This is a genomic window from Caballeronia sp. GAWG1-1 (genome assembly GCF_023631465.1).
Taxonomy (GTDB): Bacteria; Pseudomonadota; Gammaproteobacteria; order Burkholderiales; family Burkholderiaceae; genus Caballeronia.
This window is the reverse complement of sequence record NZ_JALQDB010000029.1, coordinates 57672-115342: the sequence shown is the minus strand read 5'-3', so window position 1 is coordinate 115342 and position 57671 is coordinate 57672. Positions and strand designations below refer to the sequence as shown.

The 57671-nt window shown below is 60.3% G+C and carries 53 protein-coding genes (2 of these 53 cut by a window edge); 35 read left to right on the top strand and 18 right to left on the bottom strand.

All coding sequences use genetic code 11. The annotated features are described in order from the left end of the window. The 8 genes from NCT03_RS18540 to NCT03_RS18505 all read left to right on the top strand — a co-directional run. Positions 1-271, top strand: partial view of an anti-sigma factor family protein gene (locus NCT03_RS18540; protein ID WP_250493424.1) — the 3' portion only. The gene continues 485 nt to the left of window position 1, outside the view; 271 of the gene's 756 nt are visible here — the last part of the coding sequence; its start codon lies off the left edge, out of view; it ends in the stop codon at positions 269-271. Between the two features lie 345 nt (positions 272-616). Next, entirely contained in the window at positions 617-1837 is a 1221-nt protein-coding gene (locus tag NCT03_RS18535; RefSeq protein WP_370652209.1) for an ABC transporter substrate-binding protein, read from the top strand. A 90-nt stretch (positions 1838-1927) separates the two neighbouring features. Then, positions 1928-2800, top strand: coding sequence for a branched-chain amino acid ABC transporter permease (locus tag NCT03_RS18530; RefSeq protein WP_250493423.1), 873 nt, complete (start codon positions 1928-1930; stop codon positions 2798-2800). A 10-nt stretch (positions 2801-2810) separates the two neighbouring features. Further along, positions 2811-4754, top strand: a complete 1944-nt coding sequence (locus tag NCT03_RS18525) for a branched-chain amino acid ABC transporter ATP-binding protein/permease (RefSeq protein ID WP_244829641.1) — start codon at positions 2811-2813, stop codon at positions 4752-4754. A gap of 50 nt (positions 4755-4804) precedes the next feature. Continuing rightward, positions 4805-5539, top strand: a complete 735-nt coding sequence (locus NCT03_RS18520; protein ID WP_250467084.1) for an ABC transporter ATP-binding protein — start codon at positions 4805-4807, stop codon at positions 5537-5539. An 80-nt stretch (positions 5540-5619) separates the two neighbouring features. Beyond that, positions 5620-6456 (top strand): shikimate dehydrogenase family protein, encoded by an 837-nt coding sequence (locus NCT03_RS18515; RefSeq protein ID WP_244829643.1) that lies wholly within the window; start codon positions 5620-5622, stop codon positions 6454-6456. A gap of 68 nt (positions 6457-6524) precedes the next feature. Continuing rightward, positions 6525-8531 carry an acyl CoA:acetate/3-ketoacid CoA transferase gene (locus tag NCT03_RS18510; protein WP_250493422.1) on the top strand — a complete coding sequence of 669 codons (2007 nt, stop codon included), beginning with the start codon at positions 6525-6527 and terminating at the stop codon, positions 8529-8531. Positions 8532-8788: 257 nt separating this feature from the next. Then, the gene (locus NCT03_RS18505; protein ID WP_244829646.1) at positions 8789-9445 is read left to right on the top strand and encodes a peroxiredoxin; all 657 of its coding nucleotides are present in this window, start codon (positions 8789-8791) and stop codon (positions 9443-9445) included. 59 nt (positions 9446-9504) lie between these two features. Here NCT03_RS18505 and NCT03_RS18500 read toward each other — a convergent pair whose 3' ends face one another. Further along, positions 9505-9978 carry a ferritin-like domain-containing protein gene (locus tag NCT03_RS18500; protein WP_250493421.1) on the bottom strand — a complete coding sequence of 158 codons (474 nt, stop codon included), beginning with the start codon at positions 9976-9978 and terminating at the stop codon, positions 9505-9507. A 149-nt stretch (positions 9979-10127) separates the two neighbouring features. Continuing rightward, positions 10128-10826 carry a FadR/GntR family transcriptional regulator gene (locus NCT03_RS18495; RefSeq protein WP_250493420.1) on the bottom strand — a complete coding sequence of 233 codons (699 nt, stop codon included), beginning with the start codon at positions 10824-10826 and terminating at the stop codon, positions 10128-10130. 474 nt (positions 10827-11300) lie between these two features. Here NCT03_RS18495 and NCT03_RS18490 point away from each other — a divergent pair, with 474 nt between their 5' ends. The 3 genes from NCT03_RS18490 (at position 11301) to NCT03_RS18480 (ending at position 13099) form a co-directional block, all read left to right on the top strand. Continuing rightward, the gene (locus NCT03_RS18490; RefSeq protein WP_250493419.1) at positions 11301-12194 is read left to right on the top strand and encodes a ketopantoate reductase family protein; all 894 of its coding nucleotides are present in this window, start codon (positions 11301-11303) and stop codon (positions 12192-12194) included. 82 nt (positions 12195-12276) lie between these two features. Next, complete coding sequence (locus tag NCT03_RS18485; protein ID WP_244829652.1) at positions 12277-12615, top strand: DUF4148 domain-containing protein; 339 nt, start codon at positions 12277-12279, stop codon at positions 12613-12615. 106 nt (positions 12616-12721) lie between these two features. Then, the gene (locus tag NCT03_RS18480) at positions 12722-13099 is read left to right on the top strand and encodes a DUF427 domain-containing protein (RefSeq protein WP_250467075.1); all 378 of its coding nucleotides are present in this window, start codon (positions 12722-12724) and stop codon (positions 13097-13099) included. 3 nt (positions 13100-13102) lie between these two features. Here the strand turns inward: NCT03_RS18480 and NCT03_RS18475 are convergent, their stop codons facing one another. Next, entirely contained in the window at positions 13103-13996 is an 894-nt protein-coding gene (locus tag NCT03_RS18475; RefSeq protein WP_250493418.1) for a LysR family transcriptional regulator ArgP, read from the bottom strand. 96 nt (positions 13997-14092) lie between these two features. On the opposite strand from NCT03_RS18475, the gene NCT03_RS18470 reads away from it, so the two are divergent. Continuing rightward, on the top strand, positions 14093-15211 hold the full coding sequence (locus NCT03_RS18470; protein ID WP_250493417.1) for an aminotransferase class I/II-fold pyridoxal phosphate-dependent enzyme: 1119 nt from the start codon (positions 14093-14095) through the stop codon (positions 15209-15211). Positions 15212-15216: 5 nt separating this feature from the next. Here the strand turns inward: NCT03_RS18470 and msrA are convergent, their stop codons facing one another. The 3 genes from msrA to msrB are packed head-to-tail and all read right to left on the bottom strand — an operon-like array spanning position 15217 to position 18294. Beyond that, positions 15217-15930, bottom strand: a complete 714-nt coding sequence (gene msrA / locus NCT03_RS18465) for a peptide-methionine (S)-S-oxide reductase MsrA (RefSeq protein WP_250467070.1) — start codon at positions 15928-15930, stop codon at positions 15217-15219. A 17-nt stretch (positions 15931-15947) separates the two neighbouring features. After that, positions 15948-17753: a cytochrome c biogenesis protein DipZ gene (locus NCT03_RS18460; protein ID WP_250493416.1), complete on the bottom strand. Its 1806-nt coding sequence runs from the start codon at positions 17751-17753 to the stop codon at positions 15948-15950. Between the two features lie 43 nt (positions 17754-17796). Continuing rightward, on the bottom strand, positions 17797-18294 hold the full coding sequence (msrB, locus tag NCT03_RS18455) for a peptide-methionine (R)-S-oxide reductase MsrB (protein WP_250493415.1): 498 nt from the start codon (positions 18292-18294) through the stop codon (positions 17797-17799). 153 nt (positions 18295-18447) lie between these two features. Between msrB and NCT03_RS18450 the strand changes: the two genes are divergently transcribed. The 3 genes from NCT03_RS18450 to NCT03_RS18440 all read left to right on the top strand — a co-directional run bounded on the left by NCT03_RS18450 (position 18448) and on the right by NCT03_RS18440 (position 21853). Continuing rightward, positions 18448-19161, top strand: coding sequence for a response regulator transcription factor (locus NCT03_RS18450; RefSeq protein ID WP_250493414.1), 714 nt, complete (start codon positions 18448-18450; stop codon positions 19159-19161). A gap of 5 nt (positions 19162-19166) precedes the next feature. Beyond that, positions 19167-20690, top strand: coding sequence for a sensor histidine kinase (locus NCT03_RS18445; RefSeq protein ID WP_250493413.1), 1524 nt, complete (start codon positions 19167-19169; stop codon positions 20688-20690). Positions 20691-21451: 761 nt separating this feature from the next. Then, entirely contained in the window at positions 21452-21853 is a 402-nt protein-coding gene (locus tag NCT03_RS18440; protein WP_250467060.1) for a hypothetical protein, read from the top strand. Positions 21854-21872: 19 nt separating this feature from the next. Here the strand turns inward: NCT03_RS18440 and NCT03_RS18435 are convergent, their stop codons facing one another. After that, the gene (locus NCT03_RS18435; protein WP_250467058.1) at positions 21873-22778 is read right to left on the bottom strand and encodes a LysR substrate-binding domain-containing protein; all 906 of its coding nucleotides are present in this window, start codon (positions 22776-22778) and stop codon (positions 21873-21875) included. 185 nt (positions 22779-22963) lie between these two features. Here NCT03_RS18435 and NCT03_RS18430 point away from each other — a divergent pair, with 185 nt between their 5' ends. After that, positions 22964-24280, top strand: a complete 1317-nt coding sequence (locus tag NCT03_RS18430; protein ID WP_250467056.1) for an MFS transporter — start codon at positions 22964-22966, stop codon at positions 24278-24280. Between the two features lie 62 nt (positions 24281-24342). On the opposite strand, the gene NCT03_RS18425 is transcribed toward NCT03_RS18430, so the two are convergent. Continuing rightward, a complete protein-coding gene (locus tag NCT03_RS18425) occupies positions 24343-25029 on the bottom strand; it encodes a GntR family transcriptional regulator (RefSeq protein WP_250493412.1) in 687 nt (228 codons plus the stop codon). A 234-nt stretch (positions 25030-25263) separates the two neighbouring features. Here NCT03_RS18425 and NCT03_RS18420 point away from each other — a divergent pair, with 234 nt between their 5' ends. From NCT03_RS18420 to NCT03_RS18385, 8 genes are all read left to right on the top strand, one after another. Further along, positions 25264-26808 (top strand): Rieske 2Fe-2S domain-containing protein, encoded by a 1545-nt coding sequence (locus NCT03_RS18420; RefSeq protein WP_250493411.1) that lies wholly within the window; start codon positions 25264-25266, stop codon positions 26806-26808. Positions 26809-26886: 78 nt separating this feature from the next. Next, positions 26887-27885, top strand: coding sequence for a PDR/VanB family oxidoreductase (locus tag NCT03_RS18415; RefSeq protein WP_250467053.1), 999 nt, complete (start codon positions 26887-26889; stop codon positions 27883-27885). Positions 27886-28085: 200 nt separating this feature from the next. Beyond that, positions 28086-28919: an ABC transporter substrate-binding protein gene (locus NCT03_RS18410; protein WP_244829668.1), complete on the top strand. Its 834-nt coding sequence runs from the start codon at positions 28086-28088 to the stop codon at positions 28917-28919. Between the two features lie 46 nt (positions 28920-28965). Beyond that, positions 28966-29682 (top strand): amino acid ABC transporter permease, encoded by a 717-nt coding sequence (locus NCT03_RS18405; RefSeq protein WP_250493410.1) that lies wholly within the window; start codon positions 28966-28968, stop codon positions 29680-29682. A 14-nt stretch (positions 29683-29696) separates the two neighbouring features. Beyond that, positions 29697-30347, top strand: coding sequence for an amino acid ABC transporter permease (locus NCT03_RS18400; RefSeq protein ID WP_250493409.1), 651 nt, complete (start codon positions 29697-29699; stop codon positions 30345-30347). Then, positions 30344-31084 carry an amino acid ABC transporter ATP-binding protein gene (locus NCT03_RS18395; RefSeq protein ID WP_244829671.1) on the top strand — a complete coding sequence of 247 codons (741 nt, stop codon included), beginning with the start codon at positions 30344-30346 and terminating at the stop codon, positions 31082-31084. The genes NCT03_RS18400 and NCT03_RS18395 overlap by 4 nt, the downstream gene beginning before the upstream one ends. A gap of 14 nt (positions 31085-31098) precedes the next feature. Continuing rightward, a complete protein-coding gene (locus tag NCT03_RS18390) occupies positions 31099-31860 on the top strand; it encodes an IclR family transcriptional regulator (protein ID WP_250493408.1) in 762 nt (253 codons plus the stop codon). A gap of 436 nt (positions 31861-32296) precedes the next feature. Next, positions 32297-34126, top strand: coding sequence for a serine aminopeptidase domain-containing protein (locus NCT03_RS18385; protein WP_250493407.1), 1830 nt, complete (start codon positions 32297-32299; stop codon positions 34124-34126). On the opposite strand, the gene NCT03_RS18380 is transcribed toward NCT03_RS18385, so the two are convergent. After that, positions 34114-34602, bottom strand: coding sequence for a nucleoside deaminase (locus NCT03_RS18380; RefSeq protein ID WP_250493406.1), 489 nt, complete (start codon positions 34600-34602; stop codon positions 34114-34116). The genes NCT03_RS18385 and NCT03_RS18380 overlap by 13 nt on opposite strands. A 166-nt stretch (positions 34603-34768) precedes the next feature. On the opposite strand from NCT03_RS18380, the gene NCT03_RS18375 reads away from it, so the two are divergent. The 10 genes from NCT03_RS18375 (at position 34769) to NCT03_RS18330 (ending at position 46414) form a co-directional block, all read left to right on the top strand. Then, complete coding sequence (locus NCT03_RS18375; RefSeq protein ID WP_502800387.1) at positions 34769-36937, top strand: NHL repeat-containing protein; 2169 nt, start codon at positions 34769-34771, stop codon at positions 36935-36937. Between the two features lie 212 nt (positions 36938-37149). After that, positions 37150-37845: a GntR family transcriptional regulator gene (locus tag NCT03_RS18370; protein ID WP_250467041.1), complete on the top strand. Its 696-nt coding sequence runs from the start codon at positions 37150-37152 to the stop codon at positions 37843-37845. 51 nt (positions 37846-37896) lie between these two features. Next, positions 37897-39165 carry an S-methyl-5-thioribose kinase gene (mtnK, locus tag NCT03_RS18365; RefSeq protein WP_250467039.1) on the top strand — a complete coding sequence of 423 codons (1269 nt, stop codon included), beginning with the start codon at positions 37897-37899 and terminating at the stop codon, positions 39163-39165. A 16-nt stretch (positions 39166-39181) separates the two neighbouring features. Further along, a complete protein-coding gene (gene mtnA / locus NCT03_RS18360) occupies positions 39182-40261 on the top strand; it encodes an S-methyl-5-thioribose-1-phosphate isomerase (RefSeq protein WP_244829676.1) in 1080 nt (359 codons plus the stop codon). Next, the gene (locus NCT03_RS18355) at positions 40258-40929 is read left to right on the top strand and encodes a class II aldolase/adducin family protein (RefSeq protein WP_250493405.1); all 672 of its coding nucleotides are present in this window, start codon (positions 40258-40260) and stop codon (positions 40927-40929) included. Before mtnA ends, NCT03_RS18355 begins: the two co-directional genes overlap by 4 nt. 64 nt (positions 40930-40993) lie before the next feature. Then, positions 40994-42106, top strand: coding sequence for a sugar ABC transporter substrate-binding protein (locus tag NCT03_RS18350; protein ID WP_250467035.1), 1113 nt, complete (start codon positions 40994-40996; stop codon positions 42104-42106). A gap of 74 nt (positions 42107-42180) precedes the next feature. After that, positions 42181-43725 (top strand): sugar ABC transporter ATP-binding protein, encoded by a 1545-nt coding sequence (locus NCT03_RS18345; RefSeq protein ID WP_404989422.1) that lies wholly within the window; start codon positions 42181-42183, stop codon positions 43723-43725. Beyond that, complete coding sequence (locus NCT03_RS18340) at positions 43722-44723, top strand: ABC transporter permease (RefSeq protein WP_250467031.1); 1002 nt, start codon at positions 43722-43724, stop codon at positions 44721-44723. Before NCT03_RS18345 ends, NCT03_RS18340 begins: the two co-directional genes overlap by 4 nt. Positions 44724-44764: 41 nt before the next feature. Next, positions 44765-45775, top strand: coding sequence for a dihydroxyacetone kinase subunit DhaK (locus NCT03_RS18335; RefSeq protein ID WP_250467029.1), 1011 nt, complete (start codon positions 44765-44767; stop codon positions 45773-45775). Positions 45776-45787: 12 nt separating this feature from the next. Then, positions 45788-46414 (top strand): DAK2 domain-containing protein, encoded by a 627-nt coding sequence (locus NCT03_RS18330; RefSeq protein WP_250493403.1) that lies wholly within the window; start codon positions 45788-45790, stop codon positions 46412-46414. 1 nt (position 46415) lies between these two features. On the opposite strand, the gene NCT03_RS18325 is transcribed toward NCT03_RS18330, so the two are convergent. After that, the gene (locus tag NCT03_RS18325) at positions 46416-48047 is read right to left on the bottom strand and encodes an ABC transporter substrate-binding protein (RefSeq protein WP_250493402.1); all 1632 of its coding nucleotides are present in this window, start codon (positions 48045-48047) and stop codon (positions 46416-46418) included. A gap of 400 nt (positions 48048-48447) precedes the next feature. On the opposite strand from NCT03_RS18325, the gene NCT03_RS18320 reads away from it, so the two are divergent. After that, positions 48448-48681: a hypothetical protein gene (locus tag NCT03_RS18320; RefSeq protein WP_250467024.1), complete on the top strand. Its 234-nt coding sequence runs from the start codon at positions 48448-48450 to the stop codon at positions 48679-48681. 103 nt (positions 48682-48784) lie between these two features. On the opposite strand, the gene NCT03_RS18315 is transcribed toward NCT03_RS18320, so the two are convergent. The 8 genes in view from NCT03_RS18315 to NCT03_RS18280 are tightly spaced (at most 40 nt apart) and all read right to left on the bottom strand, a layout consistent with a single transcriptional unit that may run on beyond the window. Continuing rightward, complete coding sequence (locus tag NCT03_RS18315) at positions 48785-50215, bottom strand: MFS transporter (protein ID WP_404989423.1); 1431 nt, start codon at positions 50213-50215, stop codon at positions 48785-48787. Between the two features lie 40 nt (positions 50216-50255). Continuing rightward, positions 50256-51491 (bottom strand): NAD(P)/FAD-dependent oxidoreductase, encoded by a 1236-nt coding sequence (locus tag NCT03_RS18310; RefSeq protein ID WP_250493401.1) that lies wholly within the window; start codon positions 51489-51491, stop codon positions 50256-50258. Beyond that, positions 51484-52449, bottom strand: a complete 966-nt coding sequence (locus tag NCT03_RS18305) for a VOC family protein (protein ID WP_250467020.1) — start codon at positions 52447-52449, stop codon at positions 51484-51486. Before NCT03_RS18305 ends, NCT03_RS18310 begins: the two co-directional genes overlap by 8 nt. 20 nt (positions 52450-52469) lie before the next feature. Beyond that, positions 52470-53960, bottom strand: coding sequence for an aldehyde dehydrogenase (locus NCT03_RS18300; RefSeq protein WP_250493400.1), 1491 nt, complete (start codon positions 53958-53960; stop codon positions 52470-52472). 15 nt (positions 53961-53975) lie between these two features. Next, positions 53976-54800 (bottom strand): aspartate dehydrogenase, encoded by an 825-nt coding sequence (locus NCT03_RS18295; protein ID WP_250493399.1) that lies wholly within the window; start codon positions 54798-54800, stop codon positions 53976-53978. Then, positions 54793-56460, bottom strand: coding sequence for a thiamine pyrophosphate-binding protein (locus NCT03_RS18290; protein ID WP_250493398.1), 1668 nt, complete (start codon positions 56458-56460; stop codon positions 54793-54795). The genes NCT03_RS18295 and NCT03_RS18290 overlap by 8 nt, the downstream gene beginning before the upstream one ends. Further along, on the bottom strand, positions 56453-57262 hold the full coding sequence (locus NCT03_RS18285; RefSeq protein ID WP_250493397.1) for an SDR family oxidoreductase: 810 nt from the start codon (positions 57260-57262) through the stop codon (positions 56453-56455). Before NCT03_RS18285 ends, NCT03_RS18290 begins: the two co-directional genes overlap by 8 nt. Beyond that, positions 57259-57671, bottom strand: partial view of an IclR family transcriptional regulator gene (locus NCT03_RS18280; protein ID WP_250467011.1) — the 3' end only. 454 nt of this gene lie beyond the right edge of the window; the window shows 413 of its 867 coding nt (coding positions 455-867); its start codon lies off the right edge, out of view; it ends in the stop codon at positions 57259-57261. Before NCT03_RS18280 ends, NCT03_RS18285 begins: the two co-directional genes overlap by 4 nt.

The window sequence follows — 57671 nt, the reverse complement described above, 5'->3', positions numbered from 1 at the left end:
CGGCAGGCTCGATTACGTCAATCATCGGCCGGTGGCGGTGGTGGTGTATCGCTATCTGAAGCATCCGATCGACGTGTACGTGTTTCCCTCGGGCAAGGGCGGCGCATCGCTCGACACGAAGGAAGGGGCGGCCGCCGTCACGCAATCCGACGACGGTTATGCGCTCGCACGCTGGAATCGCGACGGCATGACCTTCTGGGCCGTCACCGATGCCTCCGGCTCGGTCATGCGTCAGTTCGTGCAGGCTATCGAGGCAGGCTCGCCACGTTAAGCCGGGCCGCGATCAAACGAGCAATCGTGCGCAAGTTGCGCGCGGCGTTCCTTAGGGAAGCCGCGCGTTTTTTTTGCGGCACGCGCTGATGCGCTTACGCATCTGCAATCTACCTGACTAAGGGTTTATTCCATCCCGTCGCACATTACGTCGCGTCGGGAGTGCGCTAACGCTCGTGCTGTTCGGGTATGTCCGAATATGGTCTGATCCTTACAATTTTCTAATATCGATCACCGCATTCGTAAATTGCCGTTCGAGCGATGCACCGAAACGAACGAGCGGCGAGGGCATGCGCAAAGCCGACCTCATCACATAACGATTCAAGCGACGGAGACAGATATGGGCATGCACATGAAGCGCATCGCAGGTGCGCTCGCGTTCGGCGTCTTTGCATTGAGCGCGAGCCTCGCGCAGGCCGCGGACCCGATCAAGATCGGCGTGGACGGTCCCTTTACCGGCGGTTCGTCCTCGATGGGCGTCTCCATGCGCGACGGCGTGCGTCTCGCCACCGCCGAGATCAACAAGTCGGGCGGCGTGCTGGGACGGCAGATCGTGCTCGTGGAACGCGACGACGAAGCGAAGAACGAACGCGGCGTGCAGATCGCGCAGGAACTCATCAACAAGGAGAAAGTGGTCGCGGTCGTGGGCTATATCAACACGGGCGTGGCGCTCGCCTCGCAACGCTTCTTCCAGGAAGCGAAGATTCCGGTCTTCAACAACGTGGCGACGGGCACGGTCGTGACGAAGCAATTCGACGATCAGCCCGACAACTACGTATTCCGCAACGCCGCCGCCGACCGCATCCAGGCGCCGATGATCGTCGAGGAAGCCATCACCAAGCGCGGCTTCAAGAAGGTCGCCATTCTCGCGGATTCGACCAACTACGGTCAGCTCGGCCGCGAGGATCTGGAAAAGGCGCTGTCGGCCAAGGGCGTGAAGCCCGTCGCGGTCGAGAAGTTCAACATCAAGGACGTCGATATGACGGCCCAGTTGCTCAAGGCGAAGGAAGCGGGCGCGGAAGCGGTGCTGACTTACGGTATCGGGCCGGAACTCGCGCAGATCGCGAACGGCATGGCCAAGCTCGGCTGGAAGGTGCCGCTCATCGGCAGCTGGACGCTTTCGATGGCCAATTACATCGACAACGCGGGTAACAACGGCGAAGGCGCGCGCATGCCGCAGACCTTCATCCAGGAAGCCAACACGCCCAAGCGCAAAACCTTCATCGACGCTTACGTGAAGGAGTTCAAGCCGAAGAGCGATCGTATCGATTCGCCGGTGTCGGCGGCGCAAGGCTACGACTCGATCTATCTGCTCGCGGCGGCCATCAAGCAAGCCGGCTCGACCGATGGTCCGAAGGTGAAAGAAGCGCTGGAAAACCTCACGACGAAGGTCGAAGGCGTGGTCATGGTCTACGACAAGCCCTTCACCAAGACCGATCACGAAGCGATCAGTTCGAACGTTCCGGTGATCGGCGAAGTGAAGGCCGGCCGCGTGATCTACGCCTACGACGCGGACAAGAAAGGCGGCAGCACGCTTCGCACGAAGCAGACGACGGCGTCGAACTAACGCCGTGCCGCCGCTGTTGTCTCTCCAGGGCCCGGTCGCAGATCGGGCTCTTTTTCAATCGAGCATCCCCCGCCGCCCTGACGCCCGACGATGATCCTTCTCCAGCTCATATATAGCGGCATCGCGCTCGGCATGATCTACGCCGTCATCGCCTTCGGCTATCAACTGACGTTCGCCACTTCCGGCACGCTGAACTTCGGCCAGGGCGATGCTCTCATGCTCGGCGCGCTCGTCGGCCTCACGCTCGTTTCGGCGGGCGTGAACTACTGGCTCATGATCCCGCTCGTGTGTCTTTTCGGGCTCGTGCAGGGCGCGTCCGTGGAGCGCATCGGCGTGCGGCCCGCCATCAAGATCAAGTCGGAGTTCGGCTGGATCATGTCGACCATCGCGCTCGGCATCATCTTCAAGAACGTTGCGGAAAACGTCTGGGGCCGCGACGATCTGCGCTTTCCGTCGCCCTTGCCCGAAGCGCCGCTCAAGGTGTTTGGCGCAAACGTGTTGCCGATGGAACTGCTCGTGGTTGGCGGCGCACTCGTGATGATGCTCGCGGTGGAGTTCTTCAATCGCAAGACGATCTTCGGCAAGGCCGTGGTCGCCACCGCGAACGATCGCGATGCGGCCGCGCTGATGGGCATCAACACGGGGCTCGTCATCACGTTCTCGTATGCGTTGTCGTCGCTGACGGCGGCGTTCGCGGGCGTGCTGATCGCGCCGCTCACACTTACCGGCGCGACCATGGGCGCGGTGCTCGGCCTCAAGGCGTTCGCCGTCGCGATCATCGGCGGCTTGTCGAGCGGCATGGGCATCATCGTCGGCGGAATGATCCTGGGTATAGCGGAGACGACGACGGGCTTCTATATCTCGACCGGCTACAAGGACGTGCCGGGACTCGTGCTGTTGCTGATCGTGCTTGCGGTGAAGCCTGCGGGCCTCTTCGGCAAGACCGCGATCAAGAAAGTCTGAGGCCGCCTACATGAAAGCAAAGAACATAGTCGCGGCGCTCGCAGGACTCGCCGCAGTCGCGATCTTTCCGGTGGTATCGGGCAATCCGTATTACATCCACCTCGTCGAAACCATCATGATCTATGCGATCCTTCTGTTCGGGCTCGATATCGTGGTGGGTTACACGGGGCAAGTGTCGCTTGGCCATGCGGGGCTCTTCGGCGTGGGCGCTTATACGGCAGGCGTGCTTTTCATCAAGCTCGGCTTGCCGTTCTATCTGACCGCGCCGCTTGCCATCGTGGTGACGGCGGCTTTCGGCGCAATATTGGCGTTGCCCGCGTTGCGCGTGTCGGGTCCGTACCTCGCCATGGTGACGCTCGCGTTCGGCACCATCATCCAAATTCTTATCAACGAGATGGACTTCCTCACCAATGGTCCGATGGGTCTCAAGATTCCCAAGCCGACCATTGCCGGTCACAAGCTCGACGAAATCCAGTACTACTGGCTCGTGGCGGCACTGTTGGTGGTGTCGCTGATCGTGGTGCATCGCGTGCTCAAGTCGCATCTCGGGCGCGCCTTCGAAGCCTTGCGCGATAGCCCCATTGCGTCGGATTGCATGGGCGTGTCGGTGTATCGGCACAAGGTCTATGCGTTCGTCATCAGCGCGGGATTCGCGGGGCTCGCGGGCTGTCTCTACTCGTACTCCGAGCAGTACATCTCGCCGAACACGTATAACTTCGAGCTGACCATTCTGTTCCTGCTCGCCATCATCATGGGCGGGCGCAAGACACGCACGGGCGCGATCATCGGTTCGACGGTGATCGTGCTGTTGCCGAAGTTGCTCGACGACATCTCCAACTTCCGCGTCGTGGCAACCGCGCTTGCGGTGCTCGTCGTTGCGGGCGCGGCGCTCGCCCTGGCTCGCAAAACCACGACGCTGCAACGCGTGGCGATTCCCGTCATCGGTACAGCCGGTCTTGCGGCGTTTTCCTTCTGGATAGAAGCGCTCACCGACTGGCGTCTCACCATCTTCGGCCTAATGATTCTGCTCGTCGTGTATTACCTGCAAGATGGCATCGTCGGCTTCGTGCGCAAGACGCTCAATCTTGGCCGCGTGCGCGTGACGAAGGTCGACACGCAGGAACTGGCGATGCAGACCCAGCAGGACGACGCCGTCGCCGCCGTCACGACCGAAGGAGCAAGCACCATTCTCGACGTGCGCGGCGTGCTCATGCAGTTCAGCGGTCTAAAGGCGCTCAACGATGTGAACATGACGGTCAGGCGCGGTACCATCCATGGCCTGATCGGTCCGAACGGTTCGGGCAAGAGCACGATGATGAACGTGCTCACGGGCATCTACGTGCCGACCGCGGGTGCAATCGAGTATCGAGGCGAGTCGCTCGCGGGACGCACGTCGTCGAAGATCGCGCTGTCGGGCATCGCGCGGACCTTTCAGAACGTGCAGCTCTTCGGCGAGATGACGGCGCTGGAGAATGTGCTCGTCGGCCTGCATCACACCTTCCGTTCGAACTTCGCGGATGTGGGTTTGATGAGTGCGCGCTACAAGCGTGAAGAACGCGCGGCGCGCGAACGGGCGTTCAATATGCTGCGCTTCGTCGGACTCGAACATGCAGCGGCCGAGGAAGCGCGCAATCTTCCATACGGCAAGCAGCGTCTGCTTGAAATAGCCCGCGCGCTCGCGCTCGACCCGCAACTGCTGCTGCTCGATGAACCCGCTGCGGGCCTGACCGCGCCGGATATCCGCGAACTGGTCGCGATCATTCGCAAGGTGCGGCATCACGGCATTACCGTGGTGCTCATCGAGCATCATATGGATGTGGTCATGAGTGTTTGCGACACGGTTTCGGTGCTGGATTTCGGGCAGAAGATCGCGGAGGGCAAGCCCGCCGAAATACAGGCCAACGAGAAGGTGATCGAGGCTTACCTCGGCGGACAAGCGGCGGAAGCCGTATGAACGCAACGCGCCAATCACGCCAACCCGATCATCCGACGAAGCGACACGCGATGCTGACAATCAAGAATCTCCACGCAGGCTACGGCAAGGTCAAAGTGCTGCACGGCATCAGCCTGGATGTCCCGAAGGCGAAAGTCGTCACGCTGATAGGCTCGAACGGCGCGGGCAAGACGACGACCATGCGCGCCATCTCCGGCATGATCCGGCCGACGGAAGGCGAGATCACCATGGGCATCGGCAGCGACGCGAAGCGCATCGACGCCATGGATTCGCACAAGATCGCGCGCCTCGGCCTCGCTCATTCGCCGGAGGGAAGACGCGTTTTCGCGACCATGTCGGTCACGGACAATCTGCTGCTCGGCGCGTTTCCGCGCTTGACTTGGGCGCGTCCGAAAGGCGACGTGGCCGCCGATCTCGAACGCGCCATCGAACTGTTTCCGCGCCTGAAGGAGCGCCGCAATCAGCTGGCGGGCACGCTTTCGGGCGGGGAACAGCAAATGCTCGCGATGGCCCGCGCCATCATGCTGAACCCCGACCTCGTGTTGCTCGATGAACCTTCGATGGGCCTTGCGCCCATTCTCGTCGATGAAGTCTTCCGCATCATCGCGCGCCTGAAAGACGAGGGCGTGACCATGCTGCTCGTCGAACAGTTCGCCGCCGCGGCGCTCAACGTGGCGGACTACGGCTACGTGCTCGAGAACGGCCGCGTCGCCACGCACGGCCCCGCCGAGCAATTGAAAAACGATCCTTCGGTCAAGGCGGCCTATCTCGGCGCGAGCCATTAAAGAACCGCGGGCAGGCAAGTCGCACTATCATGGAGGCGTCGCGCGCACCGTTGCGCGCTCATCTTCGAAGGAGCGTCGCCATGATCAGCGGCAAGACCACCGTAATTGCCCATCTCGGCTTTCCGACCGAAGCGTTCAAGGCGCCGATGATCTACAACCCCTGGTTCGACAAACAGGGCATCGATGCCGTGGTCGTCCCCATGGGCGTGAAACCGGAAGATTACGTCGCTTTCGTGCCGCAGTTGTTCAAGCTGACCAACCTGCGCGGCGCGCTCGTCACCATGCCGCACAAGATCACGACCGTCGGCCTGATGGACGAAGTGAGCCCCACCGCGCGCATTGCGGGCGCATGCAACGCCATCCTCAAACGCGAAGACGGCACGCTGCTCGGCGACCAGTTCGATGGCGCCGGCTTCGTGCGCGGCGTCGAACGCAAGGGCCGCGCGTTGAAGGGTGCGCGCGTTCTGGTGCTGGGCAGCGGCGGCGTGGGCTCGCCGATTGCGGCTTCTCTCGCGGCGGCGGGCGTGGCGGAACTCGCCATCTTCGACACCAACACCGCTTCGGTCGAAGGGCTCGCCGGGCGTTTGCGCGATCACTATCCGGAACTCATCGTGCGTACGGACACGAGAGATCCTGCAGGCTTCGATGTCATCGTCAACGCAACGCCGCTCGGCATGAAGGAGAGCGATCCGTTGCCGTTCGATATCGATCGCATCGCGCCCACGACCTTTGTCGGCGAAGTGGTGATGAAGTCGGAGTACACGCCGCTCTTGCGCGCGGCCAAGGACAAGGGCTGCTCGGTGCAGGTCGGCACCGACATGCTGTTCGAGATGATCCCGGCGTACCTGGAATTCTTCGGCTATGGCACGGCGACCGCCGACGAATTGCGTGCCGTCGCCCAGATCAAGTACGCTTAGACGCAGAAGACGAGCGAGCGCGCGCGAACACTGACGCGCGCCGGGAAAGACACAAGCGAGGAGACGCCATGACCGCCAGCAGCGCACCGACACGCCATCCGTTTCCCTCGTCCACGCGGCTCGTCGAGCGCGGCAAGATCGTAACCGCGCGCGAGGCCGTGCGCCTGATTCATGCGGGCGACACCATCGCGACGAGCGGCTTTGTCGGTATCGGCTTCGCGGAGGAAGTGGCGATTGCGCTCGAAGCGCGCTTTCTCGAAGATCACGCCGAGGGCAGCGAACCGGTTGCCGATCTCACGCTCGTGTATGCGGCAGGTCAGGGCGATGGCCGTGGCAAGGGCCTCAATCATCTCGCGCACGAAGGGCTCGTCAAGCGCGTGATCGGCGGTCACTGGGGACTCGTGCCGGGGTTGCAGAAGCTCGCCATCGATAACCGCATCGAAGCTTACAATCTGCCGCAGGGCGTGATTTCACAGCTCTTTCGCGATATTGCCGCGCATCGGCCGGGGCAACTCTCCACGGTCGGCCTCGGCACTTTCGTCGATCCGCGCAATGGCGGCGGCAAGCTCAACGCGCGCACAACGGAAGATATCGTGCGCGTCATGTCGATCGACGGCGCGGAGTATCTGTATTACAAGACCTTCCCGATCGATGTCGCCATCGTGCGCGGCACCACCGCCGATCTCAACGGCAACGTCACGATGGAAAAGGAAGCGCTCACGCTCGAAGCGCTCAGCATTGCGATGGCCGCGCGCAACTCTGGCGGTATCGTGATCGCACAGGTCGAGCGGCTCGCGGAGTCCAATACGCTCAACTCGCGGCAAGTGAAGATTCCCGGCGTCATGGTCGATTGCGTGGTGGTGGCGAGTTCCGACAATCACTGGCAGACCTTCGGCGAGCCTTATAGCGCGGCTTATTCGAGCGAACTGCGGGTTGCGGCAAGTTCGGTTGCACCCATGGCGCTGACCGAGCGCAAGATCATCGCGCGGCGCGCCGCGTTCGAATTGATGGCCAATAGCGTGGTGAATCTCGGCATCGGCATGCCGGAGGGCATTGCAAGCGTGGCGAACGAAGAGCAGGTCATCGACCTCTTCACGATGACGACCGAACCCGGCGTCATCGGCGGCATTCCCGCAGGCGGACTCAATTTCGGCGCGGCGACCAATACGCAGGCAATCATCGATCAGCCGTATCAATTCGACTTCTACGATGGCGGCGGACTCGATATCGCCTTCCTCGGCCTTGCGCAGGCGGACCGCGACGGCAATCTGAACGTGAGCAAGTTCGGGCCGAAACTCGCGGGCGCGGGCGGCTTCATCAACATCAGCCAGGCGGCGAAGAAAGTCGTGTTCGTCGGCACGTTCAACGCAGGCAAGCTCGATGTCGGCTTGGAAGACGGCAAGCTCGTGATTCGCCGCGAAGGCGATTGCCGCAAGTTCGTCGATGCCGTGGAGCATCGCACGTTCAGCGGCCGGTATGCGTTCGAGCGCGGGCAGACGGTGCTGTATATCACCGAGCGCTGCGTGTTCGAATTGACGCAAGACGGGCTCGCGCTGATCGAAGTGGCGCCCGGTGTAGATATCGAGCGGGACATCGTCGCGCAGATGGGTTTTGCGCCGGTGATCGACGCGCCGCCGCGCCTCATGGACGAACGCATTTTTCGCGATACGCCCATGGGATTGCGCGACACGCTGCTCGGTTTGAACCTCGCGGAGCGCTTCAGCTACGACGCGCGCAAGAACCTGTTCTTCATCAATTTCGAAGGGCACGAAGTGAAGAATCTTGGCGATGTCGAAGCTATTCGCCGCGAAGTTGCCAAGCAACTAGCGAACGCAAAGGTGCGCCCACATGCCATTGTCAACTACGACAATTTCTCGATTTGCCCCGATATGCTCGATGCCTATTCGGAGATGGTGACGAAACTCGTGGGCGACCACTACGACGGCGTCACGCGCTATACCACGAGCAGTTTCCTGCGCATGAAACTCGGCGATGCGCTCAAGCGTCGCGGCGTCGCGCCTTATATCTACGAAAGCGCCGAGGAAGCGCGCGATCACGAGAGCCGCCAGGCTTGAAGCGGTTATTAGCTTATATCGTCTCGTGATAAACACTTAAGGAACGCACGTTCGCGGTTCGATTGGGACGCCTTTGCTTGCGCACAGATAACCAAAGCTTGAAAACGTCGATGAGCGACCATCGACCGCCGCGCGAGGAGAATCGCAAGCACACTATAATCATCGAGTGAATTGCGCATTCGTATCGAAAGCCGTTTCGTCACGGTCATCACGACGAGCGAGGCGCGGTTCGAATTACTTCAACACGGAGATCAAACATGTCCATCCGCATTGGCGACGAAGCCCCCGATTTCACCGCGGAAACCACCCAAGGCACGATTCATTTCCATGAATGGATTGGTGACAAGTGGGCCATTCTGTTCTCGCATCCGAAGGACTTCACGCCTGTCTGCACTACCGAGCTCGGCTACATGGCAAAGCTCAAGCCCGAGTTCGACAAGCGCAACACCAAGGTCATCGGCCTTTCCATCGACCCGGTAACGAACCATTCGCAATGGGCGAAGGACATCGAGGAAACGCAGGGCACGGCCGTCAACTATCCGATGATCGGCGACGCGGACCTGAATGTCGCGAAGCTTTACGACATGATTCATCCAAACGCGAGCGGCGGTGGCCCGCGCACCGCGGTCGATAACGCGACCATTCGCGCGGTGTTTCTAATCGGTCCGGACAAGAAGATCAAGGCAACCTTTACGTACCCGATGAGCGCGGGACGCAACTTCGACGAAGTGCTGCGCCTGCTCGACGCACTGCAACTCAACGCCAAGCACACGGTCGCCACGCCGGTGAACTGGAAACCGGGCGAAGACGTGATCATCCCGACTTCCGTGTCGGACGATGACGCCAAGAAAAAGTATCCGGAAGGCTTCAAGACGCTCAAGCCGTATCTGCGCACGGTCGCGCAGCCGAAATAAGCACACGAGCCGACACCGCGCTGGCCGCATGCATGTGGATGCGGCCGGCGCGTTTTCTTTTATGCGTGTCCCGTTCGCCGTTCGGGCGCGGTATCCACTTCACCGGGACGGCGCAACATCTTGTCCACTTCCCCGGCATGCAGTTCCTCGGTTTGAATCATCTGTCGCGCATATTCTTCGAGCGCGACCGACTGACCTTCCACGATCTTCAGCAGATCGCGATACAGATCCAACGCGAGTTTTTCCGATTGCAGCGATTCGCGCAAAATGGTCGCGATATCGAACGTATGGTTGTCGAGCAACGGACCGATTTCAAGCGACGGATAGGCCCCGAGCGTGGTGATCCATTCGCCCGCTTGATGCGCATGCAGTAACGATTCGTCCGCCTGTTCGCGCAGCCACGAAACGATCGGTATCCGGCCGAAGCCGAAGACCAGGAAGGAGTAGTGGGTGTATCGCACGACGCCCGCCAGTTCGGATTCGAGAATCCGGTTGAGCACGCCGACGACTGCTTCCTTATCGAGTTCCGCCATGTTTGCCTCCGTGTTTCCAGTATGGAACGCTCAGCGTGAAAAGGGCATTCACCCATTGTAGTCACGCCGACGCCGTATGTAAGCCGCACGAATCGCGCGCAAGATACGGTCCACGGGAAGGCAACGGCTTTCGAACTTCCTGCAGTGCCTCAGACGGTCTCTTCCAGCCAGACCGACGCCGCACGCGAAAGCACCTGCGACATGGCGGAGCGCGCGCCTTCGCTATCGACGGTCTCGATGGCACGCACGACCTTGCCATAATCGCCGAGTTGCGCATCGGTGGAGACAGTCTGCGTGCGAACGGTTGCCTTCATCGCACGGATGCCGACGCGCACCACGCAACCCATTTGCTGCAGCAATTCGTCGCCGCTCGCTTCGATGATGGCGGCTTGCAACGCTTCTTCAGCGGAAGATTGCAGGCTTTCCGAAGGGCCTGCATGGACGAGCCGCTGAAAGGCCGCGTTGATGCCAATACGCTGATGCCGGTTCGCGCGTATGGCGGCGAGCGCGGCAGCGGGCGGATCGACGAGTGCGCGAAACTCGATCAGACGGCGCATGCATTCCTGATCGGGCATGGCGCGCAAACGCCAGTCGGCGACTTCTTCATCGAATACGAGCCATTCTTTCGCGGGCTTGATACGCGTGCCGGTCTTAGGCCGCACATCGAGCATGCGTCGCGAGATCAGAATGCTGAGCGCCTCGCGCATGATGGTCCGGCTTACCCCGTGCTTCTTCGAAAGAATCACTTGCGGAGGCAATACGTTGTCCTTGTATTCCCCGCTGACGATGCTCGCGACAAGCTGATTCACCACGCGCTTGACGAGCGATGTTTCATATCCATGATTCATGTTTTTGTTCTCGTGAAAACGCCCAAGCCTCTGCCGCGCCTCGCCCGTCGCCGAGCGGCTTGCCGCTTTGCTTTTTGTTTCTGCTCTCGGTACCACTCTTCGTTGGGTGATCACGGCTTCTTCGCCGCAACCTGGTCTCCCCGTTATCAGCCATCCCGTAGCGGTCGTCCTTTTATGAACAGCATCGTCGATCCGCTTGACGGAGCGTATCTCCCGCACGTACGTTTTAACAATATGGTTCATCACGAAAACGACTGACTATAGTGCGTCCGCACACAGTGTTTTTCGCGCAAGCGTTTGCGAGGAACAGCGTGTCGGCAAGCTCGATGCGGTCTGCGAAGCATTCGAGTAGCTTGCCGCCATGTATCGACCTGGAACGCCAACGCTTGCCGATGTGTTATTTTCCGAACCGATAGACGCTGCATTTGCTCGGCGTCACCGGTCAACGACAACGCAACAGAGCGAGGAAGGGACATGAAAGTAGCCGTCATGGGCGCAGGCGCAGTGGGCTGCTATTACGGCGGCATGCTCGCGCGCGCGGGTCATGAGGTCGTGCTGATCGCGCGGCCGCAGCACGTCGAGGCCATAACGCGCGATGGTCTTCGTCTCGAAACACAAACCTTCGATGAACATGTGCAGCTTGCGGCAAGCACCGAAGCGAGCGCAGTGCAAGGAGCGAAGCTCGTGCTGTTCTGCGTGAAGTCCACCGATACCGAAAGCGCCGCCGCGTTACTCAAACCGCATCTCGAACGCGATGCGCTGGTTTTGTCGCTGCAAAACGGCGTCGAGAACGCCGAGCGCTTGCGTGAGTATGTGCCGCAAGAAGTGGCGGCGGCCGTGGTCTATGTCGCGTCCGAAATGGCAGGGCCGGGACATATGAAGCACCACGGGCGTGGTGAACTGGTGATCGAGCCATCGAGTACGAGCGAAGAAGTCGCGCACGCCTTCGTGGCCGCTGGCGTGCCCACCGACATCTCCGACAACGTGCGCGGCGCGCTGTGGGTCAAACTCGTCTTGAACTGCACCTACAATGCGCTTTCAGCGCTTTCGCAATTGCCTTATGGACGCATCGTGAAGGGCGAGGGCGTGACGCGCGTCATGCGCGATATCGTCGATGAATGCACGGCCGTCGCTCGTGCCGAAGGCGTGACCTTACCTGGCGATGTGGATGCGGCCGTGCGCCGTATCGCGGAGACCATGCCGAACCAGTTTTCGTCGACGGCTCAGGACGTGATGCGTGGCAAGCGCAGCGAGATCGACCATCTGAACGGGTTGATCGTGCGACGTGGCGATGCGCTCGGTGTGGCGACGCCGGCTAATCGCATGCTGCATGTTTTGGTGAAGCTCGTGGAGAGCAAGGCAGATTGAATGCCGAAGGGAGCCAGGCACGCCTGATGCTCAAATGTAGCAGGCGCAGAACTGTCAGCGCTACAACTCCCGGAGGTTCACCATGAAGTCGATCATCAAAGTCGTGGCCGTTGCTGCCGTTGTGGTGGCGCCGGTTCTTTCTTTCGCTCAGTCGGACACCAATTCGGCCGTGACGCGCTCGCAAGTCAAGCAAGACCTGCAACAGGTCGAAGCGGCGGGCTATAACCCCGCGGCAGGCGACCGCACGACGTATCCGGCGGATGTACAGGCCGCCGAAGGCCGCGCCGCGCGCCAGAATGGTGCAGCGTCGGCCAACGATAGCGCTTATGGCGGCTCGGATTACTACCGCGCATCCACCGGCTCGCGCGCCATGCCGCCCGTAAATAACGACGGCTCGAAGCCGACCTATTTCGGCCACTAAGCGACGCTCGCGGTAGCGCTCTAACGGCGCTACCGCCGTCCGTTTCTGCGCGGTTCATACAACCGCGCTACCATGGCTTTCCCCTCGAAAACGGCAGGAAGAAGCCATGGAACGCACCGTTAAGATTCCCGGTCCCGATCATCCGATTACTGTCCAGCCCAGTCCTGCGCATGTCGTTGTGAAGGCGGGCGGCCGCGTAATCGCCGACACAAGCAAAGCGCTATCCTTGCGCGAAGCCTCATATGGCGAGGTGCTTTATCTGCCACGCGACGACGCCGACATGTCGCAACTCACGCGCACTTCACACGAGACGTACTGTCCTTACAAAGGCGTTTGCAGCTACTACAGCATCACGAGCCTGGGCGAAAAAGGCGTCAACGCCGTTTGGACCTACGAGCAACCCTACGATGCCGTCGCCGGTATCAAGGACCATCTCGCGTTCTATCCCGACCGTGTCGATTCCATCGAAAAGCAGGGCGCTTAAGACTCAACTCAGCGACGACTTCGCCCGGGCGCGTAGCTCGGCGGTGAAGTCGTCGAGCCAGCCTAAGGCCAAGCGCCAGCTTTGCCAGTAAAGATCGATATCGAGTCGCGTCCCCGGCAGTAGCTCGACCAGTTCGCCACTTTCGAGCCGCGACTCGACCAGCCGCTGCGGACACATGCCCCATGCAAGTCCGGACGTGCACGCGCGCAGGAAACCTTCGCCGTGCGGAACGAAATGCGCGGGCGGTGCAATATCAGCACGAGCAACGCGGCGAACAAAGCGCTTTTGCAATTCGTCCTTCTCGTTGAAATTCACACACGGCGCGCGACGCAATGCCTCGCGTGTCAGTCCTTCCGCGAAATAGCGCTCGAAATAACAGGGCGAACACACAGCCCGATAACGCATGCGACCAAGCTTGACCGACCGCCAGCCCGGTGCGGCATCGGCTTGCGTGGTGACGGCGCCTTGTACATCGCCCGCACGGATACGCTCTGCGGTGTGATCCTGATCGTCCACGACCACATCGAGCAACAGCGCACGTTCGATGCAGAAGTCAGCGGTGGCGTCGATGAACCATGTGCTCATGCTGTCGTCGTTCACCGCGATGCGCAGCCTGGTGCGGCTCCCGCTCGTCGTGCCGGGTAGTGTGGGCATGCGACCGCCCAGTTCGGCTTCGAGCAATTGCACGCGTTCGGTATGGCGGCACAATAGCGCGCCTGAGGAGGTTGCCTCGCACGGCTGTCCGCGTCGCACGAGCAGGCTGCCCACGCGTTCTTCCAGCAACTTCACGCGCTGCGAGACAGCCGAAGGCGTGACGCTCAATAACGCTGCCGCGCGCTCGAACGAACCGGTGCGAACGACCGCGAGCAAGGCATCGAGCGAGGCGTAGTCGAGCATTAGCGTTCCTTAATCTAACTTAGAAAGATTAGCTGGCTTCATGGGCCTTTACTGCGAGAGACTACGGCTTTCGTCGACCATGATCAAGCCCACGCCATGAATCTCACACCTTTCAAGCTGGAACGTTACTTCGCACAGCACGAATTCACCGCACGGCATTTGCTGTGCAGTTCCGATCCCGAATCGATGTCGGTGCGTGACCTGCTCGCGCTCGAACCGCAAGCAAGCGACGGCTTGTTCGATACCTGGCTCGGCTACACGGAATATCCGGGCGCACCGGACTTGCGAACCGAGCTGGCGGCCATGTATGAGTGCATCGATGCAAGCGGGATCATCGTGCATACGGGCGCTCAGGAAGCGATCTTTTCGTTCATGAACACGATGCTTGAGGCGGGCGATCATGTCATCGTGCACATGCCCGGCTATCAATCGCATTACTCGGTGGCTGAAGCGCTGGGCGTAAGGGTATCGCCGTGGCGAGCAAACGAAGCGGGCGGCTGGGCGCTCGATCCGGCCGATCTCGAAGCGCTGCTGAAGCCGCAAACGCGCGCCATCGTCCTTTGCTCGCCGCACAATCCGACCGGGTATCTGCCATCGCGCGAGGTGTTCGACGCTACCGTTTCGTTTGCGCGCAAGCACGGACTGTGGCTCTTCAGCGATGAGGTCTATCGCGGCCTCGAACACGACTGTGCCGACCGCCTTCCCGCCGCATGCGATGTCTACGGGCGTGCAATCACGCTCGGTGCGTTATCGAAAACGCATGGACTGGCGGGCTTGCGCATCGGCTGGATTGCAACGCAGAGCGCCGAAGTGCTGCAACGCATGAGCGCCTTCAAGGACTATCTGACGATCAGTAACAGCGCGCCGAGCGAGTGTCTTGCAACCATCGCCGCGCGTCATTCGGGCACGCTCATCGAGCGTAATGTTTCTATCGTCCGTGAAAATCTACGGGTGCTTGATAAATTCATGGCGCGCCACGCCATGAATTTCGAATGGCATCGGCCGCGTGCGGGCACGATCGGCTTCGTGCGGCTCAGGCAGGAGCGCGCCAGCAGCTTTTGCGCCGAGTTGCTGCAGGACACGGGCGTGCTGGTGCTTCCTTCCACCTTGCTCGATTACGGCGACGCACATTTTCGCATTGGCTTCGGCAGGCGGAATATGCCTGCCGTTCTCGATTACGTCGACGCCTGGCTCGAAACGCGCGCACCGCGCTAAGACGTTTATTTCGACGCGACCGCTACGAGCACCGCGTCGTTTCTATAAGCCTGCGGGAATAATTGCTTGAGATTTCCCACCTTAGGCAGATCGTTAATCGCTATATACGTGCTTTCCGGATGTTCGGTCAAGTAATTCTGGTGGTAAGCCTCGGCCGGATAAAAGCCTTTGTAATTCTCGACATGAGTCACGATCTTGCCGGAATAAACATGCGCCGCATCGAGTTGCGCGATATATGCGGTAGCGACATCGCGCTGAGTCGTATTTTGCGGAAAGACTGCCGAGCGATATTGCGTGCCGTGATCCGGTCCCTGGTAATTCAACTCGGTGGGGTTATGCGCGACCGAAAAGAAAATCTGCAAGAGCCGGCCATAAGTCACTTCGGCAGGATCGTAGGTTATGCGCACCGACTCCGCATGGCCCGTATCGCCTTCGCTTACGCGCTCGTATTGAGCGGTGTCGGCATTGCCGCCCGTATAGCCCGAGACCACTTCCTTAACGCCACGCACGTGCTGAAACACGCCTTGCACGCCCCAGAAGCAACCGCCGGCAAATACCGCCGTCTCCGTGTGGGTGGCGCCTACGCTCTCGTCATGCGCGGGTGCAGGAATGACCTTGGCGTCTTCACTCGAATGCGCGGTTTGCTGCAACGCGAAAGCACCTGCAGCCAGCGCAGCCACGCTAAGGGCCTTGCCTGTCTTGCTGAATTTATTCGCCATGATGGCTCCTCGATGAATCAACCGAAGGTGAAGGCATAAGCCTCGACACCCGAATCCAGAAATTCGATGCTAAAGGTGCGGTCCTTGACAGGGCCCGCTTGCCGCACGAGTTGATAAAGGCGCTCTTGCGTCACGGTACCACTTCCATCGGCTGCGACATCGCTACCATGCGAAGCACCGGGTGGCGCGCCGTCGATACTGACGCGAAAGCGTACGGGCTTGCCATCCGGCGAAGGCCCGAGCACGAGATGCAGATCGCGCGCATGGAAGCGATAAACGATTCGTCCCGACTTGCCCGCGAGCGTCGCGTGCTCGGAGCCGATCTTCCACGGGCCGGCAACACCCCAGTCGTTCACATCGAGCGCCTTGGGCGGGGCATAGTCATGCACACGATCCTGCGTCTGGCCGCCAGGCGACATGAACTGCTCGGCGCGCGCATAGCCAACATAGGTTTCGGGTGAGCGCACGTCCGCGTTATCGGCTTGCATCATCGCGCCTTGTACCGCGATATCTTCGTTGGTGTCGGGCTGCTTCGTCACGGGTGCATTACCGTGACCCGCTTCCGCCAGCAACTGGCGGATCACCTCTTCCGAATGCGCATAGTCGCCCTCGCCGAAATGGTGATAGCGGATCTTGCCCTCGGTATCCACGAAATAATGCGCCGGCCAATATTCGTTGTTGAGCGCGCGCCAGATCGCAAAGTTATTGTCAATGGCTACCGGATAGTCCACACCCAGGTCATGCACGGCTTTCTTCACGTTGTCGACGTTTCGTTCGAACGCGAACTCAGGCGCATGCACACCGATCACCACGAGCCCTTGGTCACGATACCTTTTTGCCCACTCCTTCACATAAGGCAAGGTACGCAGGCAATTGATGCATGAATACGTCCACACGTCGACGAGCACGACCTTGCCGCGCAGCGCGTCCTTCGTGAGCGGCGGCGTGTTGAGCCATTGCACCGCGCCATCGAGCGAGGGCAGCGTGCCTTCCACGGGCAACGAAGCCGTCGGCGCAGTCGAAGGCGCCGCGCTCGCGCGCATCATGCGCGGTGCATCGGCGTCGGCATTGGTATTAGCGGCTTTCATGGCGTTATTGCGAGGCGAAAACCGGTCGACGAGCTTTTGTTCGATGCCCGCCGTCGCTACTGTCGATACCCTTGCAAGCACGCCCGTATCGAGGCCCAATGCGATAGCGGCGACGCCTGCAAGCATCGCGACGCCGATGCCGCGCCGTATCCATTCGCCCGCGCCGAGCGAGCGCTTCATCGCGGCGAATACGCGGCCACCGATGAGCAGCGCCACGGCAAGCGAAGTCGCGGCGCCCGCGGCATAAGCGAGCAGGAGCAGCGTGGTGCCTACGCTTGCGCCGTTCAATGCGGCACCCGTCAACACGAGTCCGAGAATCGGACCTGCGCACGGTGCCCACAGAAGACCCGTTGCGATGCCGAGCAGGAACGAGCCGCCGAAGCTCGCCTTGCCATCGCCGCGCTGGGCGAAAGCCGTCAGTCGGTTACCGGCCCTGACGAGCGGATGCATGATGCGATCGGCCAGGCGCGGCAACAGTAAAGCAAGTCCGAACACGGCGAGAAGTGCGATGGCGGCCCAGCGTCCATATTGATTTGCTTGCGTGGCCCAGCCGCCGCCAAGCGCGGCGAGCGTCGCGACCAACGCGAACGTGATGCCCATGCCGAGCAGCAACGGCAAGCCGCTTTTAACAAACGGCTGATCCGCGCGAGAAAACACGAAGGGAAGGACAGGCAGGATGCACGGACTGAGTATCGTCAGCGCGCCGCCGAGATAGGCAAGAACGATGAGCAGCATGGTCGTGTCTTTTTAGAAAGTTAATAAGCGTTGAGGTGGCCAATCAAGCAGTGCCAGCGGTGAACTTCATCGCGACGCCGTTCATGCAATAGCGCACACCGGTCGGCTTAGGTCCATCGTCGAACACGTGGCCCAGATGTCCACCGCAGCGGCGGCAATGCACTTCGGTGCGCAAGACGCCGAACGAGCCGTCCTGGCGCGTGGCAATAGCGTGATCGAGCGGCGCCCAGAAGCTCGGCCATCCGGTGTGACTTTCGAATTTGGTGCTTGAAGAGAACACCGCAAGCGCACAACCCGCGCACGAGAAAGTGCCGGCCCGATGTTCGCCATTCAACGGACTCGTGTAGGGCCGCTCGGTGCCTTCGCGACGCAGGACGTCGTATTGCATGGAATCGAGCATGCGACGCCATTCGTCGTCGCTATGCGTGATTTCGAACTTCTCTTGCGGCGAGGGCGCGGCCAGCGCACGCAGACGGCCCGTCAAGGCAAACGCGGCTGCGGCAGCGGTGCCCGTCAGCAGAAAGCGGCGGCGGTCTAGCATGATGTCTTTTCCTTCGCTCGATCAGATGAGCCCCATCTTAGGCGTGCGCGGCTTACCGAGTCCTCACCGAAAGTTAAATTAAATGTGATACTTGGCCGCGCCGCTTTTCTGCACAATATCCGGGCTAGCGCTTTAATTCTTTTGAATTTCCTCATGGACCAGCCTAAACGCATTTTGATTGTGGAAGACGACATGCATATCGCCGATGTGCTGAGCCTGCATCTGCGCGACGAGCGCTATGAGGTCGTGCATTCCGCGGATGGCGTCGAGGGCTTGCGCTTGCTCGAACAAGGCGGGTGGGATGCGTTGATTCTCGATCTGATGCTGCCCGGCGTGGATGGCCTCGAAATCTGCCGGCGTGCGCGCGCCATGACGCGCTATACCCCGATCATCATTACTAGCGCGCGTTCCAGCGAGGTGCATCGCATTCTCGGTCTCGAACTCGGTGCGGACGATTATCTTGCCAAGCCTTTTTCGGTGCTTGAACTGGTGGCGCGAGTGAAGGCGCTTTTGCGTCGCGTCGATGCAGTCGCCAAGAATTCGCGCCTCGATACAGGCCGTCTCGAAGTCGCGGGTATCGCTATCGATCCGCTTGCGCGCGAAGCGTGGGTAGATGAGCTGCGCATAGAACTGACACCACGCGAATTCGATTTGCTTTATTACTTCGCCCAGCATCCCGGTAAAGTATTTTCACGCATGGATCTGCTCAATGCGGTTTGGGGTTATGCGCATGAAGGCTATGAGCACACGGTCAATACGCATATCAACCGCTTGCGCGCCAAGGTCGAAAAAGATGCCACCGAGCCTGCCCGGATCGTGACCGTCTGGGGACGCGGATACAAACTCGCGACGGACAGCGCATCGTGAAGTTCATGAAGCTCACCCTGTCGCAACGGCTTTTCGCTGTGTTTTGCGTGCTGCTGCTTGCATGCTGCGGCGCATCGGCATGGTTGCAGATTCGCGCTAGCGATTTGCGCGAGAAGGAAGTCATTCAGAGCCTGTCGCACGGGCTCGCAGCGCATATCGCCCACGATGGCGCGCTGATGGACGCGGGCGATATCGACGCGCCCGCCGTGCGCCGTCTCTTCAGCCAGTTGATGGTGGTGAACCCGAGCGTCGAAGTCTACCTGCTCGACAATGAAGGCCGCGTTCGTGCCGACGATGCGCCTCCCGGTCATCTGAAGCGCGATCGTGTCGATCTTGCGCCCGTGCATCGTCTGATCAATGGCGCGCCGCTCCCCATTTTGGGCGACGATCCACGCAGCATCGACAAGCGCAAAGTCTTTAGCGCCGCGCCGCTTGCCACGCCCGGCAAGCCGTCTTTCGGTTATGTCTATGTGGTTTTGCTTGGCGAAGAGCACGACGAGCTTGCGGCGAAAGCCTCGGCGAGCGCGGTCTTGCGCACCACGCTTCTGTCCATGGGACTCGTGACCTTGCTCGGACTCGTTGCGGGCGTGATCGCTTTCGGGCTCATTACGCGTCCGTTGCGCCGCTTGACCGATGCCATGCGCAGGTTCGATGCAAGCGGGGCATCGGCCGAGCCATCGCCTGTACCGTTGCACGTGGCGGCACGCGAGAACGAGCGGGACGAAATCGTGGTGCTCGAAAGCGCCTTTGCCCAAATGGCCGCGCGCATTGGCGAACAATGGCGCGAATTGCAGCGGCAGGATCGTGAAAGACGCGAACTCGTCGTCAATATTTCACATGACTTGCGCACGCCGCTTTCTTCCTTGCATGGCTACTTGGAAACGCTTTCGCTCAAGGCCGATGTTCTTGCCGACACAGACCGTCGCCGTTATCTGTCGATCGCACTTGCGCAGAGCGCGAAGGTCGGGCATCTCGCGCAATCGCTTTTTGAACTAGCGCGGCTTGAACACGGCATGGTGCATCCCGAAGCGGAGTCGTTCTCGCTCGCCGATCTGCTGCAAGATGTGTTCGAGAAATTCGAACTGCCCGCCGATGCGCGCAAAGTGCGACTCGATGCGCATATCGAGCCGCGCCTGCCAAATGTATCGGCTGATCTTGGCATGATCGAGCGAATCCTCACGAATTTGCTCGACAACGCGATTCATCACACGCCGGAAGGCGGTACGGTCACGGTTAGGCTTGCACATTCAAACGGCCACGTGGAAGTCACGGTAAGCGATACAGGTCCCGGCATTCCAGCCGACGTGCGCGGCGTGCTCTTTCAGCGCGCTTTCGCTTCGGGAGGCAGGCATCGCGGCGGATTTGGCTTGCTGATCGTGCAGCGCATGCTTCAGTTGCATGGCAGCCAGATTCGACTCATCGATTTGGATCAAGCGGGCGCGGCGTTTAGCTTCGAGCTTCCCGCAAGCAGTGCCAGGAGCGGCGAGCATGCTCCGCAGTTGCCCGACCCATCGAATAAAAACGCTTAAAAAAGAGCCCGGCATCGCTGCCGGGCCAAATGGGACGGTCATCACCTACGCTCTTAAGCCTGAAGCAAAGCGCTTTGAGCGTTGCCCGGTTTGACCATCCGCGTGGACGTTGCTTGACTGAACGTGTTTCGTGATGTTTTAGCCCTGAACGCTTAAACCATCCTTAAGATCGCCTGCGGCGCAGTCGACATTGGTGACGTTTTTAGTCAGGTCATTTTCTAAAGCAGACCTCCGGCCTTCGTCTTATTCCCCGCATAATCATGAACCTTGGTGCACGCGTCTAAGATGCAGCAAGCAAAACATTCCGGATGACATTTTCGTGTAAGCCATTGGTACTTTCCTCGGCAAAAGTTTTCTTGGTATTCGACAATATGTTTGCTAGCATGTACTGCATCTGCATGTTTAAACTAGCGCTCCGAGTCTCAAAGCGGTCACCCGTTACCTTATTAAGTCTTTTTTGCGCCTGGTTTTCTTTAGGCGCATTGGCAATCGACAACGTTGTGCTTTCCATCTCGATCTTTGGCAACGGGCACGCACACTATGGGATATTGCGTGTCAAGCTTATTTCCGTAAGCCAGTGCAAATGCCTGCATGGTATTTTTTCGCCGTTCTAATCGCGAAAAAATGCGGCCCGAAGTGAATGCCGCGCGTTTTCTTGGCTTAAAGAATGATTTTCAGGCAAAGGTTCGCCATTCTCGATAGCTCGAATAATGGCGGCGAAATCTTGCGCTTGCGATCTGCGCAACAGACAGGGAGGGCATGTGGAAACCGAACTGAGTCTACGGCTTGCGAGAGCTTTGCGGCGCTGCGCGTCGCATGGCTGTGTATTTCCCTATCAACGCTTTCACGCGTTATGCGGTAAAGGCTTACCGCTCGCAGAACGCTACGCCGCGCTTGAAACGGCCATAAGCGCCCTGGCCGATCTAAGGGATATGGACTACGGCGTGCTCATGGCGCTTGATTGCGGCCTGCCCGGCGCTGAGTTTTTCCAGCGTTATCTCAGGCATCGATACAACGAGTACGTCACCTTGATGGGCGACCCGAAGTATCAGCGACAAACTCTCGCGCGCAAACGGGCGCTGGTTGCGCGTGAGCGCGAGCGCGTTTTCGAACATGCGCGAGCAATCGAGGAAAAAGGCGAGAAGCAGGCTATCGCAGCCTGAAACAAGCGGCTCGATTTACTCAGGCTTCGACAGTTTCGTCGAGGCCTGCTTTCATCAGCACCCAGTCGCGAAAGCATTTCACCTTTTCGACATTGCGCTCGGTTACGCGATAGGAAAGGAAGTGCGTTTCTCTCGCAAGCGGCGCGAAGATGCCTGCCCCGAGTTCAATCAAATCGCCACGCGCAAGCTCGCGTTCGGCGAGCCGTGTCGTTTCCAGCGCGACACCCATGCCATCCGCCGCCGCCGATATCGCGAGTGCGGCACGGTCGAACGATGGTCTCGGCCCGCGCGGCATTTCCAGTTCGTTCAATGCAAACCATCCCGGCCAGGTCACGCGGCTGAGTTGCGAGTCGATGAGCGTCAGCTTGCGGATCTGCTCGGCAACGGGCACGTCGTCGCGCACGAGCGCAGGCGAACAAAGCGGCACGATGCGCTCCGCTCCGAGCGCGCGCGTGATCACACCGGGACGCTCATGCGCGAAGCCATAGGAGATCGCGACATCGACTTCACGCACGCGCGCGAGATCGGCCGGCTCCGCATCCGATGACAGGCGAATGGTCACCATCGGATGCTCGCTCATGAACTCGGGCAGACGGGGCGCGAGCCACTTCGCCGCAAAGCTCGGCGCGCAGTGCACGGCTAGCACTTGCGCCTGGGGTTCGAGCGCAACCTCACCACACGCGGCTTCGATCACATCGAACACGCGTCCAAGGCTCTCATGAAGCCGGCGTCCTTCGGAGGTCGTCTCTACCCGCCGGTTGCGTCGATGAAAAAGCGGCCTGCCGAAGTACTGCTCCAGCTCCTTCACCTGATGGCTGATGGCCGATTGCGTGAGGTGCAGTTCGCTTGCGGCAAGCGTGAAGCTCTCCAGCCGCGCGGCCGCCTCGAATGCGCGCAAGAGAACGAAGTTGGGGATGCGCCTCATGGCAATTCCTTATGCATGAATGCGTGTCATGGTTCTATGAACAGGCATCGTTTGTCTTTCGTTGTGCGCGCCACGAACATGGAAGCCGTCGAGACATATCCATAACGGTCGTTCAAGGCCACGACACCGGCAAGAGGCACGCGATGCATGCGACGCCGCACCTGCCCCACAACGGAGACACAACAATGAGTTCCCATAGTCCGGTTGCGTACCTGGCGGGCGACGAGTCGTCCACCTATGCAAAGGTGACATGGCGCCTGCTGCCATTTCTTTTCGTGTGTTATCTCTGCGCTTATCTCGATCGCATCAACGTGAGCTTTGCCAAGCTGCAGATGCTCAATGATCTGCATTTCAGCGAAGCGGTCTATGGAGCCGGGGCGGGCGTATTCTTTATCGGCTATCTTCTGTTCGAAGTACCAAGTAATCTGATCCTCTTGCGCGTAGGCGCTAGACGCTGGATTGCGCGGATCATGGTGACGTGGGGTGTCATATCCGCCGGCATGATGTTCGTGACCAGCCCGACGAGCTTCTACATCATGCGCTTTTTGCTCGGTGTGGCCGAAGCTGGCTTCATTCCAGCCATCCTGCTCTACCTCACGTACTGGTTTCCGGCCTCGCGGCGCAGCAAGGTGACCGCGCTCTTCATGACTGGCATTCCGATGTCGGGCGTCGTTGGCGGACCGCTGTCGGGCTGGATCATGAGTCATATGGGCGGCATGCACGGTATCGCGGGATGGCAATGGCTCTTTCTGCTCGAAGGCATTCCGACTGCGCTCTTCGGCATTGTCGCGTTCTTTTATCTCGATGATAAAGTCGCCGATGCAAAGTGGCTCAGTGACTCGCAAAAGGCCATGCTCGAAGCGAATCTTCGCGATGAGAAGCCCGCACATGCACTGCATTCCGTGAAGGATGGCCTCTTGCATCCCAAGGTGCTGCTGCTGAGCGTGACTTACTTTTTCTTCACGATGGGCCTCTACGGCGTGAGCTTCTGGCTGCCGACGCTCGTCAAGGCAAGCGGCGTTTCCGATCCGCTCAACATCGGTCTTCTGACGGCAATTCCATATGCGGCCGGCGCCATCGCCATGCTGGCAGTCGGTCATAGCTCGGACAAGCTCGGCGAGCGTCGCTGGCATCTGGCGGGCGCGGGCATCGTCGGCGCAATCGGTCTGTATTTCAGCGTGGTGTATGCGCACTCGACCTTCTTCGGCATGATCGCGCTCACGATTGCGACCATGGGCGTGGTCACGACCATCTCGCAGTTCTGGGTCTTGCCGCCCGCGATTCTCAGCGGCGGTGCGGCAGCCGCAGGGCTCGCGCTTGCCAATTCGGTGGGCAGCATCTCGGGTGTCGTGAGCCCGTGGCTGATTGGCATCATCCAAACGCATTCGGGTTCGACCGGCAATGGTGTGCTTGGTCTTGCGGTAAGTTGCGTGATAGGCGCCCTCATGGTCTTTACGATACCGGCTGCGTTGGTGAATAGCCGCCGTCGCACGGACCGATGAAAGCAGTTCAACACGAAAAGCCCTGCAAATGCAGGGCTTTCTCGCGCGATGCCGATTCATGTTCACGTTGCTTCCGCCTGCCTCTGTTCATTCAATACAAGACCCAGACGCTCGACCAGATTCTTGCGCGCGTTCGCGGTATGGAGATCCGTGAGTTCGGATGCGCGTTGCGCGTCGCCTTCCGCGATTGCCGCCGCAATGGCTGCGTGCTCATCCCAAATCGACTTGCGCTGTCCCGATGCCTGCAAGACCGCGCCCATCACGCGACGCAGATGTACCCAATGCATCTGCGCGGTATCGGCGATCAGCGGATTGCCCGAGGCTTCGTAGATGGCGCCATGAAACGCCATGTCCGCATCGATCATCGCCTTGACATCGTCGCTTTTCGACGCGCGCCGGCCGTTCGCGATCAGCGACTTGTCGAGCTTCGCTCCACGTTCCGCCGCGAGGCGTGCGGCAAGCGAATCCAGTGCACCGCGAATCTCGTAGAGATGGCTGATCCACGCGGGATCGAGCGGGGTGACGAGCAAACCGCGACCGGGCGCTTCCTGCACGAGCCCATCTTTTTTTAAGAGCCGCAGCGCCTGCAGCACGGGTGAACGCGATACGGCGAGTTGCTCGGCGATCTCTTCCTGCGTGATGCGCGTACCAGGCGCGAGCGAGCCGGAACTGATGGCATCGAGCAAGACCTTGTAAACCTCGTCCACGTAGTCCGTGCGGGCCTGAAGCTTGAGAAGTTTGGCGGGCATGATGTCGAGCTCAATCTCTGGATACGGAATACGACAAGGTTACAGCCCGCCAGTGCGGCGGTCAACGAACGAAGCCACGCATGCTAGTCCACATTCGCGTTTACCCATAGAGACAACGCAGCAGTCCGTCGTTAATCTTTGTATACAGAGTACGGAGTTCGGTAACCGAAGTTCGGACTTCAACCATCAAAAGCAGCGGACCATATCCATCCCCACATCAGGACGAGACTCTCCATGACGATCAAATCAGACAAGCTGGAAGGGCAGAAGAGCAGTGGCGGCGCCACGCCCGCCGTCAAGAAGCTGATTCCCTTCGGCGGGTACTACACGAGCAAGGTGCCGGGCCACGATCCGGAGTTGACCGAGACCGGTCCCGGCACGCCGATGGGCGAGTACATGCGCGCGTTTTGGCATCCCATCTGCATGTCGATCGAGCTGACCGATACTCCGCGTTACCTGAAAATACTCAACGAAGAGCTCGTGGCGTTCCGTGACGGCAGCGGAAGGATTGGTGTGCTGCACGCGCATTGCGTGCATCGCGGCGCATCGCTCGAGTACGGTGCCATTCAAGAACACGGCATCATGTGCTGCTATCACGGCATGGTGTTCGATGTGGATGGCGCGTGTCTTCACGTACCGTTCCCTAAGGGCGAGGAAAAAGAGGCCGAGAAGTATGCCTGTTCGATTCGTCAAGGCGCTTATAAAGCCGTCGAACGTAACGGCCTGGTGTTCGCTTATATGGGGCCGCCCGAGAACGAGCCGCCGTTCCCTGAATGGGAAGGCGACTACACGGTGCTGCCCGGCGATGAACTCGTCCCCTACAGCAACTTCCAGCATTGCAACTGGCTGCAAGTGCAGGACAACGCCGCCGACAACTATCACCCGACCGCGCTGCATGCGGCCAAGAACGTCGTCAATGGCAACTTCCAGGGCACGACGTTCGATGAAGTCGGCGCGGCCTCGATGGAAGTCGCTCCCGATATGCATTTTCAACCGGTGCAGCAAGGCCGAAGCCTCGCTTGTGCGGGCGCGCGCCGCGTGAACAAGGATCGTCTCTTCGTGCGTGTGCAGCATCAGGTGCTGCCGAACTTGAGTCTGCATGCTTATACGTCGGAGGACGGTTCGAAGAAGAAGCTCTTTAGCCGCTTTCATATCGTGCGCTGGACCGTGCCTGTCGACGATCAAAACAGCAAGATGATCGGCTGGCGCGTGATGGGTCCGGGCATCGACACACGCGGTGTGGGCAAGAAGGAAATGGTCGGCTACGAGTCGATCGACTTTCTCGAAGGGCAAGTCGCCATGCGTCGTCCGGAACGCTTTGGCAAGTACAAGATCGAAGATATCGTACCGATTCCGCCGAACCATCGCGAGCGCGAGACTTATAAGGAAGCGCAATATGCACCGGGCGATTACGAAGCGATCATTTCGCAGCGGCCCATTGCCGTGCACGCGCTCGAGAATCCGACGAAGTTCGATGCGGGCCTCTTCCTCTTCCGCAAGATGTTGCGCGATGCGGTGCGCGGTTCGAACCCGGCGGCATCTGCGCAGAATTTCGCCGATTGGTTTCGCGAGAACGCCGGCTCGCCCAACAGCTTCTGCTCGGGCAACGTGTTCGAAATTCCCGAGGGCAAGACCGTTGAAGAAGAAGTCACGCGTCGTCGCGCCGTCACCAAGAAGATCGTCGCCATTCTCGCGCAGAGCGAGACGATGAAGGGTGATGAGCGCGCTAACTTCGTGCGGCAAAGCTTCGAGGAACTCGAGCAATCGATGAAGCAATAGCGGCTTATGGCGAAGGCGCTTTGACCAATGCCGAGCGCTTTCGCAAGCCCGCCGCTCATCGATCGAGGAGACGCAACCATGTCGACACAACCCATATCAACCGACCGCCAGGCACAGACGCTGCAATTGATGGTGCGACAAGTCCGCTTCGAAGGACGCGGCATCAACTCCTATGAGTTCGTCGACCCTGAGGGACATGCATTGCCGCCGTTCACGGCTGGCGCGCATCTGGACATCCATCTTGCAGGCGGCGTGATCCGTCAGTATTCCATCTGCAATGCGCCGCGCGAACGGCATCGCTATGTGATTGCCGTTCTGCGCGATGAGCGCGGACGCGGTGGCTCGAAAGCACTGCACGAGCAACTGCGCGTACAGGACATCGTGAAGGTGAGTCTTCCGCGCAATAACTTTAGTCTCGTCGATGGCGCGCGTCGCGTGTTACTGATCGCAGGCGGTATCGGCGTCACGCCGCTCAAGGCGATGGCGCATGAACTGGACGACGCCGGCATCGACTACGAGATGCATTACTGCACCAGGGACGCAAGCTGCGCCGCGTTTGCCGACGAGTTCGAATCGATGCGCGCAAGCGGAAAGCTGCACCTGCATTTCGATGGCGGCGACCCGGCCACGGGCCTCGATCTGCGCCGGTTGCTCGACGCGCCGCGCGAAGGCGAGCATGTGTATTACTGCGGCCCAGGCGGCTTCATGAAGGCATGCGCCGATGCCGCCGGACACTGGCCCACCGGCACGGTGCACTTCGAGCATTTCAAGGCGCCGGAGCGCAATCTCGACGATGAAGCCGCCAACGATGCACTTGACAGTTTCACCGTGCGCATTGCGAGTACGGGACAAGAGATCGAGGTATCTAAGGAAGAAAGCATTGCAGACGCGTTGGCACTGGCAGGCGTACCGATTGAAACCTCTTGTTGCGCAGGTCTATGCGGCACCTGCAAAGTGCGCTATCTCGAAGGCGAAGTCGAACACAACGACTGCATTCTCGGCGACGACGAAAAGACCGAATTTCTCACGGCGTGTGTATCGCGTGCGACGAGCAGGGTGCTGGTGCTGGATCTTTAGCAAGCGCTTGAACCACCACGAAGGGCAGACAAAGAAATTTGTCTGCCCTTTTTCTTTGCGAGCGTCTAATCCATCCACGCGTAAACCCGCTTGCCTCAAGTTTTTTTTAGTGGAAGACTTGCCTCCCATCTGCCGCGTCGGATACGTGTCCGATATATCGGACAAGCCTCAAACGGATTTTCCTCTTGCGAGATGCACACATGAAACTTGTTAGAGAAAGCGCGCGCTTTGCTCGTTGGGTTGCAATTGCCGGCCTTGTCGCGTTGGCGGCCTGTTCGAAAGTCGAAGCACCAGCGCAGGATGGGGCGGCAAGCTCAACGCTTAAGACCGTTTTGCAACGCGGCACCTTGCGCGTAGGCGATTGCTTGAGCTTTGCGCCCTTCGGTTTCTATAACAAGGACGGCCAGCCGGACGGCTACGACGTCGATCTCGCTAAGGAACTCGCTAAACAAATGGGCGTAAAGCTCGAAGTGGTCAACACCACCAGCGCCAACCGCATTCCAAATCTGCAGACGAGTAAGGTGGATGTCGTGTTCTGCAATTTCACTCGCAATCTCGAACGGGCCAAGGAAATTGCCTTCACCAATCCGTACGTGGTGGCGAGTGAAGCGCTGCTGGTCAAGAAATCGAGCGGGATCAAATCCATCAAGGACATGAGCAACCGCACGATTGCCACCGTCAAAGGCTCGACCAACGGCGACGAAGTGCGCTCACTCAACATGCAGGTGAAGATTCAGGAATTCGACAGCTCGCAAGCCGCCATTCTCGCCGTCAAGCAAGGCCAGGCTGACGCGATGATCGAAGACAACAACTTTCTTGCATACCAGGCATCGCTCGATCAGGAACTTACCGTCACTGACGAAGCCCTCGTGCCGCTTGAATACAACGCGTTCGGCGTCAAGGCCGGCGATCAGGTCTGGCTCAACTATCTGAACCTGTTCCTGTTCCAGATCAACGCGTCCAAGCAGAACGCGCAGCTCTATAAAAAATGGTTCGGGCAAGAGCCGCGTTTCCCGCTCAACCCGCAATATTAATTTGACCGTGACGCCGGTTGCGTGACGTCCAACGTGAGGAAAAATTATGGGCTATGAATGGTTGACGCTTGCTGGCTATTTCAGCGACTTCCTGCATGCCGCATGGCTCACGCTGCAAATCACGCTGCTGGCGTTCATTCTGGCAATGGCGCTCAGTCTTTTGACGGCGCTTGCAAGCGGGTCCAAGAGCCGCGTGCTGCGCGGAATCGCAAGCGTTTATATCGAAGTCATCCGCAACACGCCGGTCCTGCTGCAGATATTCATCGTGTTCTTCGGCTTGCCGTCCCTTGGCATTACGCTCGATGCTTATACAGCAGGCGTGATCGCACTAGGGGTGAACGTAGGCGCTTATCTGGCGGAAGTGTTTCGGGCGGGCATCCAGTCGGTGCCCAAGGGTCAGCTCGAAGCGGCATCGATTCTCGGACTAGAGCGCTCGCAGATCTTCACGCAAGTGGTCTTGCCGCAAGCGGCGCGCGCTGTTTATCCGGCTATCGTCAACAACCTGATCCAGCTTTTGCTCGGCACGTCGCTGCTTTCCGCGATTGCACTGCCCGAGTTGAGCGGTACGGCGACCGTCATCAATTCGCGCACGCTGCTTTACGTACAGACTTTCACGGTCACGCTTCTTGCCTATCTCGTGCTCAGCAACCTGCTTTCCTGGGCTGCAGGGCAGATTGGCTTGAGGCTCTTTCATCCGCCGCTCGTCATCAGGAAGCCTTCGCGCCGATCGTTCATGCTGCGCCGTCCTGCCGCGCGCACTTAATCGGAGAGCGAGACATGTCGAGCGATTTATTGACGACGAGCCTGTCGATCCTTTTGCAAGGGCTCTTGATGACGCTGGCCTTGTCGGCCGCGTCGATCGTGGGCGGTACGGTAATCGGTCTTCTGGCCGCCGTGCTTCGTTCTTTCGGGCCTTGGGGCACCGACAAGATTGCAAGGCTCTACACCGAACTCTTCCGCGGCACGCCAGTGCTCATCACACTGATGTTCATCTATTTCGGCGTGTCCTACTTCGGCTATGCCATCGATGTCTTTGCCGCCGGAGTCGTCGGCTTGAGCGTTTATCAAGGCGCGTATATCGCCGAAGTATTTCGCTCAGGCATCGAGGCGGTCCCTAAAGGACAGTGGGAAGTCTCGCAGATTCTCGGTCTATCCAAAACGCAAGCGTTCTTCTCCGTAGTCTTGCCGCAGACCGGCCGGATCGTTTTGCCGCCGCTGGTCGGGCAATATCTCTCGCTTATCAAGGACACGTCGATCGTTAGCATGATCGGCATGTCGGAGTTGATGCACGGCGGCCAGGCGATCGTCGATCGCGTGGGCGAGCCAGTCGAGATTTATGGCCTCGTCGCCGTACTGTATTTCATCGTGTGCTTTCCGCTGTCGCAGTGGGTGCGCCGTCACGACCGTAGAAGGAGCGTGCTGTCATGAGTGAAGCGTCGATCATCAACCTCGCGGGCGTGAGCAAGTCGTTCGGTGCCACGCAAGTGCTGCGGGAGATCAATCTCGATGTGAGGCTTGGCGAAGTGCTTGTCTTGATCGGCGCATCGGGCTCGGGCAAGAGCACCGTGTTGCGTATCATGAGCGGCCTTGAAACCGCGGATGCGGGCGAAGTGTGGGTCAACCAGGTGCCGCTGCACGATGCACGTCGCGCTAAAGAAATTCGTGGACATGTGGGCATGGTGTTTCAGCAGTTCAATCTGTTCCCGCACAAGACCGCGCTCGGCAATGTCACGCTTGCACTCATCAAGGCGCGCAAAATGAGTCCCGCCGATGCCAAGAAGCGCGCCATGGATGCGCTCGACCGTGTCGGCCTCGCCGATCGTGCGACGCATTACCCGAGTCAATTGTCGGGCGGCCAGCAACAACGCGTGGCCATTGCACGCGCACTCGCCGTTGAGCCAGGCATCATGTTCTTCGACGAGGCGACTTCCGCGCTCGATCCGGAACTCGTCGGCGAAGTGACCGAAGTCATGCGCGGACTGGCGCGCGATGGCATGACGATGGTCGTGGTCACGCACGAAATGGGTTTTGCGCGCAAGACGGCGGATCGTGTGGTGTTCATGGACAAGGGCGTGATTGCAGAGCAGGGCGCACCCGAGCAAATCTTCGTGAATCCGCAGAACGAACGCACGCGGCAGTTTCTGCATCGCGTGCTGGATCATTGAGCGGAGCCCGGCCGATGTCGACAGTGGAAACGTCGCGTGCGCGCGGGGTGGATCGGGTCGTGGCGATCATGAAGCAATTGCATCTAGCTCGCAGGCCGCTTGCGATGCGCGAATTGATCGAAGCGACTGGCGCGCCGCGTTCAAGCATCTACGAACTGGTTGCAATTTTAAGCGAGGCGGGTCTACTGGAAGCGGGCCCCGACGGCAGCATCTTCTTTGGCCGCGAGATGCATTACTACGGCTCCGATTACGCGGTGCACAACGATTTGATCAGCCGCGCGCATCAGTCCATTCTCGCGCTCGTGCGCAGCCACGACGAGACCGCGCAACTGTGCATGCTCGAAGGCGACAAATATACGGTCGTGCTTTCAGAAAACAGTTCTCGACCTTTCAATATCAGTTCGGATATTGGCGTCAAGGTCCCCATTCCCTGGACGGCATCAGGCAGATTATTGCTAGGTCATTTGAGCGGCGACGCAATTCGCGCGCTCATTCCTGATGAAGACTTCGTTCTGGACAACGGCAAGCGAGTCGATTTCACAGACTTCCTCGCCGATGTGGAACGCGCAAGGGAGCAGGGCTTCTGCTGCACGACAGGCTTGTCGCATACGTTTCGCTATTGCATGGCCGCGCCCGTTCGCGATCGTTCTGGTTTGGCCGTCGCGGCGCTCTGCTTCATGACGAGTCGCGACACCGATCCAGAGAAACGCGATCTCATGCTTGACGACCTCATTCGCTCGGCACGCGCCTTATCGCAACCTCATAGGCGCGGATGATTCGCCGCTTTGCGAAAAGCCAAAAGCCAAAAGCCAAAAAAATATAAGCAAACCCTAAAAAGCTCTGTGCGATGCCGCGCGGATTGTTTGCAGTTAAGCGCATTTGCCAGACAAGACATTATGCACCCCATGCAATGATCGCCAATAGATAGTCCGTTTGAACAAAATTCGCGTCGGCACATCGCAAGTGCTAAGCGGGCTTAATATAATTGGTGACAAGTAACCCTCGCTGCATGGCGGCGCAAAGCCCGGAGAGAAGCTTTGCGCAACGCCCGACTAGGACTAGCTGGAGTCCCGTGTCGATGGGAATAGCACTTGCTGCCCGTTCCCTTTGTGCCTGCAGTTGTCCAAGCATAATAATGACGCATGCAGGCTGGCGGTTTCGAAGGCACTCCTTGCTTACGTCTGAACACCGCCAAAGACGAGGAAAATACAAATGAGACCGGTGGTTTTCGGCAAAAGATTCGGATGGCTGCACGCAGGCGCCGGCACGCGCGGCGTCGTTCTCTGCAACACCTATGGCCACGAATATGTATGGACTTATAGCGGCCTGCGTCACCTGGCAGACGCTCTTGCGGCCCGCGGCTTGTGGGTCTTGCGCTTCGACTATCTCGGCACGGGGGATTCAGCCGATCTAGAAGCAGGACAAGATCTGTTCGATTCGGCGGTGGATGACATCGGTTCAGCCGTCGATTTCCTCAAGGAACAGACGGGTATCGAGCACGTCACGCTAGCGGGCTTTCGGGTCGGTGCCGCGTTCGCTTTGGCTGCGGCGCTCAAGCGTCCCGTCGACGATCTCGCCTTGCTTGCGCCAGTCGTGAGCGGACGCACTTATATCCGCGAACTCGGCGCGGTGCGCAAGACCTGGCTCGACCAGCTCGCACCGCCCCTTCGCGAAGCGCAACCCAAGACTGGTCCGCTCAACGTGCTGGGTCAGGTTTATGACGATGCCTTTAGAGCCCGACTGGAAAAGATCGATCTCGCGTCGCAAGTGAAAAGTGCGGCTGATGCGCCCGCCAATCGCGTATTGCTGATGCACGCACGAACGAGCTCGAAAGACCCGCTGCTGGATGCGCTCAGTGGGCTTGGCGTCGATACGCAGACACAACCCTTTGAAGATTTGCTCGGCTTCATTCAAGAGTCGGCATTCACGGTATTGCCCAAGGCTGCTTTGGCAACGGCCACTGAGTGGATTGCAAACGGCGCGCTCGAAGCAGGCCCCGTTAATACATCGGCTGCGGCACATGACGTGTGGCCAGATCTCGTCATCGAAACGCCGGAGGCTGTCGAGCGTCCCGTGCGAATGGACGAACACGGACTCGTAGGCGTGCTGTGCGAGCCGCGTCATGGTGCAGCGCGTGGCCCTGTGTTTGTCATGACGAATACGGCGGCGAGTTCACGCGTAGGCGATAGCCGGCTTTCCGTGCGGATTGCACGCGAGCTAGCATCACGTGGTATTGCTTCATTGCGGTTCGATGCACGCGGCCGTGGCGACAGTCCGCTTCCTTCGGGCGATGTGCAGTCAGACACGCCCTTCGGCAGAATCTATAACGTGGTCGCAACTGAAGACACTGGCGTCGCCGCGCGTTGGTTGTCCCGGCAAGGCTACAAGACGATTTATGCGTTCGGCATTTGTTCAGGTGCGTATCACGCTTTGAAGGCAGCGGTCAGCGAGAGCGTTATTACCGGCGTGATTTCGGTGAATATCCCTACGTTCAAGCGTCCCGAGGACAAAACGCCCGAAGCGTTGCGCGAATCCACACGCAACTCCATGGCGGGTTATGCGTTCTCCATGCTCGATCCGCAGAAGTGGAAAGCCATTTTGCGCGGCGATAAGAATCTGCTTCGCGTAATGGGCTTTATCGGCGGCTACATGCTCACGCGTGCGCGTTCACGTGTCGTCGATGTATTGAGGCTCGACAGCCTGAGCAAAACGCCGCCCGAGCAGGCCACTACACCCATGCCGATCATTCGCGCGCTCGACGCTAGAGGCGTGAACACGGTGCTGGTCTACGGCGCCTACGATGCGGGCCTGGACTTGCTCGCCGCGCATTGCGGCAAGCTGGGCGCCCGACTCAAGCGGCTTCGTTCAGTGCGTGTCGCAACTTACGCCGATGTCGATCATTCGTTGTTCAATGCCGCAAGTCTTCCGCAAGTGATCGCGTTGTGCGAGTCGGTCATCACGCAGACGAATGTGCAGACCGAAGTTCCAGGCGTGTCGCAACAGCGAAACCATAGCAGCGCACTGACCGATCAACGCGTTTGATGCTTCTGCATATAAGCGACATGTAGTGCACGCACGCGTTCTGCAAGGTCGTCGACGGGGCCATCCACGATTGCTCCGTCGATCACCTCTTCAATGGGCAGCGCGCGAACAGGGCCGGGCCCAGCACCGAGTTCCTCACGCCAGCGCGTGAACTGCGCGGTCGAACTCGCATAGACGATTCGCCCAAGCCCCACCCACGCATGCGCCGCCGAACACATCGGACAATGCTCGCCCGATGTATAGACCACGGCATTCTTGCGCGCGGGCTCGCTCATATTTTCCGCAGCCCACTTTGCAATAGCGAACTCAGGATGCAAGGTCTTGTCGCCCGTGCTGATGCGGTTACGATCCTCAAAGAGCACGTGACCGTCGCTCGCCACCAGTAGCGAACCAAAGGGTTCATCGCCTTGGTCGAGCGCTTCTTTAGCCAGTTCGATGCATCGTTCGAGATGTTTCCTGTCCACGCCATCTATCATTCGACCTCTCCGTTGTTTGCTCGCCTTCTTGCACATTGAACACGCCTCAATAAACCGGATTCAAGCATTCGTACCGACCGCCGTTAAGAAGAAAACAGGCCTTTTCTTCATATCATTAGGGTCGTAACTCGATTTCGCTTTGCGGCGGTTTGCCGGGGTGCAAGTGATGAACGTTTCATGTTTCCTAGCGGTGTGGCTAATGGTGTTCAGCCTTGCCAGCGGCGCGCGCGCGGCTACGTCGCCGCTCAATTACACCACGTCCTGGATCGGCAACACTTTTGGCTTCGGCGATGGCAAGTGGATGCAGCAGGACATACAAGCCATCCGCGTTGCACCGGAAGGAACCGTCTATACCAATAGTCCGTGGGATGAAAGCGGCGCCGAGATCGTGGCGTATCGCAATGGCGACCGAATCGCGGTGGCGGGCGCGACGCATGGTTGGGGCGCGGCGGGCGGCGACGCCATTGCATCGAACAGCACATACCTCTATGCGGCGATGTCCATCGGCAATCAAGGCGGTGGCCTCGTCGGCGCGGATTATCCGCCCAACGGTTATACGTGGTTCGGCATTACGCGACGCACGATCGCCAACATCGCCAAGGGCGCGTCTTTTACGGGCGGCGCCGGCAACAGCGCGAATGCTACCAAGAACAGTTTCCTGATCGTGGCGACTGTGCCGGCCGGAACGGACGCGGGCATTCGCGGCCTGGCCGCTAACGATAGCGAGCTTTTTGTTTCCGACGCGTCGAGCAATCAGATCGTTGTGTTCGATGCCAACACGATGAGGCGTAATCGCGCGTTCAACGTGACATTACCGGGACGCATGGCACTCGATATAGACGGCACGCTTTGGGTCATTACAGGCACGTTCAACGGACACCCCGCCATTGCACATTATTCGACGACAGGCGCGATACTCGGCGGCGTGCCGATACTCCCCCTAGGAACGATACCCGCGGATATCGCGGTCACTCCATCGGGTGATCTTTATATCGCGGATAACGGCGTGGGCCAGCAGATCTTGCCTTTCCGAAAGAACGCGGCGCTAACTGCGGTCGGCACGCTCAAGGGCGTGAATCATGCGACCGCTGGCACGATCGAAGCAGGGCGCTTCAACTCGGTCACGGGTATCGGTTTCGATCAGGCCGGCAATTTGTACGTTGGACAAAACGGCGAAGGCCCGCGAGCTTTGAACTCTGCCTCGGTGGGAACGGGCGCGGTGCTGCAGGCTTTCAAAGGCGTCACACGTTCTATTACATGGGAACTGGACGGTCTCGTGTTCGTCGATGGCGCGAGCTTCGATCCCGGCGCGCCGAACACCATCTATACCGGCTCGAAAGTCTTCACGATGGACTGGAGCAAGGCGCCCGGCAAGCAATGGACGTACACGGCGCATACCGTGGACCGCTTCACTTTTCCTGATGACCCTTCGATTCACATCGGACGCGCGGTGCGTGGCCAGCCGATGGTACGGCGCCTGAACGGCAACCGGCCGTATCTATTCACGCTCGATCCATATTCGCATCAGCTCTATGTGCATCGCTTCGACGCCGCGCACGGTTATACGGCAATACCATCGGTCATGTTCGCCGAGTCCTATATTTCAGGCGGTTTTCCAGCGAATCAACCGGCCTATGGCGAATGGATGTGGCGCGACATCAATGGCGATGGCCATCTCGACACGAGCGAATTCATAGGCAATCCATCGACGGGGAGTCTGATAGGCAACAGCTTCATCTGGGTCGATTCCCTTGGCAACGTATGGTTCGGTACCCCGACGAGCGGCATACGAGAAATGCCGCTGCAGGGCTTCGATGCCTTGGGCAATCCGCTTTACACCTATGCATCGGCGAAGACTTATACGATGCCAGCGCCTTTCACCCGCATTGGCCGAGTGCTTTACGTGCCTGAGACCGACACGATGTATATATCGGGCTTCACGCAAACCATTCCCTATGATGCCGCGCGCTGGAAAGAGGCCGGCCCATATCTCGCGCGTTACGACAACTGGACTCGCGGGCCGCGCGTCATGACCTATCTCATCGCGCTGCCTTGGGACACGACGACCAACCCCGTAATCACGCCCGTGGGACTTGCGACAGCGGGCAATTACCTCTTTGTTGCGGGCCTCTTTACGCAGAAGGTTTATGTGTACGACGCGCGCACCGGCGCACACGTTGGCTGCATGTCGCCGGGCGCGAACGTAGGCTGGACTAGCGGCTATGTCGATGTGGAACTGGGTATCAGCGCCACGCTAAGGGCCAATGGTGAATACGACATTCTTTTGGAAGACGATGCACGCGCCAAGATTCTGATGTACCAGTGGAAGCCATGAATTCTTGGCGCAGTGCAACGCGCCAACAAGTCAGACGCGGCAAGCAAATGAATATGGTCTTGCTGCAACCGCATAGCCGTTCATCGGTATCGCCAGCTATTGAGCCTACAAAATATCCAAGGGAAAGTCCTAAGAAAAACATCTGATGTCTGATGTATATTTGACTGCATGCTACCTAAGAGAGCAACATGCGTCTAAGCGTAGAGCGCTCAATGAGCGACAAGATTCAAGAGTCGCTCCTGACCATGATCCGTGAGCGCAAGCTCAAGCCAGGCGATCAGATTCCTACGGAACTGGAACTCTGCGAGTTGCTCGGGGTAGGCCGTTCGAGTTTGCGTGAAGCCGTTGCTCAGATGATCTCGCACGGTCTGCTGTCTCGGGTACAAGGTCGCGGCACCTTCATCAGACAAATTTCGCTGAAGTTGCAGGGCGGTCTGGATGATCTGATGTCCGTAACCGACATGATCAAGAGCGTCGGCGCCGTGCCTTCAACGAGTCGCATACAGATGGATACCATTGCGGCATCGGAGAGTTTGTCGGAAAGACTCGGCATCGAGCTTGGGGCGCCGTGCGTACGTATCGAACGCGTGCGCCGCGCGGACGACGCCGTAGCCGCCTATTGCATCGACACCATTCCGAAGACGCTCTTCGATGCAGCGGACGGTGAAGTGGGCGAATCGCTTTTCGGCATGTTTGCGCGCACGGGCCGGCGTCTGTCGCATACGCATACGTCGATACAGCCGACCATCCTCACGCCGCGCGATCTGCCGGAACTCGGAGACGGCTTCGGTTTGTTTCTCCTGCTGGACGAAGTGGATTTCGATCAGAGCGGGGAACCGCTCTGCTATAGCAACGACTACTACAACACGAGCATTTTCAAATTCGATCTGGTGCGCAAGCGTCGCTAAGACAATCTTGCGTTTAGACGCGCACCAGAAGCAACATCGGAGGAGACACCGATGGAGTTCGAGGCTTTTACCGCAAGCGAGCTTGCCGCGTATCTCGGCGCAATTCCCGAGATACGTGCGCTGCTTGGCGAGCCGCACGATCTGGAAGTGGCCGAAGTCGGCGACGGCAACCTGAACTATGTGTACTTCGTGACGAACACGAAGGCGCCGGAACGCAGCGTCGTCGTCAAGCAGGCGCCGCCTTTTTTAAGACTAGTCGGCAAGACGTGGCCGTTGTCGTGTCAGCGCATGGAGCATGAGGTAGCGGCGTTACGCCGCTTCGGTGCGCTATGTCCGCGGCATGTGCCGAAGGTGTATCACGCTGACGGCAAGCGCTTTCTGATGGTGATGCAAAGGCTTGCCTCGCATCGCATTTTGCGGCAAGGCCTGATGGATGGCGTCGTCTATCCGAAGCTCGCCGCGCATCTGTCGACGTATCTTGCGCAAACGCTTTTCCACGGGTCCGATCTGTTTCTTGCGCCGGACATCAAGAAAGAGGCCATGAGCGCGGCGGTCAATTCCGAGCTGTGCAAAATCACCGAGGACCTCGTCTTTACGTTTCCTTTCGAAGATCATCCGTCGAACGTGTACAGCGCCGCATTGCCTGCGTCATCGCTTGAACGACTGAGGACCAGCGAAGCGTTGCGCATTGCCGCGGGCGACATGAAATGGGCGTTCATGAATCACGCCGAGACCTTGCTGCATGGCGATCTGCACACCGGCTCGATCATGGTCAACAAAGACGAAACCTTCGTGATCGATCCGGAATTCTCGTTCTACGGACCGATGGGCTTCGATATCGGCGCGGTGCTCGCAAACCTGCTGCTCGCGTATTTTTCGCGCGACTGGCATGGCCGTATAGACGATCGAGATCCTTCCGGCTATCAGGAATGGTTGCTCGTTCAAGTGGCCGAGGTCTGGAATGGCTTTAGCGCGCAATTTCTAAAGCTGTGGCGCGAGCACGAAAGCCGTAGCGGACGCGGCTTTATAGGCGGTCACGCAGAAGCGCGATCTGTCGAAGGTTATCGCACGCACTTCATGCGTCGGCTGCTAGCGGATACGCTCGGCTTCGCTGGCTGCAAGATGATTCGGCGCATTGTCGGCATGGCGAAGGTCGCGGACATCACGCGCATTCCAGATGCTCAGGCGAGGGCGCGTATCGAAGTGCGCTGTCTGCGTTGCGCGGAAGACCTGCTGGTCAAGCGCGCGACGCTTGGCAGTATCGAACAGGTCGTCATGCTTGCGCGCGAGGTTCAGCGCGAAACAATCACACATGCATAGTCCACTCGGAGCTTCCATGGTTGCGCAGTCCTTGTTCCCCACGCTTGCCCCGACGATCGAATGGCGCGATGGCGATCTCCTGCTGCTCGATCAGACGCGCCTGCCGCATGAAATCGTGGTGGAGCATGTCGCCGATGCAGCCGCCGTCTGGCGAGCCATTCACGAATTACGCGTGCGGGGTGCGCCCGCCATCGGCGTCGCGGCAGCATACGGATTGTGCGTCGCCATGCAGGACGCGCGCGACTTGCCCTTGACGCAATTTCGTGCCGAGCTTGAACGGCGCGCGGGCTGGCTCGATACCGCGCGCCCCACGGCGGTGAATCTGAGTTGGGGATTGAGACGCATGCTGCAATGCGCGCGCGCATGCAACGCAAGCGACTCGAAGGCGCTTTACGAAGCTTTGGTGGATGAGGCCAAACAGATTCATGCGGAAGATCAGGCGCTATGCGAAGGCATCGGCATGCATGGTCTGCCGCTTATCGAACCGGGCAGCGGCGTGCTCACGCATTGCAATGCAGGTGCGCTTGCCACCACAGGCTTAGGCACGGCCACCGCGCCGATCTATGCCGCACATCGCGAAGGCATTGCGTTCAAGGTGTTCGCGGACGAGACGCGGCCGCTTTTGCAAGGCGCGCGCCTGACCGTGTTCGAACTGCAGCAGGCGGGCGTGGATGTAACGCTGATCGTGGATAGCGCGGCCGCGTCGATCATGTCGCATGGACTGGTGGACCTCGTGATCGTCGGCACGGACCGGGTTGCGGCAAATGGCGACTTCGCCAACAAGATCGGCACACTGAGCGTGGCCATCGCAGCGAATTACTACGGCATACCGTTCTACGTGGCTTGTCCTTCGTCCACACTGGACTTCCGCACACCGACCGGCGCGCAGATCGAGATAGAAGAACGTCGCGAAGAAGAGGTGACATCGCTTGCAGGGCAACCTATTGCGCCGCGAGCCATCAACGCGCGCAATCCCGCATTCGATGTCACGCCGCATGAACTCGTCACGGGCTTCATCACGGAGCGCGGTATCGTGAAAGCGCCTTTCGAACGTTCGTTGCGTGGTTTCTTCGCAGCCGAAGGTAATGCCGCATGAGCACGGTGGATGAAGGCGCGCTGCGCCGGGGTATTGTCGAGACCTCGCTCGAAATGGAGCGGCTCGCTATCAATCAGGGAACCTCGGGTAACGTCAGCGCCCGCTTCAACGACGGCTTTCTCATCACGCCCAGCGGCGTTCCTGCGCGTGAAATGCACGAAGACATGATGGTGTGGCTGCCGTTAAATGTCGGTGATGACGCGAGCGTGCTGCGCACGGCTCGCCCGTCTTCGGAATGGCGCATTCATCGCGACATTCTTCGAGCACGGCAAGACATGCACGCGGTCGTGCATACGCATTCCATAGCGGCCACGGCGCTTGCCATTCATGAACGCGATATTCCCGCCGTGCACTACATGGTCGCGGCCGCCGGCGGACATTCCATTCGCTGCGCGCCTTATGCGCTCTTTGGCACGCAAACTCTTTCCGATCACGCCTTAGCCGCGCTTCTGAACCGGCGAGCGTGTCTGCTCGCGCATCATGGTGTGATCGCGCTCGGCACCGATCTTGCGCGCGCCGTGTGGCTCGCGCATGAAGTGGAAGTGCTTGCCAAGCAATATCTTCTCGCCTGTCAGTTGGGTGCTCCGCCGCTTCTTTCGGAGGAGCAGATGGATGAAGTGCTGGAGAAGTTCAAGACTTATGGCCGGCGCGACAAGAAAGATTCTTAGCGCGCTTGCCTTGAGGAAATAGTCGTTTGCATCGTAATGAATAAATCCTACAACGGAGACAGCTATGGCCTGGAATTCAGCAAGATTCGACGGATGGGGCACGTTCGGCAAATCGACCGGCGCGGTTTTTTTATGCGCGGCGGCCGCGCTTAGCGGTTGTTCCAAGAGCGACAACAGTTCGACCGCCAGCAGTTCGGGCGCGAGTTCGAGCGAAGCCGCGAGCGCTCCCGCAAGCGCACCGGCGCCGGCCGCTGCCGCGGGCGGCAAGGCGAAAATAGGCTTTTCGATTGCAACGCTTAACAATGCGTTCTTTGTCGGGCTCAAGGCCGGCGTGGAGAAGGGCGCCAAGGAGCAAGGCTTCGATCTCGTCCAGACCAATGCCAATGGCGACGCGCAACAGCAAGTCAACGACGCCATCAACTTACTGAGTCAAGGCGTGACTGCCCTCGTGCTGAATCCTATCGACTCCAAGGCCATCATTCCGGCTGTCGAGAAAGCCAACTCGATGAACATTCCGGTCTTCACGCTCGATCGTGGGTCGGATGGCGGCAAGGTAACTTCGTTCGTTGCGTCGGATAACGTCGCGCTCGGTCAAACCGGCGCCAAGTGGATTGCCGATCAACTGACCAAACGCTACGGTTCGGCTAAAGGGAATGTGGTGGATTTGATCGGCCTTGTCGGCACGACCGCCGCCACCGACCGTGAGAAAGGCTTTAGCGACGAAATGGCGAAGTATCCCGACATCAAGGTGGTTGCGCGTCAGGAAGGCGCATTCGATCAGGAGAAGTCGCTTAACGCGATGACCAATATCCTGCAGAAATATCCGCAAATCGACGCGGTATTCGGCGCCAACGACGACAACACCGTGGGTGCGGAAAAGGCTATCGACAATGCGGGCCGCTATAAGCCGCTCGGCGATAAAGCGCACATTCTCGTGATCGGCGCGGATGGCACGGCGCAGGCGCTTTCCGCCATTCGCTCGGGCAAGCAGGACGCGACCATCTCGCAGAACCCCATTCAGATGGCCGCCAAGTCGCTGCAGTTCATCGCGGACTACAACGCCAAGAAGGACGTTCCGGCGAATTATGCCTGGCCGACTTTACTCATCGACAAATCGAATATCGATTCGGATGAGACCAAGAAGTACGGGCTGTGGTCAGAGGAAGTCAAACAGTAAGGCAAGCCGCGGGCACACGCTTAAGACTTCAAGCGTTCAAGCGTTTGAGCTCTAGCGCGTTGCCCGCTAACGGAATGCACGACATGACAGTCGAAACGGAAGCGCAAGCGCAGGCGCCGCTCGAAGCGTCCGCGCCGCTATTGCGCATGCAAGGCATCGTCAAGAGCTTTCCTGGCGTCAAGGCGCTGCGCGGCGTCAGCCTCGAACTGCGAACGGGCCATGTGCTCGCTATCGTCGGCGAGAATGGCGCGGGCAAATCGTCGCTCGTGAAGACCTTGTCTGGCGCGTATGAGCCGGACGAAGGCACGATCGAGATCGACGGCGTACCGCTTGCGCGCGGCACCAACGCGGCGATCGATGCAGGCGTGGCCGTGATTTATCAGGAGCTCTCGTTGATCAACGACATGACGGTCGCGGAAAATTTATTCCTTGGCCGCATGCCTGCAAGGAACGGCTTCGTCAAGCAACGCGAGGCCAACCAGCTTGCGCGCGAAGCGCTGGATCGCGTGGGACTCGACAACGTGCCGCCGTGGATGCGCCTCGGCGATCTGCCGCTCAACAAGAGGCAGCTCGTGGAAGTAGCAAAAGCCGTGGCGCGCGATGCCCGAATCCTCGTCATGGACGAACCCACGGCCGCGCTGCAGAGCCAGGACATCGCCAATCTTTATGCCGTGGTGCGGCGGCTGCGTGCCTCGGGCATGGGCATCATCTTCATTTCGCATCATCTGGAAGAGGTGTTCGAACTCGCCGATTCCGCCGTCGTAATGCGCGATGGCGCGACGGTCGGCGCGCGTCCGATGTCGCAATGGACCGAAGCCGAACTCGTGCAGGCAATGGTCGCGCGCAATCTCGAATCGTTCTATCCGTGGGAGCCGCGTCCTTATGGCGATGTCGTGCTCGAAGTGCGCAATCTCGCTAGCGCGCCGTTGCTGCGCAATGCGAGCTTTACGGTACGCTCGGGCGAAATCCTGGGCATAGCGGGCATTGCCGGGGCAGGACGCACCGAATTGCTCAAGACGATCTTTGGCGCGCTGCCCGCAACCGGTGGCGAGATTTTCGTGAAGGGCAAGAAGGTCACGAATCATTCGCCCACTCAAGGCGTGCGTCACGGCCTCGTTTATACCTCGGAGGACCGCAAGCTCGAAGGGCTCGTGCTCGATGCCAACATCGAAGAGAACATCGCACTGTCGAGCCTTAAAGCGCTTGCGAGCGGCGGCTTCGTGAGCCGCGCCAAGAAACGCAAGCTGGCGCAGGAAGCAAGCACGCGCTTCGGCGTTCGCTCGTCTTCGGTGTTGCAGATCACCGGCACGCTTTCCGGCGGCAATCAGCAGAAAGTCATTCTTGGCCGCGCAACGGCGACAGCACCCGTGGTCATCATGCTCGATGAACCCACACGCGGCATCGACGTGGGTGCGAAGACCGAAATCTACGCACACATGGTGTCGATGGCGCGTGCGGGCGCAGCGGTCGTCATGGTGAGTTCCGAGTTGCCGGAGTTGCTCGGCATGTCGGATCGCGTGCTCGTGATGTATCGCGGCAGCATCGTGACGGAGCTACGGCGCGACAAAGCGGACTCTGAAACTGTCATTCAGTGGGCTACAACAGGAGCAGGCGCATGACCTCCACGGCAGCCAACCGCGAGGACTCGGAGGCGCTCTCGCGCCGCGTGATTCGCCAACTGAGGAGCGGCATCGGGCCATTGTTTGCCGCACTCGTCATCATCTGCATCGCCTTGTCGATTGCATCGCCCGAGTTTTTGACGACCAGCACGCTCACCAACATCATGGTGCAGGTCTCGGTGGTGGGCATTGCGGCGGTAGGCGGCACGTTCGTCATCATCACGTCGGGGATCGATCTCTCGGTCGGATCGCTCGTTGCGTTGAGCGGCATGGTCGCGGCCACGGTCATGGCAGGATCGAGCCCAGGCGCCGTCGGTCTCGGCGTTGGAGGGTTATGCGTCGCAATTGCGGTCGGGGCCACGGCAGGCGCGCTCAACGGTCTTGCCGTGTCGTGGTTGCGCCTCGTGCCCTTCATCGTCACGCTCGCGATGATGGCCATGGCGCGCGGCCTCACGCTCGCCATTTCCGATGGTCGCACGAAGTTCGATTTCCCCACCGCCTTCACGGCCTTCGGCGCGAAGACCGTCGCGGGCTTGCCCATGCCGATGATCGTCATGCTCGTGATCTTCGCCATAGGCCATGTGCTCTTGCGCAAGACCACGTTCGGGCATCAGGTCTTTGCAGTCGGCGGCAATCAGGAAGCCGCGCGTCTTGCCGGTATTCCCGTGCGCCGCGTGGTTTTTTTCACCTACATGCTGGCCGGCGTAACTGCTGCCATCGCTGGGATCGTGCTTGCCGGACGGCTCAATTCCGCCTTGCCGTCCGCGGCCAACGGACTCGAATTGCAGGTGATCGCCGCTATCGTGATTGGCGGGACATCGCTTGCGGGTGGACGTGGCTCGATCGTGGGCACCTTTATCGGCGTCGTGCTGATCGGCGTGATCAACGTGGGTTTGTCGCTACTCGGCGTGAATCCCTTCTGGACGCAATTCATTCAAGGTGGGGTCATTTTCGCGGCTGTCTTGCTCGACGCGCTTAGTCAGCGGCGCAAGCGTTAGACGTGTTCCTGCAACGCACCCTAAAACCGGAGGAGCACAACATGAAGAAAATCATTAACCAGCCCGATGTCTTCGTCGATGAAATCATCGAGGCTTTGCTTATCGCTCATCCCGCGTGGATCAAGAGCGCGACGGACGACAAACGCGCGCTCGTGCGCAAGGACGCGCCCAAGGAAGGCAGAGTGGGAATCGTGACAGGCGGCGGCTCGGGACATTTGCCCGGCTTTCTCGGGTACGTCGGCGTGGGGCTTTGCAGTGGCGTGGCCGTGGGCAACGTGTTTTCATCGCCCTCGGCGGAACAGATATTCGAAGCGACCAAGGCAGTGGATGGCGGCGCGGGCGTGCTTTACGTATACGGCAACTATGGCGGCGACGTCCTGAATTTCGACCTTGCCGCCGACTTGGCCGAACCCGAAGGCATCGACATCAAGACAGTGGTGTTGACCGACGATGTAGCATCCGCGCCGAAGGAACGTGCGGCCGACAGGCGCGGCGTCGCGGGCATGTTGTTCGCGTTCAAATGCGCGGGCGCCGCCGCTGAACGCGGCGATTCGCTCGATGAGGTCACGCGCATTTGCGCCAAGGCGAATGCCCATTGCCGGACCATGGGCGTGGGCCTCTCGCCGACGATACTTCCCGCGGCAGGCAAGCCGACCTTCACATTGCCCGATGGCGAGATGGAAATCGGTATCGGCATTCATGGCGAACCGGGAACGCATCGCGGCAAGCTCGAAACGGCCGATGCCATCGCCGAGCGGCTTATCGGTCAGATTCTCGGCGATTTGAACGCGCCTAAGGGATCGAAGCTCGCGATACTCGTGAACGGCCTCGGCGCGACGCCGCTCGAAGAACTGTATTTGCTGTATCGCCGTTCCTCGCAACTCATCGCCGATCAGGGCCTGAAAATAGCGCGCTCGTATGTCGGCGAATACGTAACGAGTCTGGAAATGGCGGGGGCATCGATCACGGTGATGCTGCTCGACGACGAACTCGAAGCGCTGCTCGAAGCGCCCGCGAGTTCGCCATTTTTCCGCGACGGCACCGCATCGTAAGAGGAGTGCGCAATGAGCGTATCGAACCAGGAACTGCGCGCCATTTTGACGCGTGCGCTAAGCGCGCTGCCCGCGCATGCCGACGAGTTACGCGACCTCGACGCCGCTTTGGGCGACGGCGATCTCGGCATCACGGTGCAATCAGGGTCCATTGCCATCGTGAAGGCGCTTGCCGCTTTGAACGATGACGCCTCGCTTACCGACGTATTGTTCGCTGCGGGCAAGGCGTTCTCGACAGCGAATCCATCTACGTTTGCAGCGCTCGTCGGCGGCGGCTTGCTCGCGGCAGGCAAGGCGATGAACGGCAAGGACACGGTGAGCCGCGACGAGGCGCTTGGCATCGGACGCGCGGTGGCTGCGCGCATCATCGAACGTGGCAAGAGTCAGGTCGGCGACAAGACCGTGCTCGATGCACTCGTGCCGAGTCTCGATACGCTCGAAGCATCGCAAGGCAGCGCGACTGAGTTGCTCGATGCCATGATCGCGACTGCGCAAGCGCAGGTAACGGCTACTGCCTCGAAGCAATCGCAAAAGGGGCGCGCGGCATGGGTGCAAGAACGCAGCATCGGCCACGCTGACCCTGGTGCGACCGCTTATGTGCGCTTTTTGCAGGCCTTGCGCGAAGCGGTCGCCAGTTGAATCAATCCAGCGTGATGCCGTCGAAACGATGGCCTCCAAGCGGACTGATCAGATAACCGTGCACGCGCTTCGAGATCGGCTGAAACGTATTGGCGTGCGCAAGCGGTGTGTACGGCACCTGATCCTTGAAGACGACTTGCGCTTCTTCATAAAGCTTCGTACGCGCGCTTTGATCTGTTATGAGGCGCGCTTTAGCCAAAAGATCGTCGAACTGCTTGTTGCACCATTTCGCCATGTTGCTGCCATGCACTGCATCGCAGCCCAGCGTGGTGCCGAGCCAGTTGTCGGGGTCGCCGTTATCGCCTAGCCAGCCGTAGAGAATGGCGTCGTGCTCGCCATTGGTCTTTGCGCGCTTGTTATATTCGGCCCATTCGTAGCTGACGATATTCGCCTTTACGCCGATCTTCGCCCAATCCGATTGAATCAGTTGCGCCATCAGTCGCGCGTTCGGGTTATAGCCGCGCTGCACGGGCATGGCCCATAGCGTAATGGTGAAGCCATCGGGAAAGCCCGCTTGCTTCAACAACTCGCGCGCCTTCGCGGGATCGTGCGGTGCGTCTTTCAGCGCCTTGTTATACGACCATTGCGAAGGCGGCATCGGGTTCGTGGCCAGCGTGGCCGCGCCTTCGTAGACGGTCTTGATGATCGCCTGCTTGTCGATCGCCATGTCCAGCGCGCGGCGCACCGTCACGTTGTCGAGCGGCTTGTGCGTCGTGTTGTAGCCCACATAGGCAACGTTGAAGCCCACGCCCGACAACACCGTGAGCTTCGGATTTTTTTTCGCCTCGACGATATCGGCAGGGCGCGCGAACGAGGTGAGTTGGCACTCGCCGCTCGCGAGCTTTTGTTCGCGCACGGCGGCATCGGGCGTGATCGAGAAGACGAGCTTGTCGATATGCACGTCCTTGCGATTCCAATAGCTTGGGTTCGCGTCGTAACGAATGGTCGCGTCCTTTTGATAATCGCGGAACACGAAAGCGCCGGTGCCGACAGGCTTCTGATTCATGTCCTCCGGCCGGCCTTCCTTGAGCAATTGCGCGGCATATTCGGCGGAAAGAATAGACGCGAACTCCATGGCGATGTTGCGCACGAAAACGACATCGGCCGTCTTTAGTGTGAAGCGCACGGTGTTGTCGTCGAGCTTCTCGACCGATGCGATGTTCTTGTCGTAGCCGAGATCGGTCAAATACGGAAAGCTCACCGGGTGCGCCTTCTGGAACGGGTCGTTCGGGTCGATCATGCGTTTGAACGTGAAGACTACATCGTCGGCGTTGAAATCACGCGTGGGCTTGAACCACGATGTCGACTGGAATTTCACGCCGCGTCGTAGATGGAAGGTGAAGGTCTTGGCATCGGACGACTCGTCCCACTTTTCGGCGAGGCCCGGTGTAAGGTCGAGCGTGCCGCGTTTGAATTCGACCAACGTGTCGTAGACGGCGTGCGCGCTGGCGTCGAAGTCGGTGCTGGTGGTGAACTGGGCGGCATCGAATCCGGCGGGGCTGCCTTCGGAACAGAAGACGAGGGTCTTGCTTTGAGCCGATGCGGTCTGCGGCGCGGCGATGAACGCGGCGAGAAGGGAGACGGCAAAACCGCACAGGGCGCGTGCGCTTCTTCGAGTCGGAGCTTTAACCATTGTGCCTCTCTGGAATGGAGATGAGTGGATGAGGCGTACTTTAGCAAGGGATTGGCTTCTGAGTCGTCGAGCGTAATTGCGTGATGCGCTGATCGGGAAGTGGTGTCGCTGCTCGGATTTATAGCCAAGCGTCCAACATAATAGAACTAATGTCTAATAGCGACCGACGAGGGATCACATTTTTATCGTTTTACGTTGTAGAACGTGAGTGAATTATCTTGTCATCATCGAAGCTTTATCTATTGAAGCAGATGCGGCCTTTGGCGAAGAAACCGTCGCGTCGAACGCAAGCAAGTAAAGCCGACGATGCGCGCCAAGTTAGGCTTACGCATCGGGTGCCGTAAAAAATCAGCGCTTTCGAGAAAACAGGCCTCACGTTTCACGCGAGCCTGCCGTAATCGTGAACATGAACTCAAAAACCTCTCTCCCATTCGCTCCCGGCAGCGCCTTGCACGGGAATACTCAATCCGTCGCTTTAGCTGTCGCCGCGCTGCGAAAGGCGCGAGGCAAGCTCAATCCCGACGACGTCGCAGCAGGCACGCGCGAGTTCGAAGCGCTTGAACTGGATTTCCTGAGGGATATGATCGATTTTCTGAGCGTCGATCCGAACGAGCACTGCTGGTTCGACGATTAAACGCAACGGCCGCTTCCATCTGCGGCCGTTGATTCGTTTCACCGACTGGCGGGCATTGGAATCCGATGGCGAATCTCAAGCCAATGACCGCCGCCTGAGCGCCTCACGCCTCCAACTGCTCCAGCACCTGGCCCTTGGTTTCGATTCCGAGGAAATGCACCGCCAGCGCGGCCAGCAACGGCACCGCGCCGAGCGCATAGAAGGCGAGGTCCATTTGGCCGCCGAGCAGCGTCTTGCCGACGAGCGCCGGCGCGAAGATCGCGGCCACCTTGAGCCATGCGCCGCCAAGTCCGCAGCCGAATGCGCGGATGCTGGTCGGATACAGTTCCGGCGTATAGACATAAGCGGTGATAAAGCCGCACGCCATGAATCCAAGCCCAAGCGCGCAGAACGTCGCGACCACGTAGACGGATTCATGCTGGAACACGCCCGCAAGCACCAGTGAAATCGAGCACAGAACGAACGACCAGTTGATGACCGGCTTGCGCCCAACCTTGTCGACGATCAACGCGCAGGTGAGCGAGCCGATCACGCCGAGCACGGAAGCCGCGACGGCCAGGTTCAACGCGAGTTGCAGCGGTGCGTGATAAACCGTCTTGTAGATGGTAGGCAGCCACGTCGAGAGACCGTACTGAATCACCCCGCACGTCATCCATAACATCGCGACCGCGATGGTGCGTTTTAGATACGCCGGGCCGATCAGATCGAGACGGCGGCGCTTCGGATGGCGCAGCGCCATGGCATCGAATTCGGCGACGTTGCCAAGCGGCGGCAACGGGCCTTTCACCGAGGCCTCGAAGGCGCCGAGCGCATCGCTCGCTTCGCGCATGCGACCACGTTCCGAGAGCCAGCGCGGCGATTCCGGCACCAGCGTGCGCAACAGGAAGAACAGCACGAGCGGCACGCCGCCGATGATATACATCGCTTCCCAGCCGAAGCGCGGCACGATCCACGCGCCAAGCCCGTTCGATGCCAATAGTCCGATGGGAAACACGATCTCGTACAACAGCACGAAACGTCCGCGTCCATGCGCACGCGTGATCTCGTTGATGTAGGTCGCCGCCACCGGCAATTCGCCGCCCAATCCCAGCCCCTGCACGATACGCAACGCCACGAACACCGCGAACGAAGGCGCGAAGCCGCACGCGATACTGGTCAGCCCGATAATGCCCGAGCTCCACGCAATGGAACGCACACGCCCGTAACGTTCCGCCAGCGATGGAAACAGGAACGCGCCGACGAGTTGCCCGATCGATCCCGACGCAATCAGAAAGCCCACTTGCCCCGGCGTCAGCCCCCACTTCTGTATCAGAAGCGGCAACGTGGCCGCAATGACGATGACATCGAAGCCATCGAAAAAAGTCGCCGCGCCGATCAGAATCCGGGCGCGCACCTGCATCGCATTGGCGGGCAGCCTCTCGATGCGCGCGATGATCGATCCTTTCGTCACCGGGGAAGCGGCGGCTGCGGCCGCGCCCTCGGCAGTGGTGGCGGTGCCGCCGTGCTCGGCGACCGTATTGCCCATGGTCCTCATGCCTGCTCCTGGGTGATTCGGTAAAGGGGTGATGGTTGTCTCAGGCGAGCGCTTTCGCGGTGTCGGCGAGGGCGGCGAGGTCCACCGCGCGTCCCTGGCTCATCCATTTCTTCGCGACCTTGAGATCGCGCGCCGCGTTGATCGCAATCACGCCGCGCAGCGCGTCGCCATCGAAGAAGAAGAGCGAAGCTCGGCGCGCTTCGAGATCGCCACGTACGACATGTGTGTAGCCGGGCGCGATATCGCCGAGAATCTGCAGATTGACGTCGAATTGATCCGACCAGAACCACGGAATTTCCGCATACGGCGCGCGCACCCCGAGTACGGCGCGTGCCGTGGCAATAGCCTGATTTTGCGCATTGGCCCACGATTCGAGCCGCACGCGACGCTTGAGCCACGCATTTGGATGATTGGCGACATCTCCGCAAGCGAACACGCAAGCGTCCGACGTGGCGCCGAATTCGTTGACGACGATGCCATCGTTCACGTCCAAACCCGCATGTTCGGCAAGCGCCGTGTGCGGATTCAGGCCGATGCCCGCTACCGCAAAATTGGCGTCTAGCGTGCTGCCATCGGCGAGATGCGCGCGCACGCCGCCTGCATGATCGTTCAGCGATACGAGCGATGCATTCAAACGCACGTCGACACCGTTATCGCGATGCAGACGCAACAGAAACGCCGATACCGCTTCGGGCACCGAGCGCGCGCATAGACGCGGCGCACCTTCGATCACCGTCACATCGACGCCGAGCTTGCGCGCGGTCGCCGCCACTTCGAGACCGATCCAGCCGCCGCCGATCACGAGCAGGCGCTTGCCATGCGACTCGCGCATACGCGTGCCGAGCGCGACGGCGTCGTCGAGTGTGCGCAAGTAGGCAAGATGCGAGGTCTTCACCAGCGCGTCCGGCAGACGGCGTGCCGCGCCGCCGGTCGCGATCACCAGGCGGTCGTAATGCACTTCGCGGCCGCTCGCCGTCCGCACGACGCGCGCTTCGCGATCGATCGATGCCGCGCATTCCGGCTGCCACGCTTCGACATCGAGCGAAGCGAAGGCATCGTGATCGACGAGACGCACGGTGCTTATGTCCGCATCGCCCGAGAGCACGGCCTTCGAAAGCGGCGGACGCTCGTACGGCAGATGGATTTCATCGGCGATCATCACGAGCCGGCCATCGAAGCCTTCCTTGCGCAAGGTCCTGACGATCCAGCCGGCCGCCTGTCCGCCACCGATGACGACCACGGTGCGTGGCGCGTCGAGCACGTTCGAATCAGCCATTTTTACGCTCCGTCATGAACTTGCCTTCCGGCGCCTTCGCGTCCTTCTGACGGCGCGTGTGGCCGTCCAGCCCGCCATCCACGGCCCATTCGGCGAAGACCGTCGGACCTGGCTCGAAATCGCGCGGCTGCCATTCGGGCGTGAGCATGTCTTCATCGGCGTAATACTCGATGAGACCGCCCGCCGGATTTTTGAAGTACCAAAAGTACGCCGATGAAACCGGATGCCGCCCCGGTCCAAGCTGCGTGGCCCAGCCGCAGCGGCTGATATGCAGGCCGCCGCCGAAGACTTCGTGGATGTCGCGAACGGTGAAGGCGACGTGATTCAGGCCGCGTTTGCCATCGGGCAATTGCAGAAGAAAGATGTCGTGGTGCCCGCCGTGCGGCGCGCAACGCATGAACGCGCCGCGACCCGGGTAACGATCGGAGGTCTCGAAGCCGAGCAGCTCGTGATAGAACTTCTCCTGCTCGGCCACGCAGTTCGTGAAGAACACGACGTGTCCCACTTCCACGGGTTCGGCGCGATCGTAGACGGGGCTCGGTGTATCGACACGCAGCGTCTGTCCCCACACGTTCGAAGGCGAACCCTTCACGTCGAGCGCGCGTTTGGTCGTGACGACCACGCGTATCGACATGCCGTTCGGGTCGATACAGGCGACCGCGTCATCGGTCTCGAAGTGACCCGGCTGACCCGCGAAGCGTGTGCGCAATGCGTCGAGCTCCTCGCGCGTGGCGACGCCCCAGGTCACTTCGCGCAGCGTTGGACCGGCTTCGAAGGCGGGCGGCAACGCGGGGTCGTCGGCGAGCGCGAGTTGCACGGCGCAACCGTTGAGCGTTTCGAAGCGCGCGCGCGTCTCGTCGTGGGCGACTTCGCGCAGACCCCAATCCGCGAAAAAGCGCCGGCAGGTGTCGAGATCGTTCACGCCGTAAGTGATGCTTTCAATGCCAAGGATGGTCATAGCCGCCTCTTCAGTTCTCTTCAGTTCGCCCACGGCAGCGGGGCGTCGTTCAAGCCCCAGTAAAGGCTCTTTTGCTGCATGTATTCGCGCAGGCCCAAATGGCCTTTTTCGCGTCCCATGCCGCTGTCCTTCCAGCCGCCGAATGGCGTCGAAATCGAGAATTGCTTGTAGGTGTTGATCCACACGGTGCCGGTTGCAAGCGTGCGGGCCGTGCGCCACGCGCGCTTGTAGTCGCGCGTCCAGATGCCTGCGGCAAGACCGAACACGCTGTCGTTCGCAGCGCGGATGAGCGCGTCTTCGTCGTCGAAGGGCAGGGCGGCGAGCACCGGGCCGAAGATCTCTTCCTGGCACATGCGCGCGTCGTTGCTCAAACCCTCGATGATCGTCGGCAAATAGAAGAAGCCTTTTTCGCGGCCTTCGCCCGTGGGACGTTCGCCGCCGCACAACACACGGCCGCCTTCGGACTGACCGAGCGCGACGAAGCGTTCCACGGTCTCCCGATGCTGCGCCGTGATGAGCGGACCCATCTGCGTGCTCTCGCGCGTCGGGTCGCCGACACGCAGCTTGCGCGCGCCTTCCACGAGCCGCGCCATGAATTCGCCATATACCTTGCGTTCGACGAACAAGCGCGAACCCGCGATGCACGATTCACCCGACGAACTGAAAATGCCGTATAGCACGCCGTTGACCGCGTGATCGAGGTCCGCATCGGCATAGACGATGGTCGGAGACTTGCCGCCGAGTTCGAGCGATACCGGCATCAACTTCTCCGCCGCGAGTCGCGCGATGCCACGGCCCACTTCGGTGCCGCCCGTGAACGCGACTTTTCTGACGAGCGGATGGCGCACCAGCGCGTCGCCGATCACCGATCCCTTGCCCGGCAACACGCTCACCACGCCGCGCGGCACGCCCGCCTCCTCGCAGATGCGCGCCAGCGCCAGCGAAGCAAGCGGCGTCACTTCGGCGGGTTTGAGCACGACCGCGTTGCCGGCGGCGAGCGCGGGTGCGAGCTTCTGCGCATCGGAGGCGATGGGCGAATTCCACGGCGTGATCGCGGCGATAACGCCGAGCGGTTCGTGCACGCTCATCGTCAGATAGTCGCCGCGTGGGGGCGTCAGCGCTTCTTCGAGTGTTTCGAGACACGATGCGAAATAGCGGAACGTGCTGGCGGCGCTCGCCACGAGCGCGCGCGTTTCGCTGATCGGCTTGCCGTTGTCTCGGCGCTGCAATTGCGCGAGCGCTTCGTGGCGCGCTTCGATCAGGGCAGCGATGCGATGCAGCACCGCCGCGCGCTGATGCGGCTTGAGGCCGGCCCAGTCGTCGCGGCGCCACGCGCGATCTGCAATTTCCACGGCTTCGAGCGCATCGTCGGCGCTCGCCGTGGTGATCTCCGCGTTGACGGACTGATCGGCCGGATAGATGCTCGCGTAACCGTTGCCGCGGCCTTTGCGCCACTCGCCGCCGAGAAAAATCTCGCCAGACGAAACGAGCGAAGTGTCGGGATGATTCATGGTTCTACATGCTCCTCAAATGACGCAGCGTGCAGCGCGATTGCGCAACGCACGAATCGCGCTGAACGCGGTGAGCGCGGACGTCTTGGGATTCGACGGCAGCGGTTTGCCGCACATTTCGAGCGACATCTCGCCGAACGCGCCGCGCGCCACGATGCGATGCACGTTGCGTTCGACTGTCGGATCGGCGATCAGCGTGACGCGCGTGCCATCCAGCCCGAGGCCCGCGAGCGCGATGGTTGCCGCGACGTTCGCGTTCTTCGGATAGAGCCGCGCCGCATCGCGCGCCGTGCCTTCGAAGATCACGGTCTCGACCGTCAGCGCGTGCAGGTCGCAGACGCCTTCGGCGGGCGTGCCGAGCCAGCCGAGCGGCGGCTTGCGGCCGGTGTATTGCACTTCGTCGAGGCCGCCTTCTTTCGCCGATGCCAGCGCGTCCACACCGCCTATCGCGCCGGAAAGCAGCGTGAGCGTGGCCGCGCCTTCGTCGGCGGCGTGCGAGAGCGCGGCGAGCAGGTTTACGTCGGACAGCGCACCGATGGACGCCACCGCGCAGTCCGTACCCGACCTGAGCAGCGGCACCACGTGGTCGACGAGCGCCGCATGGCCCGCGCATTCGAGTGCGAACTCGGGATGATGCGAAAGCGCATCGACATGCGATACGACATCGACGCCGTCGCCGAGCAAGGCGCGCACATCGTGGCGATCGCGCTCCGGCACGATCACATGCGAGATGCGCACATGCGGATCGTGATCGAGCGCGCGATACACCGCGCGGCCGATCGCGCCGAAGCCGATCATCGCGACATCGATCGCTTGATGGACATGTCGGGGATCACGCATATTCCGGCTCCTTCGGCTCTTCCTTTTTCACGGGCGGCCCGGCAAACGCGGTCGCGAACGAGCCGACCGAAAGCATGTCCACTTCAACGAGCACGGGACCGTCGATGGCAAGCCCTTCGCGCACGATCTCATCGGCCTGATCGAGCGACGTGATGCGGCGATGCGCGAGGCCGAGACTCGCGCAAAACTGCGCGAAATCCGGTTGATGCAGATCGACGAACATGCGCCTACCGCCGTACTGCGCGTCTTGAATGTTGCGGATGACGCCGTAGCACTGGTCGTTCATCAGTACGATCATGACGTTGGCTTTTTCCTGCACGGCGGTGGCGAGTTCGCCTACGTTCACCATCAAACCGCCATCGCCGACGAGCGCGACGGTTTTCTTCGCCGCGCACGAAAGCGCCGCGCCGATGGCCATCTGCATGCCCTGACCGATGCCGCCGCCTAGCGCATGCACGCCCGCGCGCGGGTTGAAAATCTTCAGCAGCCGATTGCCCCACGTGCTGTTCGAGATGGTGACGTCGCGCACCCAGTTGTAGTCGCGGCCTACCGCGCGTTGCAGTGAATCGACCAGACGCTTGTACGGCCCGAGTCCCTTCGATACTTCCGCCACCGCGACTTCCCGCGCGGCGGCAAGATCGCCCGCGAACGTCTGATCGACGCGCAAGCGGCCCTCGAGCAACGTGGCGAGTTCGTCGAGCACGGTGGCGGCATCGCCATGCACGAAGAGTTCGTTGCGGTAACCCCGGTTGTCGGCGAGTGCGTCGGCATCGATACGATAGAGCGGCCATGGCAGCGCGAGCTTGTACTTGAGCGTTTCGTTGCCGCGCAGACGCGAGCCGACGACCACGAGCGCGTCGCACGTCTTGTAAAACGCTTCGACGGAAGGATGCACGTTGAACGCGCCGAGCGTGGCCGGATGATCCTCGGGCAACACGCCACGCCCCTGCACGCTCGTGACCACGCCGAAGCCCAGCTTCACCAGACGCTCGACCGCCGCGCGCGCGTGACGCGTGCCGCCGCCAAGCCACAGGAGCGGGCGTTTCGCTTGCGTCAACGCTTCGGCGAGTTGCTGCACGCGCAGAGTGTCGTGCGTGAGCATGCCGACGTGCGGTGCGGCGAGGTCCGCCGGCCATTCGATCTGCGCCGCCTGAATGTCGATGGGAATCTCGACGCTCACCGGACCCGCAGGCGCGGTCAGCGCGACGCGCACGGCTTCGCGGATGGTCGGCAGCGCGGTCTCCACGGTGCGTACACGAAACGCCGCCTTGGAGATGGAATGCAGCATCGCCAATTGGTCCGGCGCTTCGTGGATATACGCGAGGTCCTGGTCGAGATACTCGGTTTCGATCTGACCGGTGATATGCAGCAGCGCGGTGCCCGCCGTCAGCGCTTCGACCATCGCGCCTGCTGCATTGCCCGCCGCCGTGCCGGTCGAGGTGAACGCCACGCCCAGTTCGCCCGACACGCGCGCAAGACCGTCGGCCATGTTGAGCGCGCCGGCTTCCCCGCGTGCGCCGACGTAGCGGATGTTGCCGCGCCGGCCGATGGCGTCGAGGATCGGCATGTTGTGGATCGAGATGACGCCGAACGCCGTGCGCACGCCGCATTGTTCGAGAAACGCGGCGATCAGTTCGCCGACCGTGGTGGTTTTAGACATGTCGGGCAAAGCCTCCGGAAACATCGATATGACTGCCGGTCGTGTAGGACGACAACGGCGAAGCAAGATAAAAGAGCGCTTGCGCGGCTTCTTCGGGAAGACCGAAGCGGCCGAGCGGAATGTTTTTCTTCCGCGCGAGCTCGGCGGTCCATTGCTCCCAGCTCTGACGCGGTTCGGGCTGCGCATCGAGATAGTGTCGATAGCGGCGCTTCCACTGTCCCGATTCCACGATGCCGATGAGGATCGAATTCACGCGGATGCGCTCGGGCGCAAGCTCGGTCGCTAGCGACTTGACGAGACTCAACACGCCCGCACGCGCCGATGACGTCGCGACCATGTGCGCCTCGGGCTGCAGCGCGAGCAGCGAATTCACGCAGACGATCGCGGGCGAGGGCGCCTCCTTCAACATCGGCAGGAAAGCGCGCGTCGGACGGATGATGCTGAAGTACTTGAGGTCGAGCTCGTCGCGCCAGGCGTCGTCGGTGGTATCGGCGAAGGTGGACACGCGGCCCTGTCCCGCGTTGTTCACCAGCATGTCGACGCGGCCGAAGCGCTCCATGACGCGCGCCGCGAAAGCGTTCACCTGTTCGGCATCAAGCACGTCGCAGCGGGCCGCGAGCAACGGCGCATCGGGGAACTGGCGCGCGAGTTCGGCTTGCGCGGCGTCGAGACGTTCGCCGTCGCGCCCGCAAATGGCGACTGCCGCGCCCGCGCGCAGGAAGAGTCGTGCCGTCGCGAAGCCGATACCAGACGATCCGCCCGTGATTACCGCAACCTTATCCGTGAGATCGATCTGAATCATTGCAACCCCAGAGACTTCATATAGCGGCTCGACGCGGCGGTCCGCGCGGCCGGACGATAATTCAGACGCATGGAGAGCGCATCGGCGGCTTCGCGAACCCGGTCGATGAGACCGCTTTCGAGCAGCGCGGCATCGATCTCCGGACGCGGGATCGTCGTCGTGATGACGGCAACGATGCGCCCGGTATCGTTACGCACCGGCGCGGTCACCACCGAAATGCCGCGCTCGAACGATGACTGGCTGGTGGCGAAACCGCGTTCGGCGTCTTCCTTCACGCGTTCGAAGAGTTCCTCGACCGTTTCTGGCGTCGCCTTCGTAAAGCGTTCCAGATGCGGCTCGGGATAAAGCGCGCGTAGCTCGTCGAGCGAAAGATCACCCATCAGCACATGACCGTGCGTGGTCGCATGAG

Bases quoted from the DNA above. Each gene is read 5' to 3' on its own strand.
- NCT03_RS18325 (WP_250493402.1), bottom strand. From the start codon at position 48,047: ATGGTTAAAGCTCCGACTCGAAGAAGCGCACGCGCCCTGTGCGGTTTT.
- NCT03_RS18480 (WP_250467075.1), top strand. From the start codon at position 12,722: ATGGAACGCACCGTTAAGATTCCCGGTCCCGATCATCCGATTACTGTC.
- NCT03_RS18385 (WP_250493407.1), top strand. From the start codon at position 32,297: ATGAGACCGGTGGTTTTCGGCAAAAGATTCGGATGGCTGCACGCAGGC.
- NCT03_RS18450 (WP_250493414.1), top strand. From the start codon at position 18,448: ATGGACCAGCCTAAACGCATTTTGATTGTGGAAGACGACATGCATATC.
- NCT03_RS18310 (WP_250493401.1), bottom strand. From the start codon at position 51,491: ATGGCTGATTCGAACGTGCTCGACGCGCCACGCACCGTGGTCGTCATC.
- NCT03_RS18390 (WP_250493408.1), top strand. From the start codon at position 31,099: ATGTCGACAGTGGAAACGTCGCGTGCGCGCGGGGTGGATCGGGTCGTG.
- NCT03_RS18355 (WP_250493405.1), top strand. From the start codon at position 40,258: ATGAGCACGGTGGATGAAGGCGCGCTGCGCCGGGGTATTGTCGAGACC.
- NCT03_RS18475 (WP_250493418.1), bottom strand. From the start codon at position 13,996: ATGCTCGACTACGCCTCGCTCGATGCCTTGCTCGCGGTCGTTCGCACC.
- NCT03_RS18535 (WP_370652209.1), top strand. From the start codon at position 617: ATGCACATGAAGCGCATCGCAGGTGCGCTCGCGTTCGGCGTCTTTGCA.
- NCT03_RS18340 (WP_250467031.1), top strand. From the start codon at position 43,722: ATGACCTCCACGGCAGCCAACCGCGAGGACTCGGAGGCGCTCTCGCGC.
- NCT03_RS18315 (WP_404989423.1), bottom strand. From the start codon at position 50,215: ATGAGGACCATGGGCAATACGGTCGCCGAGCACGGCGGCACCGCCACC.
- NCT03_RS18345 (WP_404989422.1), top strand. From the start codon at position 42,181: ATGCACGACATGACAGTCGAAACGGAAGCGCAAGCGCAGGCGCCGCTC.
- NCT03_RS18470 (WP_250493417.1), top strand. From the start codon at position 14,093: ATGAATCTCACACCTTTCAAGCTGGAACGTTACTTCGCACAGCACGAA.
- NCT03_RS18400 (WP_250493409.1), top strand. From the start codon at position 29,697: ATGTCGAGCGATTTATTGACGACGAGCCTGTCGATCCTTTTGCAAGGG.
- NCT03_RS18495 (WP_250493420.1), bottom strand. From the start codon at position 10,826: ATGAATCATGGATATGAAACATCGCTCGTCAAGCGCGTGGTGAATCAG.
- NCT03_RS18515 (WP_244829643.1), top strand. From the start codon at position 5,620: ATGATCAGCGGCAAGACCACCGTAATTGCCCATCTCGGCTTTCCGACC.
- NCT03_RS18505 (WP_244829646.1), top strand. From the start codon at position 8,789: ATGTCCATCCGCATTGGCGACGAAGCCCCCGATTTCACCGCGGAAACC.
- NCT03_RS18295 (WP_250493399.1), bottom strand. From the start codon at position 54,800: ATGCGTGATCCCCGACATGTCCATCAAGCGATCGATGTCGCGATGATC.
- NCT03_RS18380 (WP_250493406.1), bottom strand. From the start codon at position 34,602: ATGATAGATGGCGTGGACAGGAAACATCTCGAACGATGCATCGAACTG.
- NCT03_RS18335 (WP_250467029.1), top strand. From the start codon at position 44,765: ATGAAGAAAATCATTAACCAGCCCGATGTCTTCGTCGATGAAATCATC.
- mtnK (WP_250467039.1), top strand. From the start codon at position 37,897: ATGGAGTTCGAGGCTTTTACCGCAAGCGAGCTTGCCGCGTATCTCGGC.
- NCT03_RS18415 (WP_250467053.1), top strand. From the start codon at position 26,887: ATGTCGACACAACCCATATCAACCGACCGCCAGGCACAGACGCTGCAA.
- NCT03_RS18370 (WP_250467041.1), top strand. From the start codon at position 37,150: ATGAGCGACAAGATTCAAGAGTCGCTCCTGACCATGATCCGTGAGCGC.
- NCT03_RS18525 (WP_244829641.1), top strand. From the start codon at position 2,811: ATGAAAGCAAAGAACATAGTCGCGGCGCTCGCAGGACTCGCCGCAGTC.
- NCT03_RS18530 (WP_250493423.1), top strand. From the start codon at position 1,928: ATGATCCTTCTCCAGCTCATATATAGCGGCATCGCGCTCGGCATGATC.
- NCT03_RS18420 (WP_250493411.1), top strand. From the start codon at position 25,264: ATGACGATCAAATCAGACAAGCTGGAAGGGCAGAAGAGCAGTGGCGGC.
- NCT03_RS18490 (WP_250493419.1), top strand. From the start codon at position 11,301: ATGAAAGTAGCCGTCATGGGCGCAGGCGCAGTGGGCTGCTATTACGGC.
- NCT03_RS18285 (WP_250493397.1), bottom strand. From the start codon at position 57,262: ATGATTCAGATCGATCTCACGGATAAGGTTGCGGTAATCACGGGCGGA.
- NCT03_RS18300 (WP_250493400.1), bottom strand. From the start codon at position 53,960: ATGAATCATCCCGACACTTCGCTCGTTTCGTCTGGCGAGATTTTTCTC.
- NCT03_RS18485 (WP_244829652.1), top strand. From the start codon at position 12,277: ATGAAGTCGATCATCAAAGTCGTGGCCGTTGCTGCCGTTGTGGTGGCG.
- mtnA (WP_244829676.1), top strand. From the start codon at position 39,182: ATGGTTGCGCAGTCCTTGTTCCCCACGCTTGCCCCGACGATCGAATGG.
- msrA (WP_250467070.1), bottom strand. From the start codon at position 15,930: ATGGCGAATAAATTCAGCAAGACAGGCAAGGCCCTTAGCGTGGCTGCG.
- NCT03_RS18425 (WP_250493412.1), bottom strand. From the start codon at position 25,029: ATGCCCGCCAAACTTCTCAAGCTTCAGGCCCGCACGGACTACGTGGAC.
- NCT03_RS18350 (WP_250467035.1), top strand. From the start codon at position 40,994: ATGGCCTGGAATTCAGCAAGATTCGACGGATGGGGCACGTTCGGCAAA.
- NCT03_RS18395 (WP_244829671.1), top strand. From the start codon at position 30,344: ATGAGTGAAGCGTCGATCATCAACCTCGCGGGCGTGAGCAAGTCGTTC.
- NCT03_RS18290 (WP_250493398.1), bottom strand. From the start codon at position 56,460: ATGTCTAAAACCACCACGGTCGGCGAACTGATCGCCGCGTTTCTCGAA.
- msrB (WP_250493415.1), bottom strand. From the start codon at position 18,294: ATGCTAGACCGCCGCCGCTTTCTGCTGACGGGCACCGCTGCCGCAGCC.
- NCT03_RS18500 (WP_250493421.1), bottom strand. From the start codon at position 9,978: ATGGCGGAACTCGATAAGGAAGCAGTCGTCGGCGTGCTCAACCGGATT.
- NCT03_RS18430 (WP_250467056.1), top strand. From the start codon at position 22,964: ATGAGTTCCCATAGTCCGGTTGCGTACCTGGCGGGCGACGAGTCGTCC.
- NCT03_RS18435 (WP_250467058.1), bottom strand. From the start codon at position 22,778: ATGAGGCGCATCCCCAACTTCGTTCTCTTGCGCGCATTCGAGGCGGCC.
- NCT03_RS18330 (WP_250493403.1), top strand. From the start codon at position 45,788: ATGAGCGTATCGAACCAGGAACTGCGCGCCATTTTGACGCGTGCGCTA.
- NCT03_RS18520 (WP_250467084.1), top strand. From the start codon at position 4,805: ATGCTGACAATCAAGAATCTCCACGCAGGCTACGGCAAGGTCAAAGTG.
- NCT03_RS18510 (WP_250493422.1), top strand. From the start codon at position 6,525: ATGACCGCCAGCAGCGCACCGACACGCCATCCGTTTCCCTCGTCCACG.
- NCT03_RS18460 (WP_250493416.1), bottom strand. From the start codon at position 17,753: ATGCTGCTCATCGTTCTTGCCTATCTCGGCGGCGCGCTGACGATACTC.
- NCT03_RS18405 (WP_250493410.1), top strand. From the start codon at position 28,966: ATGGGCTATGAATGGTTGACGCTTGCTGGCTATTTCAGCGACTTCCTG.
- NCT03_RS18445 (WP_250493413.1), top strand. From the start codon at position 19,167: ATGAAGCTCACCCTGTCGCAACGGCTTTTCGCTGTGTTTTGCGTGCTG.
- NCT03_RS18375 (WP_502800387.1), top strand. From the start codon at position 34,769: ATGAACGTTTCATGTTTCCTAGCGGTGTGGCTAATGGTGTTCAGCCTT.
- NCT03_RS18410 (WP_244829668.1), top strand. From the start codon at position 28,086: ATGAAACTTGTTAGAGAAAGCGCGCGCTTTGCTCGTTGGGTTGCAATT.
- NCT03_RS18305 (WP_250467020.1), bottom strand. From the start codon at position 52,449: ATGACCATCCTTGGCATTGAAAGCATCACTTACGGCGTGAACGATCTC.